This is a genomic window from Saccharothrix deserti (genome assembly GCF_009769385.1).
Classification (GTDB): domain Bacteria; phylum Actinomycetota; class Actinomycetes; order Mycobacteriales; family Pseudonocardiaceae; genus Actinosynnema; species Actinosynnema deserti.
This window is the reverse complement of record NZ_VKAB01000057.1, coordinates 1-45,766: the sequence shown is the minus strand read 5'-3', so window position 1 is coordinate 45,766 and position 45,766 is coordinate 1. Positions and strand designations below refer to the sequence as shown.

General features: G+C 69.7%; 54 protein-coding genes and 4 pseudogenes. 32 read left to right on the top strand and 26 right to left on the bottom strand.

Going from position 1 to position 45,766, the window contains the following annotated elements; all coding sequences use genetic code 11:
• Positions 1 to 163 (bottom strand): carbamoyl-phosphate synthase domain-containing protein (locus FM051_RS45710; RefSeq protein WP_274383888.1); only part of this gene is annotated, 163 nt, incomplete at its 3' end.
• A 544-nt stretch (positions 164 to 707) separates the two neighbouring features.
• Complete coding sequence (locus tag FM051_RS45705) at positions 708 to 1,904, bottom strand: ROK family protein (protein ID WP_158853479.1); 1,197 nt, start codon at positions 1,902 to 1,904, stop codon at positions 708 to 710.
• 90 nt (positions 1,905 to 1,994) lie between these two features.
• On the opposite strand from FM051_RS45705, the gene FM051_RS45700 reads away from it, so the two are divergent.
• Both FM051_RS45700 and FM051_RS45695 read left to right on the top strand, forming a co-directional pair.
• The gene (locus FM051_RS45700) at positions 1,995 to 2,714 is read left to right on the top strand and encodes an HAD-IA family hydrolase (RefSeq protein WP_158853477.1); all 720 of its coding nucleotides are present in this window, start codon (positions 1,995 to 1,997) and stop codon (positions 2,712 to 2,714) included.
• Positions 2,715 to 2,721: 7 nt separating this feature from the next.
• Positions 2,722 to 3,873, top strand: a complete 1,152-nt coding sequence (locus tag FM051_RS45695) for an MFS transporter (RefSeq protein ID WP_158853475.1) — start codon at positions 2,722 to 2,724, stop codon at positions 3,871 to 3,873.
• Between the two features lie 369 nt (positions 3,874 to 4,242).
• Here the strand turns inward: FM051_RS45695 and FM051_RS45690 are convergent, their stop codons facing one another.
• From FM051_RS45690 to FM051_RS45665, 6 genes are all read right to left on the bottom strand, one after another.
• Positions 4,243 to 4,725 carry an integrase core domain-containing protein gene (locus tag FM051_RS45690; protein WP_238413145.1) on the bottom strand — a complete coding sequence of 161 codons (483 nt, stop codon included), beginning with the start codon at positions 4,723 to 4,725 and terminating at the stop codon, positions 4,243 to 4,245.
• Between the two features lie 257 nt (positions 4,726 to 4,982).
• A complete protein-coding gene (locus tag FM051_RS45685) occupies positions 4,983 to 5,408 on the bottom strand; it encodes an SRPBCC family protein (RefSeq protein WP_158853473.1) in 426 nt (141 codons plus the stop codon).
• Positions 5,405 to 5,623 (bottom strand): hypothetical protein, encoded by a 219-nt coding sequence (locus FM051_RS45680; protein ID WP_158853471.1) that lies wholly within the window; start codon positions 5,621 to 5,623, stop codon positions 5,405 to 5,407. Before FM051_RS45680 ends, FM051_RS45685 begins: the two co-directional genes overlap by 4 nt.
• 79 nt (positions 5,624 to 5,702) lie before the next feature.
• Entirely contained in the window at positions 5,703 to 5,918 is a 216-nt protein-coding gene (locus tag FM051_RS45675) for a hypothetical protein (protein WP_158853469.1), read from the bottom strand.
• A complete protein-coding gene (locus tag FM051_RS45670) occupies positions 5,915 to 7,285 on the bottom strand; it encodes a HAMP domain-containing sensor histidine kinase (RefSeq protein WP_158853467.1) in 1,371 nt (456 codons plus the stop codon). Before FM051_RS45670 ends, FM051_RS45675 begins: the two co-directional genes overlap by 4 nt.
• A complete protein-coding gene (locus FM051_RS45665) occupies positions 7,282 to 7,965 on the bottom strand; it encodes a response regulator transcription factor (RefSeq protein WP_158853465.1) in 684 nt (227 codons plus the stop codon). The genes FM051_RS45670 and FM051_RS45665 overlap by 4 nt, the downstream gene beginning before the upstream one ends.
• 553 nt (positions 7,966 to 8,518) lie before the next feature.
• Here FM051_RS45665 and FM051_RS45660 point away from each other — a divergent pair.
• Positions 8,519 to 8,893, top strand: coding sequence for an ATP-binding protein (locus FM051_RS45660; RefSeq protein WP_158853463.1), 375 nt, complete (start codon positions 8,519 to 8,521; stop codon positions 8,891 to 8,893).
• Between the two features lie 120 nt (positions 8,894 to 9,013).
• The gene (locus tag FM051_RS45655; protein ID WP_158853461.1) at positions 9,014 to 9,388 is read left to right on the top strand and encodes an SPW repeat domain-containing protein; all 375 of its coding nucleotides are present in this window, start codon (positions 9,014 to 9,016) and stop codon (positions 9,386 to 9,388) included.
• 5 nt (positions 9,389 to 9,393) lie between these two features.
• Here FM051_RS45655 and FM051_RS45650 read toward each other — a convergent pair whose 3' ends face one another.
• Complete coding sequence (locus FM051_RS45650) at positions 9,394 to 9,810, bottom strand: hypothetical protein (protein WP_158853459.1); 417 nt, start codon at positions 9,808 to 9,810, stop codon at positions 9,394 to 9,396.
• A 327-nt stretch (positions 9,811 to 10,137) separates the two neighbouring features.
• Here FM051_RS45650 and FM051_RS45645 point away from each other — a divergent pair, with 327 nt between their 5' ends.
• Positions 10,138 to 11,265 carry a site-2 protease family protein gene (locus tag FM051_RS45645; RefSeq protein WP_158853457.1) on the top strand — a complete coding sequence of 376 codons (1,128 nt, stop codon included), beginning with the start codon at positions 10,138 to 10,140 and terminating at the stop codon, positions 11,263 to 11,265.
• A gap of 185 nt (positions 11,266 to 11,450) precedes the next feature.
• Entirely contained in the window at positions 11,451 to 12,323 is an 873-nt protein-coding gene (locus FM051_RS45640) for a universal stress protein (protein ID WP_158853455.1), read from the top strand.
• An 18-nt stretch (positions 12,324 to 12,341) separates the two neighbouring features.
• On the opposite strand, the gene FM051_RS45635 is transcribed toward FM051_RS45640, so the two are convergent.
• Entirely contained in the window at positions 12,342 to 12,488 is a 147-nt protein-coding gene (locus tag FM051_RS45635) for a hypothetical protein (protein WP_158853453.1), read from the bottom strand.
• A gap of 416 nt (positions 12,489 to 12,904) precedes the next feature.
• Between FM051_RS45635 and FM051_RS45630 the strand changes: the two genes are divergently transcribed.
• The gene (locus FM051_RS45630; RefSeq protein ID WP_158853451.1) at positions 12,905 to 13,246 is read left to right on the top strand and encodes an STAS domain-containing protein; all 342 of its coding nucleotides are present in this window, start codon (positions 12,905 to 12,907) and stop codon (positions 13,244 to 13,246) included.
• A gap of 321 nt (positions 13,247 to 13,567) precedes the next feature.
• On the opposite strand, the gene FM051_RS45625 is transcribed toward FM051_RS45630, so the two are convergent.
• Positions 13,568 to 14,869 (bottom strand): cation:proton antiporter, encoded by a 1,302-nt coding sequence (locus tag FM051_RS45625; RefSeq protein ID WP_238413144.1) that lies wholly within the window; start codon positions 14,867 to 14,869, stop codon positions 13,568 to 13,570.
• Positions 14,870 to 15,341: 472 nt separating this feature from the next.
• Here FM051_RS45625 and FM051_RS54265 point away from each other — a divergent pair.
• The 3 genes and pseudogenes from FM051_RS54265 to FM051_RS45615 form a co-directional block, all read left to right on the top strand.
• Positions 15,342 to 15,657 (top strand): annotated as a pseudogene (locus tag FM051_RS54265) (universal stress protein); the annotation flags it as partial.
• Positions 15,652 to 16,119 carry a universal stress protein gene (locus tag FM051_RS45620; protein ID WP_420803668.1) on the top strand — a complete coding sequence of 156 codons (468 nt, stop codon included), beginning with the start codon at positions 15,652 to 15,654 and terminating at the stop codon, positions 16,117 to 16,119. The pseudogene FM051_RS54265 and the gene FM051_RS45620, both read left to right, overlap by 6 nt.
• 160 nt (positions 16,120 to 16,279) lie before the next feature.
• Positions 16,280 to 16,780 carry a hypothetical protein gene (locus FM051_RS45615; protein WP_158853446.1) on the top strand — a complete coding sequence of 167 codons (501 nt, stop codon included), beginning with the start codon at positions 16,280 to 16,282 and terminating at the stop codon, positions 16,778 to 16,780.
• Here the strand turns inward: FM051_RS45615 and FM051_RS45610 are convergent.
• Entirely contained in the window at positions 16,714 to 17,193 is a 480-nt protein-coding gene (locus FM051_RS45610) for a hypothetical protein (RefSeq protein WP_158853444.1), read from the bottom strand. The two genes, FM051_RS45615 and FM051_RS45610, sit on opposite strands and share 67 nt — an antisense overlap.
• Positions 17,194 to 17,689: 496 nt before the next feature.
• Here FM051_RS45610 and FM051_RS45605 point away from each other — a divergent pair, with 496 nt between their 5' ends.
• The 5 genes from FM051_RS45605 (at position 17,690) to FM051_RS45585 (ending at position 22,199) form a co-directional block, all read left to right on the top strand.
• Positions 17,690 to 18,133, top strand: coding sequence for a DUF4383 domain-containing protein (locus FM051_RS45605; RefSeq protein ID WP_158853442.1), 444 nt, complete (start codon positions 17,690 to 17,692; stop codon positions 18,131 to 18,133).
• A gap of 252 nt (positions 18,134 to 18,385) precedes the next feature.
• A complete protein-coding gene (locus FM051_RS45600; protein WP_158853440.1) occupies positions 18,386 to 18,883 on the top strand; it encodes a hypothetical protein in 498 nt (165 codons plus the stop codon).
• A gap of 730 nt (positions 18,884 to 19,613) precedes the next feature.
• Positions 19,614 to 20,159 (top strand): copper chaperone PCu(A)C, encoded by a 546-nt coding sequence (locus tag FM051_RS45595; protein WP_158853438.1) that lies wholly within the window; start codon positions 19,614 to 19,616, stop codon positions 20,157 to 20,159.
• 94 nt (positions 20,160 to 20,253) lie between these two features.
• Positions 20,254 to 20,661, top strand: a complete 408-nt coding sequence (locus FM051_RS45590; RefSeq protein WP_238413143.1) for a four-helix bundle copper-binding protein — start codon at positions 20,254 to 20,256, stop codon at positions 20,659 to 20,661.
• 191 nt (positions 20,662 to 20,852) lie between these two features.
• Positions 20,853 to 22,199 carry a DUF2254 domain-containing protein gene (locus tag FM051_RS45585; RefSeq protein WP_158853436.1) on the top strand — a complete coding sequence of 449 codons (1,347 nt, stop codon included), beginning with the start codon at positions 20,853 to 20,855 and terminating at the stop codon, positions 22,197 to 22,199.
• A 28-nt stretch (positions 22,200 to 22,227) separates the two neighbouring features.
• Here the strand turns inward: FM051_RS45585 and FM051_RS45580 are convergent, their stop codons facing one another.
• Both FM051_RS45580 and FM051_RS45575 read right to left on the bottom strand, forming a co-directional pair.
• Complete coding sequence (locus tag FM051_RS45580) at positions 22,228 to 23,004, bottom strand: DsbA family protein (protein WP_158853435.1); 777 nt, start codon at positions 23,002 to 23,004, stop codon at positions 22,228 to 22,230.
• The gene (locus FM051_RS45575; protein ID WP_158853433.1) at positions 23,001 to 23,201 is read right to left on the bottom strand and encodes a hypothetical protein; all 201 of its coding nucleotides are present in this window, start codon (positions 23,199 to 23,201) and stop codon (positions 23,001 to 23,003) included. Before FM051_RS45575 ends, FM051_RS45580 begins: the two co-directional genes overlap by 4 nt.
• A gap of 393 nt (positions 23,202 to 23,594) precedes the next feature.
• Between FM051_RS45575 and FM051_RS53475 the strand changes: the two genes are divergently transcribed.
• From FM051_RS53475 to FM051_RS45550, 6 genes and pseudogenes are all read left to right on the top strand, one after another.
• Positions 23,595 to 23,720, top strand: a complete 126-nt coding sequence (locus tag FM051_RS53475) for a hypothetical protein (protein WP_274383887.1) — start codon at positions 23,595 to 23,597, stop codon at positions 23,718 to 23,720.
• Between the two features lie 130 nt (positions 23,721 to 23,850).
• Positions 23,851 to 24,156, top strand: a pseudogene (locus tag FM051_RS45570) (phosphatase PAP2 family protein); the annotation flags it as partial.
• Positions 24,157 to 24,532: 376 nt separating this feature from the next.
• Positions 24,533 to 25,072 carry an SPW repeat domain-containing protein gene (locus FM051_RS45565; protein ID WP_158853431.1) on the top strand — a complete coding sequence of 180 codons (540 nt, stop codon included), beginning with the start codon at positions 24,533 to 24,535 and terminating at the stop codon, positions 25,070 to 25,072.
• A complete protein-coding gene (locus FM051_RS45560) occupies positions 25,072 to 25,527 on the top strand; it encodes an SPW repeat domain-containing protein (protein WP_158853429.1) in 456 nt (151 codons plus the stop codon). The genes FM051_RS45565 and FM051_RS45560 overlap by 1 nt, the downstream gene beginning before the upstream one ends.
• 22 nt (positions 25,528 to 25,549) lie before the next feature.
• A pseudogene (locus FM051_RS45555) lies at positions 25,550 to 26,012 on the top strand (transketolase); the annotation flags it as partial.
• A 512-nt stretch (positions 26,013 to 26,524) separates the two neighbouring features.
• On the top strand, positions 26,525 to 26,791 hold the full coding sequence (locus FM051_RS45550) for a DUF3040 domain-containing protein (protein ID WP_158853427.1): 267 nt from the start codon (positions 26,525 to 26,527) through the stop codon (positions 26,789 to 26,791).
• A gap of 86 nt (positions 26,792 to 26,877) precedes the next feature.
• On the opposite strand, the gene FM051_RS45545 is transcribed toward FM051_RS45550, so the two are convergent.
• On the bottom strand, positions 26,878 to 27,123 hold the full coding sequence (locus FM051_RS45545; protein WP_158853425.1) for a PPC domain-containing DNA-binding protein: 246 nt from the start codon (positions 27,121 to 27,123) through the stop codon (positions 26,878 to 26,880).
• A 162-nt stretch (positions 27,124 to 27,285) separates the two neighbouring features.
• The gene (locus FM051_RS45540) at positions 27,286 to 27,849 is read right to left on the bottom strand and encodes a hemerythrin domain-containing protein (protein WP_158853423.1); all 564 of its coding nucleotides are present in this window, start codon (positions 27,847 to 27,849) and stop codon (positions 27,286 to 27,288) included.
• A 216-nt stretch (positions 27,850 to 28,065) separates the two neighbouring features.
• Between FM051_RS45540 and FM051_RS45535 the strand changes: the two genes are divergently transcribed.
• The 10 genes and pseudogenes from FM051_RS45535 to FM051_RS45490 all read left to right on the top strand — a co-directional run bounded on the left by FM051_RS45535 (position 28,066) and on the right by FM051_RS45490 (position 35,187).
• Positions 28,066 to 29,070, top strand: coding sequence for a S1C family serine protease (locus tag FM051_RS45535; protein ID WP_158853489.1), 1,005 nt, complete (start codon positions 28,066 to 28,068; stop codon positions 29,068 to 29,070).
• Between the two features lie 4 nt (positions 29,071 to 29,074).
• Positions 29,075 to 29,467: pseudogene (locus FM051_RS53795) on the top strand (M50 family metallopeptidase); the annotation flags it as partial.
• A gap of 32 nt (positions 29,468 to 29,499) precedes the next feature.
• The gene (locus tag FM051_RS52630) at positions 29,500 to 29,877 is read left to right on the top strand and encodes a DUF4232 domain-containing protein (RefSeq protein ID WP_238413142.1); all 378 of its coding nucleotides are present in this window, start codon (positions 29,500 to 29,502) and stop codon (positions 29,875 to 29,877) included.
• A 112-nt stretch (positions 29,878 to 29,989) separates the two neighbouring features.
• On the top strand, positions 29,990 to 30,451 hold the full coding sequence (locus tag FM051_RS45520) for a YflT domain-containing protein (protein WP_202919404.1): 462 nt from the start codon (positions 29,990 to 29,992) through the stop codon (positions 30,449 to 30,451).
• Between the two features lie 403 nt (positions 30,452 to 30,854).
• The gene (locus FM051_RS45515) at positions 30,855 to 31,628 is read left to right on the top strand and encodes a copper chaperone PCu(A)C (RefSeq protein ID WP_158853419.1); all 774 of its coding nucleotides are present in this window, start codon (positions 30,855 to 30,857) and stop codon (positions 31,626 to 31,628) included.
• A 62-nt stretch (positions 31,629 to 31,690) separates the two neighbouring features.
• Positions 31,691 to 31,885, top strand: coding sequence for a hypothetical protein (locus FM051_RS45510; protein WP_158853417.1), 195 nt, complete (start codon positions 31,691 to 31,693; stop codon positions 31,883 to 31,885).
• 64 nt (positions 31,886 to 31,949) lie between these two features.
• On the top strand, positions 31,950 to 32,444 hold the full coding sequence (locus FM051_RS45505; protein ID WP_202919403.1) for a PPC domain-containing DNA-binding protein: 495 nt from the start codon (positions 31,950 to 31,952) through the stop codon (positions 32,442 to 32,444).
• 171 nt (positions 32,445 to 32,615) lie between these two features.
• Positions 32,616 to 33,791 carry a universal stress protein gene (locus FM051_RS45500; protein WP_158853415.1) on the top strand — a complete coding sequence of 392 codons (1,176 nt, stop codon included), beginning with the start codon at positions 32,616 to 32,618 and terminating at the stop codon, positions 33,789 to 33,791.
• 162 nt (positions 33,792 to 33,953) lie between these two features.
• Positions 33,954 to 34,439 carry a hypothetical protein gene (locus FM051_RS45495; RefSeq protein ID WP_158853413.1) on the top strand — a complete coding sequence of 162 codons (486 nt, stop codon included), beginning with the start codon at positions 33,954 to 33,956 and terminating at the stop codon, positions 34,437 to 34,439.
• Between the two features lie 259 nt (positions 34,440 to 34,698).
• The gene (locus FM051_RS45490; RefSeq protein WP_238413141.1) at positions 34,699 to 35,187 is read left to right on the top strand and encodes a MarR family transcriptional regulator; all 489 of its coding nucleotides are present in this window, start codon (positions 34,699 to 34,701) and stop codon (positions 35,185 to 35,187) included.
• 42 nt (positions 35,188 to 35,229) lie between these two features.
• Here the strand turns inward: FM051_RS45490 and FM051_RS45485 are convergent, their stop codons facing one another.
• A complete protein-coding gene (locus FM051_RS45485; protein WP_158853411.1) occupies positions 35,230 to 36,066 on the bottom strand; it encodes a DUF4142 domain-containing protein in 837 nt (278 codons plus the stop codon).
• A gap of 746 nt (positions 36,067 to 36,812) precedes the next feature.
• Between FM051_RS45485 and FM051_RS45480 the strand changes: the two genes are divergently transcribed.
• On the top strand, positions 36,813 to 37,265 hold the full coding sequence (locus FM051_RS45480) for a CBS domain-containing protein (RefSeq protein WP_158853409.1): 453 nt from the start codon (positions 36,813 to 36,815) through the stop codon (positions 37,263 to 37,265).
• 10 nt (positions 37,266 to 37,275) lie between these two features.
• Here FM051_RS45480 and FM051_RS45475 read toward each other — a convergent pair whose 3' ends face one another.
• Genes FM051_RS45475 through FM051_RS45435 form a run of 9 tightly spaced genes read right to left on the bottom strand, consistent with a single transcriptional unit; the run spans position 37,276 to position 44,595 of the window.
• Positions 37,276 to 38,961 (bottom strand): Na(+)/H(+) antiporter subunit D, encoded by a 1,686-nt coding sequence (locus FM051_RS45475; protein WP_202919402.1) that lies wholly within the window; start codon positions 38,959 to 38,961, stop codon positions 37,276 to 37,278.
• Positions 38,951 to 39,220, bottom strand: coding sequence for a hypothetical protein (locus FM051_RS45470; RefSeq protein ID WP_158853405.1), 270 nt, complete (start codon positions 39,218 to 39,220; stop codon positions 38,951 to 38,953). The genes FM051_RS45475 and FM051_RS45470 overlap by 11 nt, the downstream gene beginning before the upstream one ends.
• Entirely contained in the window at positions 39,217 to 40,716 is a 1,500-nt protein-coding gene (locus FM051_RS45465) for a proton-conducting transporter transmembrane domain-containing protein (protein ID WP_202919401.1), read from the bottom strand. Before FM051_RS45465 ends, FM051_RS45470 begins: the two co-directional genes overlap by 4 nt.
• Entirely contained in the window at positions 40,713 to 42,188 is a 1,476-nt protein-coding gene (locus tag FM051_RS45460; protein ID WP_158853403.1) for a monovalent cation/H+ antiporter subunit D family protein, read from the bottom strand. Before FM051_RS45460 ends, FM051_RS45465 begins: the two co-directional genes overlap by 4 nt.
• Complete coding sequence (locus FM051_RS45455; protein ID WP_158853401.1) at positions 42,185 to 42,568, bottom strand: cation:proton antiporter subunit C; 384 nt, start codon at positions 42,566 to 42,568, stop codon at positions 42,185 to 42,187. Before FM051_RS45455 ends, FM051_RS45460 begins: the two co-directional genes overlap by 4 nt.
• Positions 42,565 to 43,554 carry a DUF4040 domain-containing protein gene (locus FM051_RS45450; RefSeq protein ID WP_158853399.1) on the bottom strand — a complete coding sequence of 330 codons (990 nt, stop codon included), beginning with the start codon at positions 43,552 to 43,554 and terminating at the stop codon, positions 42,565 to 42,567. Before FM051_RS45450 ends, FM051_RS45455 begins: the two co-directional genes overlap by 4 nt.
• Positions 43,551 to 43,865: a monovalent cation/H(+) antiporter subunit G gene (mnhG, locus tag FM051_RS45445; RefSeq protein WP_158853397.1), complete on the bottom strand. Its 315-nt coding sequence runs from the start codon at positions 43,863 to 43,865 to the stop codon at positions 43,551 to 43,553. Before mnhG ends, FM051_RS45450 begins: the two co-directional genes overlap by 4 nt.
• On the bottom strand, positions 43,862 to 44,140 hold the full coding sequence (locus FM051_RS45440) for an MrpF/PhaF family protein (protein WP_158853395.1): 279 nt from the start codon (positions 44,138 to 44,140) through the stop codon (positions 43,862 to 43,864). Before FM051_RS45440 ends, mnhG begins: the two co-directional genes overlap by 4 nt.
• The gene (locus tag FM051_RS45435; protein ID WP_158853393.1) at positions 44,137 to 44,595 is read right to left on the bottom strand and encodes a Na+/H+ antiporter subunit E; all 459 of its coding nucleotides are present in this window, start codon (positions 44,593 to 44,595) and stop codon (positions 44,137 to 44,139) included. The genes FM051_RS45440 and FM051_RS45435 overlap by 4 nt, the downstream gene beginning before the upstream one ends.
• Between the last annotated feature and the right edge of the window lie 1,171 nt (positions 44,596 to 45,766).

The window sequence follows — 45,766 nt, the reverse complement described above, 5'->3', positions numbered from 1 at the left end:
GGCGGTGGTAGGACGGGTCGGTCAGGGTCTCCTGGTAGCCGGTCATACCGGTGGAGAACACCGCCTCGCCCAGGCTCGCGCCGACCGCGCCGTAGGCCTCACCGCGGAACACGCGGCCGTCCTCCAGAACGACGGCAGCAGCGCCGACGGCGTTGGTGCGCATCGAAAATTCCCCTCATTTTCACGAAACCGGCGCGTGACAACGACACCGAGTCGCACGGTCGCGATCCGGTGGAACGGAGGGCAGCGCAAACCGACCGCGATGACGGTTCGCTGCCCAAAGGAAGGCCAGACAGAAAGCTTGATGTTCGAGGATTGCCCCCGAGTTGTGCATCAAGCGTATTCGGCGCCTTTGCCCGAAAGTGCAGTGACAGCGTCGTCAAGACATTTCGAGCGGTAGAGCATCATCTGGCGTTGCTGCGCCACCGACGATACGCATGTGAAACATCGGCGCAACAAGGGTCGGTCGCGTGGAATATTTCAGTCCGGCCTGGACGGTCAACGGCGAGTGGTTTCACTCCGTGCTCGGCTCGGCATTCGGGTGGCCGGAGCAAGCGCCGATGCGCACTCAGTGCAACGGATACGTCCTGTTGTTAGCGCTATGTGTCAACGAGCGGGTCGTGCTACTCCGATCGTGTTCACTTGAGCGGCTTACATCACGCCGCGAGTGACCGCACAGTGCGTGAAATGCGCTTTCAAGTGCCGTTTCAACCACCGTCAGGTCGTGTTTGACCGGTGTTGCCGCCGAGTGCGTTGGATGGTGCGCGGAAGAACACGTCGAAAGCGAGGTCGGCGGCCCCCGAGAGAACCGGTTCGTGCAGTTCACCGGCGGTCAGCCGGGTGTTGTCGACCCGGGCCACGAGCGAATCGGCGAGCCTGCTCTCCAACTGTTCACGCGCCAGTACCGCGAGCGCTCTGAGCGGGCCGGTGAGCACCACCAGGTCGGGGTCCAGGACGTTCACCAGGCTGGCCGCGCCGATGCCGAGCCGTTCGGCCACGCGACGCGCGGCGGCCAGTGGCCTGGGCTCGCCGCGGGCCGCCCGCTCCAGCACGTCCGACACGAGCGCCGCGTCCCCGGTGTCGGCGACGCCCGCTTCCCGCAGCAGGGCCCGGCCGTCGGCGAACAGCTCCAGGCAGCCACGTTGGCCGCACGGGCACTGCGGGCCGCGGTCGTCCACCACCAGGTGGCCGGCCTCCAGCGCGTGCCCGACCGCCGCCGGCCCGTCGGACAGCAGCGCGCCGCCGATGCCGATGTGCTCGCAGGCCAGCACGAGCACCGAACCCGCGCCCCGCCCGGCACCGTGGCGCCGCTCCGCCAACGCCGCCAGCGAGCACTCGTGCGCGACCGACGCCGTCACGCCGGGCGGCAGATGTCGCGCCAGCAGGTCCTCCGCCTGCACCGGTTCGGTTGTCCAGCCCAGGTGCAGTGCCGAGCGCACCACCCCGTGGCGCACCATCCCGCCGGTGCCCACGGCCAGGCCAACCCACGGCCCGCCGGCCCCGCGCGCCAGCTCCGCCGCCCGTGCGGCCAACTCCGCCAGCGTGCGTTCGGCGGGCGCGGTGCGGTCGACGGGCAGCGACGCCGGCTCGCCGACCGACTCCCCGCCCAGCCGCACCACCCGCAGCCGTGCCGCGCCGACACCTACGTGGGCGGCGACGACGACCGGGCCATCCGGCGCGGGCAGCAGCACGGGGGAGGGGCGGCCCCGACCGCCCGTGCGGCTCGGGGCGGGTTGCCGCACCACGACCAGGCCCAGTTCCGCCAGGTCGGTGACGGCGTCGCCCACCACGGAACGCGCCAGGCCGAGCGAGGTGGTCGCCTCCGCGCGGGTCAGCGGCCCGTGCAGGTGCAGCAGCTCCAATAGACGTCCCACCGCGGTCGGACGCCGAACGGGTCTATCCATCCGCCAGATGCTCCCACTACACTCGGAACAGCATTTTGTAACCCGACCAAATAAAATCAGGACCAGGAGTCACCCGCAAGGAGGGGCGAGATGGTGCGCACGTCCACCGGGACGACCGGCGTAGCCCGCAACACTCGGATCGCGACTTTCACCACCGGAACACTGCTCCTCGACCTGGACGGCACCCTCGTGGACAGCGACCGGGTGATCGAGCGGAGCTGGTTGCGCTGGGCGGCCCTGGAGCAGTTCGATCCGGTCGACGTGCTGCCCTCCGTCCACGGCAGGCCCGGCAACCAGGTGATGATCGACCTGCGGCCGGGCACCCCGCCGCAGCTCGCGGCCAGCGACTACGCCGAACTGCGCCGCCAACAGTCGGCCGAGACGAAGTTCGTCCGGGCGCTGCCGGGCGCGGAGGAGCTGCTCACCTGCCTGCCCGGCCACTCGTGGGCGGTGGTCGCCAGTTGCGACCGCGACCTGGCGCTGGCCCGGTTGCGCGGCGCCGGCCTGCCCATGCCCCAGGTGCTGATCACCAGCGACGACGTGTCCTCGGGCAAACCCACGCCCGAGTGCTACCTCGCCGCCGCAGAGGCGCTGGACGTGCACCCGGCGAGCTGCGTGGTCGTCGAGGACGCCTCGCCCGGTGTGGCGGCGGCCCGCGAGGCCGGCATGTTCGTCATCGGCGTCGGGCGCCGCACCGCCTCGGGCGACCCGCGACCGCACTGGCACGTGGACAGCCTCACGCAGCTGCGGGTCGTCGCCGGTCCGGACGGCCTGCGGGGAGCCGTGCACGAACCGGTCAGCAACCGGTAGGGGCTCGGTGATCACCGACGAGGCCACGCGGCCCACGCGGACGCCGGGCAGGTTCACCACCGCGTCCGCCTTCCTGATGTTCGCCGCCCTCGGGGCGGTCACCGCAGCCTTGGGCGCGGCGGTCCCGGTGCTGGGGGAGGGGCTCGGGGGAGACCCGGCCGTCGCCCTGCTGGTCGGCGTCTACAACTCCGGCGCGCTGGCGGCGACCCTGCTCGGCGGGGCCGCGCTGCACTCCACCCGCACCCCCGCGGCTGGCGCGGTGCTGGTGGCGGCCGCGATCGGCGGTCTGGCCGGGACGGCCGTCGCGCCGACCAGCACGCTGCTGCTGGCGTCCGCCGCCGTGGCCGGTTTCGGCTACGGCGGTCTCGTGCTGGCGCTCAACACCGCGTTCTCCACCCGGTACGGGCAGCGCGGCGTGGTGATGGTCAACGCGCTCAACGCTGCGTTCGGCGTGGGTGCCATCGCCGGTCCGCTGGCGGTCGGTTCGGCCCTCGGTCCGATGGCCGTCTTTCTGCTGCTGGCTGCGGCCGTCGCAGTCGCTGCGGGCGCCGCAGGCCTCGTCCCGACCACGCCGGCCCGCAGCAAGCCGGACCCCGAGGCGGCTCCTGGCGCCCGACCCGTGGCCGGCACGCGCACCGTGGCGACGTTTGCGTTGCTCGGCTCCCTCTACGCGGGCCTGGAGACCAGCAGCGCCGCATGGATGTCCACGCACCTGGTCGCGCAGGAGTGGGACCCCGCCGCCGCCGCGCGGCTGACCTCGCTGTTCTGGGGCGGCCTCGCCGCAGGCAGGTTGGTGATCCCGCGCCTGGCCCGAGCCGCGCCCACCATGCTCGTGGTCGGGTGCCTCGCCGGTGCGACGGTCGTCCTGGCGCTCACCGCCTGGCCCGGCGTCGCACCCGTTGCGATCGCCGCAGCCGGCTTCTGCCTGGCCCCGGTCCTGCCGACAGCCCTGGCGCACCTCGGCACCACTGGCCGTCCCCAGCGGGCGACCGCCGTCGTCCTCACCGCCTGCATGGTCGGCAACGCCACGGTGCCGCTGATCACCGGCCTCCTGGTCACCCGCGCGGCCGTTCCCGTGCCCCTGGTTCTGGCCAGCCTGGCGGCCTGCTGCACCGCCGTGGCCGTCGCGGCACACCGCACTACCCGCACCGGGCCTTGAGTCAGTCCACTATGGATCACCGGGCTGGCAGGCGCTGTCCCTGCAAACGCTGTGCTTGCCGAAAATGTCATCCGTGTAGGTCAGGCGGCGTGGTGGTATTCGTTGAGGAGGCCGCCCAACCCGTTGCCGTCGGCGGATGTCGAAATCGGTGATCCGGGCTTGGCCGGTGATCGGTTGAGGCAGCGGTTGTACCGGTCGGGCGTTGGCGATGCCCTGGTGCGGTCGATACGAGTTGTAGAACTGCTCGTACTCGTGCAGGGCATGGAGTAGGTGTTGCTGGTTCCAGATCAGTGCGCGGTCGAGCAGTTCGTGGCGGCAGGTCTGTATTCTGTGGGGTGCCAAAAGCCGGTACACAGGCTCTGGCCTGCGTTAAGCCGCTATGGGTTCGTACTCGTTGATCAGTCCGCCGAGGATGGGTTGGCGGCGTACCGAGGTACAACTCGACCGTGGGACCGGGCGGTCCGGCTGTGGTGGTGTGAGTTGTCGGGCTCGGTGGGGGCGACGGCGGTTGTAGTGGGACATGTAGCTGTTCAGCACCGCCCGCAGTTGGTGCTCGTTGATGACAAGTAGTCGATCGGTGGCTTCGCGTCTGATGGTGCCGACGAAGCGTACGGCGTAGCAGTTGGCCCGTGGGTAGCGTGGTGGAATCTTCACGACCCCGATGCCTACACCGGAGAAGACCGCGTCGAACGAGGTGGTGAACTGCCCGGCCCGGTCGCGGATCAGGAACCCGAAGTCCTCCGCCCGGTCGCCGAGGTCCATGAGCAGGTTGCGGGCTTGTTGGGTCGTCCACGGTCCGTCGGGGTTGGTGGTGGTGCCGAGGATGTGCACGTACCGTGTGGGAACCTCCATTACGAAGAACACGTAGATCCGTTTGAGAGTGACGGCGCAGTCGACGTGGAAGAAGTCGCAGGCCAACATGCTTGCGGCCTGGGTGCGGAGGAACCGTCGCCACGGGGTGTCGCTGTCACGCTTACACGGCTGGCGTTAGCTACTAACAAGTGTTAGTCAGATCGTGGGTCCGTTGGCCAGCCGGTTCAGACGACACTTGAGCAGTCGGCTCGTCGGCAGCACCCGGGCCTGGCACGTCGGGCCGAAGACCGGGCCGGCTAGGAAGGCAGCACCCCAACGAAATGCGGTGAGGCCCGTCGTTCCGCGCCGACGACGGTGACGAGTGCTTCGAGCGCACGGGCGAGCCAGTCGTCCAGACGAGGCGTGGGAAGTCCCGCGGCACCGGTCAGTCGGATAGTGACGGCGCTGCGGCCGGGTGCGATGCGCAGGACCTGGAGCGTGCCGAAGTAGGTGGATGAGGTCCGGTCGCCCCAGTCGATCCTCAGCTTCTCCCAGTCGACCGCGACGTGCCGCTCGACGGTGTCCTCACCGACCCACAAACGGACCAGGTGAGGCCCGTATCGCTCGACGTCGATGCCCGCGGGCAGCCAGGCCGACAGGTTCTCCAGGTCGGTGACGACGTCGAACACCGCCTCCGCGTCCGCCGGTATGGAGATGGTGCGCTCCGTGTACGCGATGGTCATGTGCTCGCGGTGATCATGGTGTCGAGTCGGTGGTGGGCCAGGCGGTGCAGCATCTCGGCCAGCGCTTCCGGCTGGATCTGTCCTTGCAGATCCTGCCTGGCGCCGACCACGGTGCGGGCCACGACCTTTCGCGGCACGCGTCCGCTGAACTCGGCGGCCAGCGTGCGCACGGCGTCACGGCAGTAGGGGTCCTGTTGGTATTGGTCGACAACCACGGCTGCTCCCCGGTTCGTCTCGGCACCTCCATCCTGCGGGAATCCGCAGGTGGCTGACCTGACGAGTACCTGACGATCGTCAGGTGGTGGTCGCGGGAACGGTCGCGGTGGTCGTCGGGGGTGTGCTTGTCGACGTGGGCGGGTCCGGTCGTTGCGTGAGGGTGGGTGTCGCGTCGAGGGGGGCGGTCGAGGTGACCAGGGGTTGGGGTTCGTCCTGTGAGGTGACGCCGCAGGCGGTGAGCAGCGCGGTCGACATGAGCAATGCGGTCGACACGACCAGCGCGATGGTCCTCATCGCTCGGCCTCGGGGATCTCGACGATGAACCTGGCGCCGCCGCCGGGGCGTTCTTCGATCCGGACGGTGCCGCCGTGGCGTTGGACGTGCTGGGCGACCAGGGCCAGGCCGAGGCCGCTGCCGGTGTCCGTGCCCCGGCTGCCGGCCCGGGTGCCGCGGTCGAACCGCTCGAAGACGCGGGTGCGCAGGTCGGGCGGCACACCCGGTCCGGCGTCGTCGACTTCGAGCCTCGCCCGGCCGTCGCGGCGGAGGACGGCGACGCGGACCGCGCCGCCGGCGTGGCGGTCGGCGTTGTCCAGCAGGTTGCTGACCACCCGGTCCAGTCGGCGTCGGTCACCCAGCACGTGCGGCGGCGGTTCGTCCACTTCCAGCGGCACCTGCGCGCCCGGTCGCGTGGTGATGACGTTGGTGACGAGTTCCGCCAGGTCGATGGACTCCGGCGTCGGGTCGTCGACCTGTTGGTCGGTGCGGGAGATCTCCAGCAGGTCGACGACCATGCGCGCGAACCGGTCGACTTCGGAGGTCAGGAGGTCCACGGCCTTGCCCGCGGTGCCGGGGATCTCGGCGCGGCGACGGCGCAGCACCTCGGCGGCGTTGACCATGGTCGTCAGCGGTGAGCGCAGCTCGTGGCTGACGTCGCCGGCGAACCGGGCGTCGCGCAGTACCCGCTGTTCCAGCGCGTCCGCGGTCGAGTTGAACGTGGTGGCCAGTGGTGTCAGGTCGGGATCGGTCTGCTCGGGCAGACGCGCCCGCAGGTCGCCGCCCGCGATCAGGGAGGCGGCCTTGGTCAGCTGGGTCAACGGCCGCAGCGCGCGTCTGCCGGCCCACGACCCGAGCGCCACGCCGAGCAGGCCGCTGGCCACGGTGGCGGCGACGAGCACGGCGCTGAGGAACCGGAACGTCCGGTCGAGTTGGACCATCGGCGCCATTTCCACGTAGGCGCCCTCCGCGTGGGCGATCGGGAGGGTGACCGCGTAGACCGGGATGCCGCTCACGATCAGGCGCTGTCCCGCCGGGATGCCGTCGCGTCCGAGGTCGAGCAGCTTGCGCGGCAGCTGGTCGGGGTCGACCTGCCTGCCGCTGGTCAGCACCTGGCCGGGGCGGAACAGCAGGATGGTGGTGTCCGGTCCGGCGGTGAGGCCGGTGAGCAGCTCGTCGAGTCCGTCCGAGCCGGTGCGCAGCGCCTCGTCGACCAGGCGCACGTTCACCTGGGCCTGCCGGACCGCGCTCTGCTCGCGCTGTCTGAGCATGTATCCCGACGCGAGGTTCCACACCACCACGGCGACCGCACTGGTCAGCAGCAGCGAGCCGAGTCCCAGCACCATCGCCACGCGCCAGCGCAACGAGAACCGGTGCACTCGGGTCATCCGTCCACGTCCAGCCGATAGCCGGCGCCGCGCACCGTCAGCACGAGGGCGGGCTCGTCGGGGTTGGGTTCCACCTTGCGGCGCAGCCGTCGGATGTGGACGTCGAGCAGCCGGGTGTCGCCGAAGTAGTCGTAGCCCCAGACGCGTTGCAGCAGTTGCTCGCGGGTGACGATGCGCCCGCTGGCGGACGCCAGCTCCACCAGCAGCCGGAACTCCGTCCTGGTCAGGTGCACCTCGACACCGGCCCGGTGGACCGAGCCCACGTCCGGGCGGATCTCCAGCCCACCGGCCTTCAGCACCTCGTCGTGCCGTCCGGTGCCGCGGCGGCGCAGCAACGCACGGATGCGCGCCGCCAGCACGCTGGCCATCAGGGGTTTGGTGACGTAGTCGTCGGCGCCGGCCTCCAGGCCGGCGATGACGTCGGAGGCGTCGGTGCGGGCGGTGACGATGATGATGGGCAGGTCGCCGCGGGCACGCAGAGTGCGGCACACCTCCAGGCCGTCCACGCCGGGCAGCATCAGGTCCAGCAGCACCACATCGGGCTCGGCCACGGCCAGCAGGTCCAGGGCTTCCTCGCCCGACACCGCGTCGGTCACAGTGAAGCCCTCGTCGCCCAGCGCCAGGCCGAGTGCCTGTCTGATGTGCTCGTCGTCCTCGACCAGCAGAACCGAGAAATCCATGACAACGGGATACTGCCCCAGGATGCCGGCGCGTGCAGCGATCGCAAGGGGATCGCAAGGTTCACCCGGGTTGTTTCCGGCCACAGTGGTGTGGGCTCCCGGGACAATTCGGGTGCACGACCAGGCGTCGGCCGCAAGGGCGCGGCCGACGCCCGCCAGACCGTGTCACCGACCGCGCCACCGAGAAAGTCGACCTCCGGCACAGTGACCGCGATTCCAGCCGAGCACGATCCCGCCACACTCGTCCTGATCTGCGACAGCTGCGGTCGCGCCCACGACAGCGGAGAGGCCCACGCGGCCTGGGACTTGTTGTGGGCACACGCCCTCGTGGCCGGGTGGCGTGGCCGCGACCGCGCGATCGGCCCCCATTCCTGCTCCTGTTGCCTCGGATGACCCCTTTCCCGTTGCCGACCGAATTCGTACTGGTCGATCGGCAAGAGCAGGACAATCGTCAGGTGCATCGGCACGCCGAGGGGAGATGCTGGCACGTGTACTTCGAACACCCGTCCGGTGTCCCGGCGCCGGGCGGGCCTGACGCGCGGGAGGGCCGTCGGTGAGCGCGGGCCACGACACCGTCGTGCTGGTCATGGAGGACAGGGAGTCCCCACCGCGAGCCGAGGTCGAGGTGTGGTTGCGGGAGCGCCTGGACGGCTGGCTGGATCACGAAGTCCTGCTGGTCGGGACCGTCGTGGGCGAGCTGGTGGACAACGCCCGGCGTTACGGCGCGCCGCCCTACGTCCTGGAACTCGTCCTGGACCGGTGGACCGACGCGCTCACCATCCGTGTCCGCAACCGCGCACCCCGTCACACCGTCGGGTGGTCTCTCGGGGCCGGATTGTTGATCGTCAGCACGCTGACGGAGCAGTGGGGTGTCGTGTCGGCGGGGGAGAACACGACCGTGTGGGCGAAGGTGCGGTTCGACGACTGACCGCGGACCTTGCGATCACCTGACAGCTCGCCCGGGGCGGCCTGGGCGACACCTGAGTGGGTTTCCACCATGGTGTGATCAGGATCGGCACCGCGCGGTACCGATCCGCCGTCCCCCGGGATGGGCGGCACGACGGGGCGCGTCGCGATCGGCGCCCGGCTGAGCGCGATCGCGTTCGTGCTCGGCCTGTGGCTGGTCGTGTCACCGTTCGCGTTGGGTTACGGCATAGTCGGGAACTGGCTCACCGGCCACAGCAACGAGGTGGTGACCGGGATCGTCGTCGTGGTCGCCGGGCTGATCGGTGCGATGGCTCCGGCGGACGCTAGGTGGGCCGGGCCGGTGACGGCCGCGGCGGGTGTCTGGCTCGCTGCGGCTCCGTGGTCGATCGGCTACCGGGATCACGTCGACCCGACGGCCGCAACGGTCAACGACCTCGCCGTGGGCTCCTCGATCGCCGTGCTAGGCATGGTCGCCGCCGTCGTGACTCGTCGATGAGCCGTTCACATCGAGTCGTCGGCACGCGGCAAGGCGGAGACACGATCATGACGGGAGTGCCGCCCAGCGGTACGCAGATCAACGCGGTGAGTCATTGCAGCCCGGACGATGAGATCGCTTGCACCGCAAGGGAAACGTCCGACAATCTCGTCGGCTCGGTCAGTGACGCGAAGCTGGCCGCACGGTGTGGATTCGGCCTGTCGCCGGACTCGGCTCGATGGCCTGTCGCTCCGGTCGCGTCGCCGGCTGACGGCGAAGATCACGACCGTGAACGGCACTGCCGCACCCATGACGGCGATGGCGGTCAGCAGGAACACCGAGACCGTGGTCTTGTTGGCCGCGTAGGCGATGAACCCGATGACGAAGCCGAGCGGAATCAGCGAGGCGACAAGACCTGCCTCGATCCTCGGCTCCACGGACATGGGGTCGTCCTTCCTGTGTGCAGTGGTTCGCGCCGCGGTGTGATCCGGATGGCGATCCGATCGCGACGCCGCAGCGGCGGACAGCTCTTTCGCCGCCGCTCGTATCCGGCTTTCCGGGTGACAACCTGCCAACCCGTCGTACTGCGTTCGAGTGCGGATCGTCGCCGGATCGACGTCCTGCTGTGACGGGAATCGCCGGCTGAACCTTGCGGTCGCCTGACGACAGGGGTACGGGCGGTGCCTCACCGAGCCGTTGGGTAACCGGAAGGAGTGAGCAGGCCGGGTAGACCCGACATCGCGGTGTGCACCGCTGAGGGAGTGGGAGACGTGCGAGCGACAATCCACCTGGGACGGCTGTGGGGCGTTCGGATCGGACTGCACTGGAGTGTGTTCGCCGTCGTGGTCCTGCTGGTGTTCGGGGTCGGGCTTACCAGGTTCCCCGCGGCCTTCCCCGGCCACGGCGCCGTTGCGTACCTGCTGGCGGCTGTGGTGGCGGCGGTGGGTTTCCTGCTGTCGCTGCTGAGCCACGAGTTGGCCCACGCCGTGGTCGCACGTCGAGAGGGGCAGCGGGTCGAGGGCATCACGCTGTGGATGCTCGGTGGCCTGGCATGGCTGCGGGACCGGGCGCGCACGCCCGGCGCCGATTTCCGGATCGCGGTCGCGGGACCGGCGACCAGTGTGGCGGTGGCCGTCCTGTTCGGCCTCCTCGCCTGGGCGGTGGCCGCCGTGGGCGTCGCGCCCTTGGTCTCGGGGGTGTTCGCTTATCTGGCGTTCATCAATTTCGTGCTCGCCGCGTTCAACCTCATTCCCGCCGCGCCGCTGGACGGTGGACGCATCCTGCGCGCCGCGTTGTGGCGCCGGTGGGGTGACCGGCACCGTGCCGCGCTGGTCAGCGCCGGTCTCGGACGTGGTTTCGGGTTCGCCCTGGTCCTGCTGGGGGCGCTCGGGCTGCTCGCCGGAGCGGGGGCCGGGTTGTGGTGGGTCCTGGTCGGGGTGTTCGTCGTGGTGATGGCGAGCGCCGAGCGGTCGCAGTCCGACCTGGTGGAGGCGCTGGCGGGACTGCGGGTGCGTGACGTCATGACCTCGCACCCCGACACCGCCGACGGGGACCAGAGCGTCGCCGAGTTCCTGCGCGACGTCGCGCTGGTGCGCCGGCACTCGGCGTTCCCACTGGTCGACCAGGCCGGCCAGCTGCAGGGGCTGGTCACGCTCAACCGGCTCAAGGCGGTGCCGGCCGATCTGCGCGACTCCACTGCGCTGCGTGACATCGCCTGCCCACCCGCCGACGTTCCCAAGGTGGCCCCGGACGACCCGCTGCCCGAGGTGGTGTCCGTCATGAACGGTTGCGGTGACCGACGGGCACCGGTGTTCGAGCACGGTGTGCTGGTGGGCATTGTGTCGCCCAGTGACATCAGCCGTGCGACGGTGTTGTCCGGACTCGGGGTCGGACGGTGAGGTCGGTAGTGGACGGCCGATCAACGGTTTCCCGTCCAGCTCCGTACAGGTGGCTTCGGGTCCTGTGTTCCAGGATTTCACGCTCTCCCGTACACGTGGCCGGCGCCAGCCGACCGCAAGCGAACGGGAGTGGACATCGACGACCAGACGGTTGGAGGTTTTTTGATGGGAGGTGGTGAGGGGCAGTGGATGAGGCCATCGTCGTAGGGGTAGACGGCACCGACAATGCCGCACGTGCGGCCGAATGGGCGGCCCGACAGGCGATCGCCTGGGAACTGCCGCTGCGCCTGGTGCACGCGATGAGCCGGCCGGTCTACGAACGAGCACAGTTGCACCAGCCCGTGCCCATCACCGGTGAGGAGTCGATGCGGCGCTGGGTTGTCGACATGCTCGCCGAACTGGCCGAGCGGTGCCGCGCCCAAGGGGCGGTCGACGTCCACATCGACCTCGTGTCCGGTGATCCGACCGATGTGGTGCTACGCAGTGCCGAGCACTCGGTGTTCGCGGTGGTGGGACATTCCGATTCCGAGGGCGTCACCCGTGCCCTGCCCGGGCCGACCGTCGCACACCTGATCGAGTCGTGCCCGGTGCCGGTTGTAGTCGTGCGCCGGCCGCCTCGCGACCCCGACGGACCGGTTGTGATCGGAGTGGACGGTTCTCCGATCAGCGGCAGGGCTCTCCGGTTCGGCTACGAGTTCGCCGCCCGGGTCGGCGCCGAGGTCCTCGCCGTACACGCGACGAGTGGCGCGGCGGTCACGGCGGCGCACCCGGTCGAGTCGAACGCGGAGGAGGCGCTGCGGTACCACGGCGGGCTGGTCGGAACCGAGTTGGCGGACTGCGCGCGCCGCCACCCGCAGGTCACGTCCGAGTTCGACGTCATCGTCGACGCTCCGGTGGACGCGCTGCTGGCCGCCGCCGACAACGCGAGGCTGCTCGTGGTCGGCAGCCATGGCAAAGGTTTGGTGCGCCGTGCCTTGCTGGGTTCGGTCAGCCACGCGGTTGTGGACCTGGCGCCGTGCCCGGTCGCCGTGCTGCCTCCGCACGCCGCTGTCGCGTGACGAATCGCCGAACACGAGTCACTGATGGCGTTCCAGAACGTCACCGCCCGCACGGGCACTGCCGTCACCGGCGTGATCGTCATCCTGGCCGCGCTCGCCGGCTGTGGTGCCGCGCCGGCCCGGCACCCCGGTCGCCTCGACGACTACGTCACCGACGTCGTCCACGGCAGACCGGCGACTCGACATCACCACGCGCGACGACGAACTGTGCCGCACCGCCGGCCTTCGGGTCCACCTCGGTGCCGACGGCAACACCGACATGCAGGGATCGCACCGTCCTCTTCGGTTACCGACACCGCGTCGCAACCCTGCATGCTTCAAGGCGCGCCGAGTGTCTCCTACGTCACCGGCAACGACGTCGGCCTGCTCAGCGAGGTGTACCACCCCACCGGACGCCACCTGGGCGATACACCACAGGCGTTCAGCGTGGAAGGACTGGTCGACACCGCCCGCCGGCTGGTCGTCAGGAAATCGTCGGATTCCCGGTTCCGGGCCAGGTCGACAATGGAGTGGGTGCCGTTCGGAGCACTTGGTGTGACCAAGCGGGAGGAAGACGCCATCCACCGGACGTGGAGGTCAGCATGGACTATGTGGCGACCCGACACCCCGGACTGTCCACCCGGTGCCGTTGCGAAGTGCGGCAAGACGGTGTCCACGCACGCATCGTCATCACCGGCGAGATCGATCAGGCCAATGCGGACGAGTTGACCGGCGTGATGGCGGACACCCTGCGCGCACACCGACCGCGGCGATTGCACCTGAACCTGGACGGCGTGACGTTCCTCGGCGCGGCAGGTGTTCGTGCCTTGGTGGAAGGGCGGATCGCGGCCGATCGGGAAGGATGCGCCGTGGAGATCGAGAGGGCCAGCGCGATAGTGGAGAAGGTGTTGGCGATCTGCGGGTTCGGGCGGATGTGGACATGACACTGTGACGATGGGCTACCCGGCACCGCGCGTGATGTCGTCCAGCCAACCACTTCTCGTCCGATCAATGAGCCCTTGAGGGCGGGTGGGGCACCGGGTCCTGGTTTTGGAGTAGAGCGCGCGGCCGTCGCCGGCGGTCAGGTCGAAGGCGGCGACGTTGGCCACGACCGCGGGTGTGCCGGCGGTGAACGGGCGCGGGGCACCCCTTGGTGGATGCTGTGGCCGAGGCAGAACACGGCGCTGACACCGGCGGTGCCAACCAACGCGCGAAAACCACGTGGTCCGACGTGGCCCGGGACACCGGCCTGCCGGCCAGTGACGTCACACGGGAGTCTGCGGTGCTTGGTTCGGATCGCCGTGCCGGTCCTGCGCCGCGTGTACCCGCATGCGGTCCAGCAGCAGTATGGCGGGGGTCGCCGTGACTCCGTGGAGGACGACTGAGCCGATCACCACCAGGCCGACCACCCGCCAAATCTCGCCCTGTTCCAGGAACTGCCCGGACTGAAGCGCGTACGCGACGTAGAACAGCGATCCGACACCCCGCACGCCGAAGAACGAGATGACGGCTCGCTCGCGCGGGCCCGTTCTGCCACGTGCCAAGGCGATCAGGCCGGTCACCGGCCGCACCACGAGCAGGATGGCCAGCGCCACCACCACGTCTCGCCATAGGGTGCCCGCCAGCAGGCCGGTGACGGCCGCGCCGCCGAGCAGGAAGATGATCAGCACTGTGAGCATGCGCTCGACCTGCTCGACGTACTGGTGCAGGACGCGGTGGTAGCCGTGGGACCGCTCGCCCGCCCTGATCGTGCAGGCGCACACGAAGACCGCGACGAAGCCGTATCCCTCGGCCAGTTCGGTGAGGCCGTAGGCCAGGAAGGTGGCGGCGAGCGCGACGAAGCCCTCCGCGTGCTCCGCCAGGCGGAGCTTCTCCGAAGGCGCGGAGAAGAACAGCATGCGCAACCCCCACCCGGTGAGCAGCCCGACCAGGAGACCACATGCCAGTCGCCACAGCACGTCCACGGCGAGCCAGTGCGGCAGCCAGGCGTCCGGCGTGGCGCCGACGACGCTGATGGCAACCGCGGCGTAGGTGAACGGGAACGCCAGCCCGTCGTTGAGCCCGGCCTCGGACGTCAGCGCGAACCGCGCCTCGTCCTCGGCCGAGCCGGGGTCGTCCGGGTTCTCCGCGGGCTCGGCGACCTGGACCTCACTGGCGAGCACCGGGTCGGTGGGGGCGAGCACCGCCGCGAGCAGTACGCAGGAAGCCACGCTCCAGCCGAGTGCACCCCATCCCAGGGCGCCGATGGCGAGCATGGACAGGGGCATCGTGACGGCCAACAGCCGCCAGGTCGTCGCCCAGCGACGCAGGCCCACCGGCCGGTTGAGCGCGAGACCCGCGCCCATCAAGGAGATGATCACGCACAGCTCGGTGAGGTGCATGGTGACCGTGCCGTACTGGATCGGGTCCGGATCGGGCAGCGGGTCGAGGACCGTGAACGCGATCGCGCCCGCGGCCAGGAACACCATGGGCATCGAGATCGGCGCCCTGCTCAAGACCCGCGGCAGCAGCGCGGCCAAGAGGGTCGCGACGCCGACACTGGCGTAGGCCACGGCGCCCGGACCCACCACGAGGCTCCTCTCCTTGAGTTGGCCGATCGAACAAGTACTTCGGCTGCCGCTACCAGTCAGATACCCAGGCCTGCCGGCACTAACCCATTCGGGTGTGCTCGTGAGCCGGCGGACTTGCGGCACGAGGTCGTGCCCTTCCACGGTCGTGACGAGCGGACGATCACCGACCGATCAACGTCGGGCGTCGCAGTTGGGATGGTGCGGCCCGATGCCGAGTGTCGGCGGCGTGGTTTCGAAACACCAGCCGCCCGCGCGTGGATTGCCGGACACCGGAAAGAAAGCCGTGGTGTGAGTGGACGGGTCCGCCCTGGTGCCAGTGGCGACGGCGAGTGAGCATGGACGTAGGCAGCCAGGCCTTGTGAACGTCCGGACGCGCGGACCGAGGACCCGACCGACCCGACCGACCCACGGATCCCGGTGAGGACGGCGTTCGGCCGTAACCCCGGTCCGTCGAACACGGGTGACGCGCATGGCCGCGCACGGTAACCGGACGGGAGGCCATGGCATGGCAGTGTCCGATGCATCGGTGATCGTGGTCGATGTGGACGGATCCGAGGAGGCGGCACACGCCGCGGCATGGGCGGCGCGCGAGGCGGGCAGCAGATCGCTGCCACTACTGCTGGTGCACGCACCCCGCCGGCCGATTCCGGGCCGCGCAGCCGCACGTCGAAGTAAGGACGGAAGTGGTCGACGACGAACCCGTGGGCGCGCTGCTCGACGCCGCGCGGAATGCCGAACTGCTCGTGCTGGGGGCGACCGGACGGGACGGTGTAGCACGAATGTTTCTGGGCTCCACCACGGCGAAACTGGTCCGCGAATGCGACCGACCGGTCGCCGTCGTTCCCGGATCGGTGTCAGTCGGCGCTTACCCGACCGACGATCTCGCCCAGCGCCAGGTGGTCGTCGGCGTCGACGGTTCGGACACGAATCAGCGCGCGATCGGTTTCGCCTACGACATCGCGGCCCACCACGACGCGGATCTCCTCGCGGTGCACGCGTGGGGGCGACTGCTCGGCTCGCCGTTCGTCCTGCACTACTGCGGGCCGAAGCCTCGGCGACGATCACGCTGGGACGGTCCTCCTACCGGCATACGAAGGGACCGGATCAAGGCACACCGGCATGATCCGAGGGCCGAGCGGCTGCGTGGTTTGGTTCGATCGACAGGTCGAAGTCGTGGTCGTGCGGTCGTTGCCGAGCCTAGGTGCTCGTACGGGCGATCGAGAGGGAATCCTTGTAACGCAAGGTGATTGCCAGAAGCGGAGCTTCACGCGTCGATCGAGCACCGACCACGAAACGGTGACGGTTCGCGGTCCGCAAGGTGGCCGTAAGGTTCACGGGTCGACCTGCGGGAATCCGGTCCGGAGGTACGAGTGAACGGAACGGATGAACGGACGGGAGTGGTGGCACATGTCTCGACGTACCGGAAGAGGGCTGGCGGTGGGCGCGGCGCTCGCGCTGGCCATCGGGTTGACCGGGTGCGGGGCCGATGACGACAACCCGGCCGCCGACGGCGGAGTGTTCACCACGCCAACGGAGGCACCGACGACGACCACGGAGCCGCCGACGACCACCACGGCCGCCGAGACGCAGTACTTCGCCAACAGCGACCACGTCGGCGAGCAGGTCGCCGTCACCGCGCCGGTGGACACGGACTTGACCGAGGGCGCGGTCGTGCTCGACGCCGGAGCCTACGGCGACGACAGCCTGCTGGTGCTGTTCAAGGGAGGCGAGCGGGAGTTCGCGGAAGGCCAGTCGGTGACGGTCATCGGCACCGTCCGGCAGTTCTCCTACGACGATTACGCCGACGACTACGGCTTGGTCGAGTCCGCGCTGTTCGATGTCTACGCGAACGAGGAGTTCCTCGTCGCCGACAGCCTCGTCGCCGAGTCGCCCGCGCCGACCAGCTGACCGGCCCACGCCCCGACCGGTGAACGCCGGATGATCAAAGTGGACAGGACAACGGACCGGACGGGACAACAGGCCGCGATGACGAACGCCGTCCAGCGTAGATCGAGCGGTGGCCACGGCGAGCCCATCGCCGCCGGCGGTGGGTGCCGGTCACGACCAGGAGCGCGGTGGCCGTGTAGAGGGCGCAGGTCGCGGAGACGTGCCCGGAGGGGAAGCCGGAAGTGGACGGGGGTCGGGGTGAGCTGCGCGACGTCGGGACGGGGCCGGTCGACGGCCGACGAGGACGCCAGGAACAGCGTGACCTCCCCGGCCGGGAACAGCACCGGTCGCCAGTCGCGGGTCAGGGCCGGCGCCAACCGGGCGATCACCACGGCACGGACCAGCCCGGGCGCGTCGGCTGACCGCCGCGCCACTGGCGCTGTCGGTGGCCTCGACTTCGTAACCGATAACCGGTGTCGCGGCGTTCTCCGGTGCTCGTGGCGTCCCGACTGCCGTCTTCGTCGCCGGCGAACGACCTCAGGGAACGCCAGGTCCACGGGGTGAAGACGGACGGTTGCACATCGGCCTCCGGTGTCGGAACACGTCCCGGTCCGGTTACCCGGCGGTGGACGTCGACGTCCGCAGAGGACCTTGCGGTTGCCTGACGAAGCGGTGCCGAGGTAGTCCGCCGGCACGCCGGCGGGTAGCCGACCGGTATGAGGAGAGTCGGCGCAGCCGCGCATCGCGATGAGCCCGTGCCGTACCGGTCCGGCGGCGGCAGAAGCCGGGCGCTCAGCTCCTGCTCAGCTCCGACGGGCGCCATGTGGGCGGCCGGCGGCTTCGCCTCGACGCCGGACGACTCGCACACCGGTGTCGCCGACGGCACCTCCTCCGGCTGACAACACCACATCGAATTCACCGGGAGGCGGCATGAGCCGCACCGAACACGCCACGCGATCCCCTGTGCAGATCATCAGCGCGGTGGTCGGCGTGGTGTTCCTGCTCGTCGGCGTGGCCGGGTTCATCCCCGGCCTGGTCGTCGGCTACGACGCGCTCGAATTCGCCGGCCCCGACTCCGGGGCACTGCTGTTGGGACTGTTCCAGGTCTCGATCCTGCACAACGCCGTCCACCTGGCCTTCGGCGTCGCGGGCCTCGCGCTCGCCCAAGGTCCGAGGGGAGCGCGCCTCTACCTCATCGGCGGCGGGATCGTGTACCTGGCGCTGTGGTTCTACGGCCTGGCCGTAGAGCCGGGCGGTGCGGCCAACGTCGTGCCGCTCAACACCGCGGACAACTGGCTGCACCTCGGGCTCGGCGTCGGCATGATCGTCTTGGGGCTGGTGCCGGGCCGGCGGTCGGTCCGAGGTCGCCCGTGACCCGTGGGGCCCCGGCCGGCGAGGCGGGTCGTGCGCGGCGGCCCGTCGCCTGATCGATCCGGTGCGTACTGAGGGGCACGTCGAGTCCGCCGTGCGATCGGAGCGGATGTCGTGCCGTTCGTGCTCGCGGCGCTCCCGTCTTGCGATCACCTGACGTTCACCGGCCGACGCAGTACCCGCGCATCGACGCGGGTAGCCGACAGCCGGAGTCGTGCCGAGCAGGCCGGCGCGGTCGACGACAGGAGGCGATGGATGGAACGGCGTCGACCGGGGCCGGACGCGGAGGAGATCGACGAGCCCCGCCCCGCCGTGCCCTCGCCGGCTTCCGCCGCGGGGCGTGCCGAGGGCCTGCGCACCGGACTGGCGATGGTGGGGGTGTTCCTCGTCGCCGAGGTGGTCTTGTTGTTGGCGGCGGCGCTGGTGCTGGTGCCCTTCGCGGTCGCCGACCCGGGTCTGTTGGAGGGCGACCGGTTGCCGCCGTGGCCGCTGCTGACCCTGTTGGTGGTACCGACGGTGCTGGCGGCGCTGACCGCCGTTGCGGGTACGGCGTTGTGGGGTGGCGGGTCCAGGGCCGGGCGTGTGCGCCGCGAACTGGCGCTGCGTTGGAGCTGGAACGACGTCGGCACCGGGCTCGCGTTCGGTCGCGACGATCCGGACGGCGCTGAACTACTTCCTCCGCCGCGAGATCGAAGAGGAGCAACGGCAGGTGGACCGGAACGGGGAGCCCCGCAGAGGTGCGGGCAGGCGTGACGCCGAGGGCAGGCGGTCATGAGCGAACTGGCCTTGGCGGTCAGCGGCGCCGCCCTGCTGACTGCTGCGGTCGTACTGGTGGGCACGCGGTCGTGGCGGACCGCGCTGCTGGTCTCGTCGAGCTGCTCACCGCGGCCGGACTGCTCCGCCTCGCCGACGACGTCGGCTGGACGCGCCGGTTCACGATCCGAACTCCCGATCACGGCGCCGTTTCCGGCGGGCCATGGACACGATCAGACCAGTGCTGACGGCGATTATCGCCACCACCACGAGAACCATGTAGGCCTGGTTGGGGCCGCGGTCGATGGCGATGTACAGGAAACCGAACAGGAACGCGACGCTCGTCCACCCCGCCCAGATCTTCGCCCGTTACAGCTCATTGCCCGGCTTTTCCGATGTACTCATCCTTGCCTCCCGGTCACGGCGTACCCACTGCCGCCGTGTCGGTCCGCACGGTCGCACCGCACCGAAGCCTTGCCGTCTTCGGGTCGACGCCTTGGCGTTATCCCGGTTCCCCGACGGGCACCCGGCTGCCGACCGTGCCGTTGGTGCGGCCTGCCAAGAGTGACGGTTCGCTCTGGGCGCAGCTCAACGCGAAGGGCGTCCCACGGCCGATAACCCGCCCGGTGGGCCTCGGTGTGAGCGGCCGCGAGTGTCACGCGAACCTTGCGGTTTCCTTGCGACGGAGACGTACTCGGTCTGGCGTGCGGGCCGCGGGTAGCCCGAGGGCATGAACAGAATCGGCACCTTGGGGGTTGCGGGGGCGGTGCTGGCTGCGGTCCTGACGTCCTGCGGCGAACCGCAGCGGGAGTTGGAGAGCGGGACGATGGGCACCAACGGCCGAGTGGGCGATGTGGTGCTGCGCAACGTCTTCGTGGAGGCGCCGCCGGAACACGCCTACCGGCGCGGTGACGACGCGGTGGTGCGGCTGGCGGTGTTCAGCGAATCCGACCAGCCGGACGCGCTGCTCGGCGTGCGCACGCAGAAGGCGGACCAGGTCGAGCTCCATTCCGACGAGGACTGCGACGGCACCAGCGAGGTGGTGCCCCGCATCCCGGTGCCCGCCGAAGGCGCGGTCGGGGAGCCCGGCAGCGTGAGTCCGAGCTACCACCTGCTGGTCGTCGACTTCTCCGAGGAGGTCCTGGCAGGCACGACGGTGCCGCTGACCTTCATCTTCGAAGGCGCGGGCGAGACCACGCTGGACGCGATGGTCGAGGCCACCGACGACGGCGACGTCCCCCCACCGACCCGTTGCCCGACGGCCCCCGGGAGCTGACCACCGCGACGGCCGCCTGTGCCCTGCGGGTTGCCCGCCGTGACGACGGGTAGCCGATGTGACGACCTCATCCACATCCGGAGGAAGGATCGAAGTGACCACGACGACGATGCCGATGATGGACAGCTACCCGGCGGAGATCAACCTCGACCGCGCGAAGCTCGCCTCGACGATCGACGCGCTGATCGCGTGCGAGGAGGCGTGCACGGCCTGCGCCGACGCGTGCCTCAGCGAGAGCTCGGTGGCCGAGTTGACCAAGTGCGTGCGGACCAACATGGACTGCGCGGACATCTGCGGCGCCACGGCGCGGGTGTTGTCCCGGCACACCGGCTACGACGCCAACATCAGCCGGTCGCTGCTGGAGGCGTGTGCGACGGTGTGCAAGTCGTGCGGTGACGAGTGCGACTCGCACGCCGAGATGCACGAGCACTGCCGGATCTGCGCCCAGGCCTGCCGGGCGTGCGAGCAAGCGTGCCGGGACCTGCTCACCGCGATGAGCTGAGCGGCGGGCGTCGCCGGTCCGCGCACGAAGCGGGCCCGGCGACACGTCAGGAACTCACAGCGCGGCGGCGGGGTGAATTGCGGGCGGGTCCCGTTGCCGTTGTCGGGGCGTAAGGGTGCAATCACTGGAATCCACCGACCGGTTCGATCGTTCGAGTGGCGTAGGACGGTCTGCTCCGGGTAGCTGACACTGTGGCCCGGAACAGCGCCAAACAGCGCAGCGCGGAACGTTCGGGTACACCGCTGTGGCTGTGGCCCGCTGTCGGCGGTGTGACGGGGTTGGCCTGCGCACTGTTGTCGGTGCCCGTGCGCCTGGACCGGCCGCACCCTCTCGCCTGGCTCCAGTGGCCCGGTGGTCCGGACTCCGCCACGGCCTTCCTGCAGTCCCTCGCCACCTCGGTGATCACCGTGACCGGCCTGACGTTCACGTTGATCATCGTCGCCCTGCAACTCGCCTCCCAGCAGTTCTCACCCCGGCTGCTGCGTGAGTTCATGCGCGACCGGCTGATCAAACTCGTTCTCGCCGTCCTGGTGAGCGCGTTCGTGTTCGCCATCACGGCACTGCGCTACGTCGGACGCGAGGAGTCCGTTCCCGATCTGACGATGCTGATCGCCTCCGGCGCGAGTCTCGCGGTGCTGATCGCGATCCTGGTCTTCATCACGCACATCGCACGCGTGCTCCGGGTCGACACGATGATGCGCGCGGTCCACGACGAGACCGACCGGGCGATCGGGGCCTTCTACCCCGAGTACGGCGATCCCCGCCCAAGACCGTCCGAAGACCTCCGCGTCGACGGCCCGGGAGAGCAGGTCCGCGCGGACACGAGCGGTTTCGTCAGGTTCGTCGACGTCGACGCCCTGCTCCGCACCGCCCGAACCTCGGACACCCTGATCGAGCTCGAAGTACGTCCGGGTGACCACGTCGTGCGCGGCACACCGCTCGCGTCGGTCTGGAGTCGCCGAAACGGCGCCGTCGACCTCCCGACCGTGGAGGCCGGCGTGCGGAAGGGCGTGGTGCTCAAGTACGAGCGCACGGTGGAACAGGACGCGGCGTTCGGGTTCCGACAGCTCACCGACATCGCGGTCAAGGCGCTGTCCCCCGGCATCAACGACCCGGTCACCGCCATCCACGCCATCGGCCACATGTCCGACCTGCTGGTGAAGATCGCCGGCAGACGGCTCGGCGGCACCCTCCACGAGGACGACAGGCGCGTCGGGCGGGTCGTGGTCCCGGACCGGGACCTCACCTACTACCTGGACCTGGCGTGCGGCCAGATCCGCCGGTACGGCCGCCGCGAGCCCACCGTCCTGAACGCCCTGCTCCGGATGCTGCGCGACGTCGCCGCCGCCGCGCGCGACGACGACCAACGAGCCGCGATCGGCGCCCAGGTGGATCTCGTCACCGGCGAGATGCCCTCGTCGCTCAGCCGGTACGACGTCGACGCCGTGGAGGACATGGCGCGTCGAGTCCGGCAGACGTTGGCCGGTGACGTGCGCTCGGCCTACCGCGACCGCAGCGGGGAGACCCGTTCCAGCTAGTCGTGTCGCCGATGCCGCTGCCGCGCGGTCACCCACCGGGCGACGGCTGAACCGGCGCTCGACCAGGCTCTACGACGTCCTGCAACCAGTCGCTGTCGCTCAGGTCGACGGGTCGATCGTCAACGGTCACGGTCGGTGTGCCCTTGAAGAAGTCGGTGGCCTTGGCCTCGGCCAGCTCGGCCTTCGCCACCCCTTCGTGGCGGCCCGTCCGCACGCACTGCTCGAACTGCTCGCCCGTGACGCCCAGGTCGGAGCCCAACTCCACCAGTTCCTGCTCGGTGTGCCCCGGACCTCCCTCACGGGGCTGCGAGGCGAACAGTGCCTCGTGGTACTCCCAGAACTTCCCTTGATCCGCGGCGCACAGCGCGGCGTTGGCGGAGTCCAGCGAGTAGCCCTCGGGCCGGGACAGCCCGACCAGCATCGGCAGGAGGTGGTAGCGGACCCTCAAGGCGCCCGCTTCCACCTCCCGCTTGATCCGCGGCCCGTAGGCCTTCTCGAACCGGGCGCACGCCGGGCACAGGAAGTCCTCGTAGACGTCGATGGTCGCCTTGGCGTCGTCCTGGCCGACGATCACCACGCCGTCCTGGCGTTCGACGGGCGCGTTGATGCCCGTCACGCCGGTCGGCGCGGTAAGGCCCCCGTCCTGAGACGACCCGGTCCAGACGACGCCGCCGATGACGACGAGCGCGAGCACCGCGACGACCACCACGCCGATGACGACCCTGTTCCGGTCGTCGAGGGAACGGCGGGCCTGCGCTACCGTCCGGTCAGGCGACTGACGTCGTCTCCTCTGGTCGTCGTTCACGTCTCGCGTCGCGGGCGTCGGCTGACGGCGAAGAGCGCAACGGTGAACGGCACCGCCGCACCTGCGAGGGCGATGACGGTCAGCACCCACACCGAGGCCGTGGTCCGGCCGGCGGTGTAGGCGATGAATCCGATGACGAAGCCGAGCGGAACCAACGAGGCGACCAGACCCGCCTTGGTCCTGGGCTCCGCGGACATGGGCACCGTCCTCTCCGGTGCGAAGTCGGTTCACACGGCGGCTTGACAGGGGCGTTTGCGGCTATCGCGACAGGGAGCAGCGGCGCGGCTTCCCATCGCCTTTTCGGGTCAGGGGTTTCCGGGCCACCACCTGACAACCGCTCACAGTGAGGCCGATATCCGCTCGTCTCCGGATCGACATTCCGACGTGATGGTCACAAGGCGGTGGCCGCGTCGCCTCGGTCGTTTCGCAAGGCGAGCGCAAGGTAGGCGAAAGGTTCCGGACCGCAGCCCGAGGAACCCGCCGGTCGAGACCACTACCTTCTGCGAGACCCCGGATGGCCTCCGTAACCGCCGCGCGTCTGGAACGGCGATCCCGCCCGGATGGGACTACACCCCGTCCGCTTGGGGGCCGTGGCTGCCGTCATCGCGTTGGCGCTGGTGGGCACCGGTGTCGTCGGGTATCTCGCGCTCTACCAGTACGGCGTCGTCAGGACGGTGTGGGAGCCGTTTTCGGTGACGGCAGCCGGACGGTGCTGAACTCGCTGTTGTCGTGCGTGCCGGTCCTGTTCCTCGCCCTGACCCTGATGGGTGAGATCAGCCTGTTCCTGGTGACCACGGCCGTGCCCCCCCCGCGTCCCCGGCCCGACGTGCCGCACGTGAACCCGGACCTGCCCCGACCTCCAGCTTCTCGTCCGGCCACGTCGCGGCGGCGCTGGCGCTCTACGCCGCCACGGCGCTGCTGGTCTGTGCGGCGACGTCCCACTGGTGGCGGTGGCTGTTCGTGGCCTCGGCGGTCGTCGTTCCCGCGCTGGTGGCCGCGCAGCGGCTATGCACAGGCGCGCACTATCCGACCGACGTGCTGGGCGGCGTGCTCCTGGCGGCCGCCTGGACGGCGCTGGTGTGGTGGGTCGTCCGCCCCGACCGCGCCCTGCGCGGGACATCCGGATCGGTGTGGCCCGCGCCGCGATCGTGATCCCGGTCGGATGGACCGGCGCGCCTTGCGATTGCCTGACAACGGGGCATGGGCGTTCGCGAACGGGTCGTCCGAGGGTAGCCGTCGAGTATGGACCTGTCTCCGACCCCTCGCCGCGGTGTCGCTCGTGGTGGCCTGTGGGGAGCCTCAGCGGGCGTTGGAGAGCGGCACGATGCGGTCCAACGGCCAGGTTGGCGACGTGGTGTTGCGCTGCCTCACCAAGAAGGCGTTCGCCTTGACGGCGTGCCCGACGGGCCGGTGGAAGCGGCCGAGAGCTCCTTCACCGGTCTGTCACCCCACGAGTCGGGGCGCGAGAACGAGGCGGAAGTCCACCGGAACCGCGGCAACGACCACCCGGACCATGAAGGAGGAACAGGTGACTTCTCGCATTCCGCAACAACCGCCGCCCGGTCGACGATTCGAAGAATCCGACCCCGCGCCGGTCGCCTCGCAGGGGCACCAGCCCGTGGCGCCCGCATACGGTTCGGCGCCGTTCCACACGCCTGCGACGTTCTACGGTGCCCGTGAGCCCGCCGTGGCGAACGTGGCCAGCGGTGTGGCGTTCTTGGCGGGTGTGTGGTTGGCCTTGGCGCCGTTCGCGTTGGACTACGCGCCCGCCGCGGAGGGGCTCGAGGGTTACTGGCACGACATCGTCATCGGCGCCGCGATCGCGGTGTTGGCGCTGGTGCGCTCGCTGGCGCCGCGTCACCTGCCGGAGTTGAGCCTGGTCAACGTGGCGCTCGGCGTGTGGCTGGTGTTCGCGCCGATCGTGCTCGGCTACGAGCCGTGGCCCGGATCGACGACCGCGGCCGTGAACAACGTCGTCGTCGGCGGCGTGGTGGTCGCCATGGGACTGCTCAGCGCCATGGCGACCTACCGGCGTCGCAGGCGGAACGAATCGGAGGGAGAACTCTGATGGTGTACCAACCCTCACACAACCCGCCCACACACCAACAGTGGGCAGCTCAACGCGCGCGGGACGACCACATCCCGGTGGGCGCGAGCGCGGCCAGCGCGGTGACGCTCCTGGCCGGCATCTGGCTGCTGCTCGCCCCGTCGGTGCTGGACTACCCGGGCGGGAGCGCCGCGCGCGGCAACGACATCGTGATCGGCAGTGCGATCGCGGTGCTCGCCGTCGTGCGCGTCGTGGCACCGCGGAACGTCCCCTGGTTCAGCGTCGTCAACGTCCTGCTCGGCGGATGGCTCATCATGGCGCCGTTCGCATTCGACCACATCGCCGACGTCGGCGCCGCCATGGTCAACGACATCGTCGTGGGTCTCGTCGTCGTGGTGATGGCCGCGACGAGCGCCGCGGCGACGTTCGCCTACCGACGCGCGCACCGCAAGGCCGCGGACGAGCACGGCCGGTAAAGGCCTGAATCCGGCAGAAGCGGTGAGCAGCACGGTGGACAGTCGATTCCGGCGAGAACTCGCCCAACAGTTGCGAGTGGACTCCGTGCGGGCGGGCGCGGCGAGCGGTTCCGGCCACCCGACCTCCTCGATGTCGGCCGCCGACCTCATGGCCGTGCTGCTCGACGGCCACCTCGACCCTGGACTTCCGGCGCCCGGACGATCCCGCCAACGACCACCTGGTGTTGTCCAAGGGACACGCGTCGCCGCTGTACTACGCGATGCTCAAGGCCGCGGGCGCGATCACCGATGACGAACTGCTCACCTTCCGCACGTTCGGCAGCAGACTGGAAGGACACCCGACACCGCGTATCCCACCCACCGACGTGGCCACCGGATCGCTGGGCCAAGGACTGCCCGTCGGTGTGGGCCTGGCGTTGGCGGGCAAGCGGCTGGACCGGATGCCGTACCAGGTGTGGGTGCTGTGCGGCGACTCCGAAATGGCCTCGGATGAGCGCGGAAGACGCGAGTGGCGGCCGGAAGGATGCACCGGATGGCGCGATCTCCACTTCACCCCGGACTTGGCGATACCAACAGCATTGAAGGATGCGGAGATGGAACAACACCGGACACGTGCGCCGGTCCACGCGGAGGCGATGGAGGGCCAGACCACGCTTCTCCGGCCGGTTCCCGGCACACCGCCCCAACCCTGCGCACCCCCTTACCCTCCAGTGGAGCCCGATGGCCTGCTGGCGTCGCCGCCCAGCGCGCTGAACTTCCTCGCCGGCATCCGGCTGCTGCCGGCGCCGTCGGTCTTGGACTACGGCACCGGGTCGGCATCCGACGAGAACGACGTGATCGTCGGTTCCGCGACCACCAACGACATCGTCGTCGGCGTTGCCGTCATCGTGCCGGCGGCGATCAGTCTCGGCGTTGCGATCCGAACGCAGCGCGCGCACGGCTTCGCGCGGCGAGCCCGGGAAGTGGCGGATCGGCAGGAGTGAGCGGTGACCGCACCATGACCCCCGACGAGAAGCAAACGCTGCGGGAGATCGAGCGACGCCTGGAGGCCGAGGACCCGCGGCTGGCGGAGGCGCTGCGGGGGGTGCCGTGCCGCGACGAGCCACGGACGTGGCCATGGCTGCTGCTGGGAGTTTTCGGGATCGCCCTCGCGCTGCTCGGCGTGCTGACGAGTTTCGTCCTGTTCCTGTTCGGAGTCGGTTGCGCTGTGGGCGGCTTCAACGTCCGTCACCGGCGCAGGCGTTCGGCGGGTGGAGTGGGGTGAACGAGGCCGCCGGTGCCGGGACAAGGCTGCGGCGGTGAGCGACGCCGTTCCCCGCCCGGCCGCGGCCCCTCCTCGGCCGGCCGGTATCACCGGCTCGGGTCCGGCCGGCCGGTCGGCGGCGCGAGGCCGTGGCGGAGCGGGTCGCGCTCCGCCACCGGGGGCTCGTCACGGAGGTCGATCAACGCCAGCCCGGTTTCCGGGTCGTACCGACGGTTGAGGCCGGTCGGCGACTCCGCCGGCACGACCTCCAGCGTGGGCCGCACACGTCCGTGCCGGAGGTGGCCGCCGCGTGTGGCACCGTCACGCAGCCCCAGCACGACGTGGGCGCGCACCGCCGGGCGCCGTCTTCGTCACACACGATGTCACCGGCCAGCGAGAGCACTTCCGCCTCACCGGCGTCCAGCACGACGGCGTAGTTCCGGCTCACGTTCGTGTTCAACATCTTGAGTCGAGCCATGTCTGCCACCGATCCCTCTCGCGCGCACGCGGCGCAGTCACGTGTTGCGGCCCGCCAGCGCGTCCCGCACCCGGTCGACGAGTCCCGCGCCGGGAGCGAGGATCCTGTTCGCGGGTGGACGGTCCGGAGCCGACGGGTGCGGGTGCGTCGGCGCCATCTTCTTGGCCCGCAGGAACTTCTCCCCGAGATCGCGCAGCCGCTCCTCGTCGCAGCTCGCGGACAGCTTGGGCAGCAGGTCGGACTCCTCGTCCTCGACGTGGTGGCGGATCACCGACATCAACCTGGTCACCAGCGCGTCGAATCTCGGGTCGCCCGCGTCGACGTCCTCGATCTGCTTCATCAGCTCCTCGGCCTCGGCGTGCTCGGAGAGCTCGTGCTCGGCGATCCGGTCGCCGTCCGGCAGCACCTCACGGGCAGCGGGGTAGAGGTACTGCTCTTCGGCGACGGAATGGCGGACCAGTTCGGCGATCACGTGGTCGGCCAGTTGCCTGCGCAGCTGTGGGTCGTTTTCGTTCTCCAGTTCGATGAACACCTGCTCCACCTCGCCGTGATCGGCGATGACGGCGCTGACGATGTCGTGCTCTTCCCGGGTCGCGGGCATCGTTGTCTCCTTCGCTCGTGGTGCGGAATCGGGTCGGCTCCGCACGCGCTTCGCGCCAGGGGGCGGCTGTCGGGTGCGGCATGCCCATCGGAGGGGAGACGAAACCCCTTGCGCTCACCTGACAGTCGTGCGGTGGCGCTAGGTCGCCGGCTACCTGGGTAACCGGGTGGCGTGAGACGGATCGGCGTCCCTCGATCGGGAGGTGGCGAGGTGCGAATGCGACACGCGGTAGCCGCGGTGGCGATCGTGGTCGCCGTGGGCGGCTGCACCGGCGCTGAGGTGGCCATGCGGGTCACATCCGCGACCACAGCGCCGTCCACGACGGAGGCCACACGGTCCTACGCCGACTTGGTGGAACGGGTGTCACCGAGCGTGGTGACGGTCCGGACCGATTCAGGTGTGGGCAGCGGTGTGGTGTTCCAGTCCGATGTCGTGGTCACCAATCAGCACGTGGTCGGGAACCGGCGCGAGGTCGTCGTGGAGTACGCCGACGGGCAGCAGTCGGCCGGCACGGTGCCGGCGGCCGACGACATCACCGATCTGGCGGTCGTGCGGACCGCTCGGAACCAGTTGCCGGTCGCGGACTTCCGCCGGGAGCTGCCCCGTCCCGGTGATCCCGTGCTGGCGATCGGGAGCCCCCTGGGCTTCGCGAACAGCGTGACCGCGGGCATCGTGTCGGGGCTGCATCGCGAGATCCCCGGCTCGGCGGCCCAGAGCCGGGCTCTGGTCGACCTGATCCAGACCGACGCGCCCATCTCGCCCGGCAACTCCGGGGGCGCCTTGCTCGACACATCGGGTCGCGTGGTGGGCATCAACGAGGCCTACATCCCGCCGGAGGTGGGCGCGGTGTCCCTCGGGTTCGCGATTCCGTCCGCGACGGCGGTGTACGTGGCCGAGCAGTTGCTCGCCACCGGCACGGTCGCCCACCCCTACCTCGGCGTGTCGGTGGGCAGGTTGACGGGCGAGATCCGCGAGCGGTTCGACATCGAGGTCGAGCAGGGCGCGCTGGTGCTGGGCGTGGACGACGGCAGCCCCGCCGCCTCGGCCGGTGTGCGCACCGGTGACGTCATCGTCCGCCTGGACGACCAGGACGTGCGCAGCGTCGAGGACCTCCTCGGAGCGCTGCGCGGCACCGAACCGGGCAGCACCGTCACCGTGGAGGTGGTCCGCGACGGGCAGCGGCAGGAGCTGAAGGTCGAGATCGGTTCGCGGACACGCTGAGAGGGTGACGACGGTGCGCGCGACGATCCACCTGGGACGGTTGTGGGGCATCAGGCTGGGCCTGCACTGGAGTGTCCTGGTCATCGTGCTCCTCCTGGTGCTCGGCATCGGCGCGGGCAGATTCCCGCTGGTGTACCCGGGGTACGAAGGCTGGGCGTACCTCCTCGCGGGTCTGGTGGCCGCCACGCTGTTCCTGCTGTCGCTGCTGGCACACGAGATGGCGCACGCCCTGGTCGCCAGGCGCGAGGGCCGGCAGGTGGAGGGCATCTCGCTGTGGATGCTGGGCGGACTGGCCTCGCTCAGGGGCCCGTCGCGCGGTCCCGGCGCGGAGTTCAAGGTCGCCGCCGCCGGACCGGTGACCAGCGTGCTCCTCGGCATCGTTTTCTACCTGCGGGCTTGCGAGTCCACATCGGACCTGGCAACACGGACATGCAGGGGACTCACGTTCCCCTGGGGTTCACCAACACCGCGTCACAGCCCTGCGCACTCCACGGCGCACCGGGGGTCTCCTACGTCACAGGCGAGAACGGCGAGCAGATCGGGCTGCCGGCGACGCGCGAGACCGAAGGCTCGGTGGTGACGATCGCGCCCGGCGAGACCGCGTCGGCGGGATTGTTCATGTCCAGCGCGCCGCCCAAGACGCCGGACTGCGCGCAGGTCCGAGTCGGTGGTCTTCGGGTCTTCCCGCCGAACACCACCGAACCGGTGTTCGTCGAGCACGACGCCATCGCGTGCGAACCACCCCGCGATGGTCCGTTCCTGGAGGTCGGGCCGATCGAACCAGGCGAGGACAACACCGGCGCGTGAGGCCCGCGCGCACGCCGGCCCAAGTGAGGTAGCACCCGTTCGCACGCGCGAGGCGGTCGGACGATCGCCCGGTGGGAACCCGCTATGCGAGATCGGACGTGGAGGTGTTCCCATGACTGCACCACAGTGCGGGACGGGTCGGGACGAACAGGTCCTGATCGGTTCCTATTCCTCCTACGCCGACGCGGAACGGGTCGTCGACCGGCTCTCCGACGCCGGCTTCCCCGTGCGGCACACCGCGATCGTCGGAAGAGGGCTGAACAGCGTGGAGCAGGTCACCGGCCGGCTCACGGTGCTGGGCGCGGCCGGGCGGTCGGCCCTGTCGGGCGCGCTCATCGGTGCTCTGTTCGGCTGGTTGTTCGGCGTGTTCAACTGGATCGCCCCGGTGATCTCGGGCCTGCTGCTGGCCCTCTACGGCGCGATCTTCGGCGCGATCGGACACGCCTTGACCGGTGGTCGCCGCGACTTCTCATCGGTTTCCGCGATGCGAGCCGACTCCTACGAGGTGCTCGTGTCGGCCCACGTCGTCGATCAGGCACTTCAGGTGCTCCAAGGCGGCACACCCGACCGCTGAACACCTCCGATCGGGCCGCGGCTCCAGGAAGACCTCGGCTCCGTCCTGCGACACCACTTGCTCGTCCTGTGCCGGCTGTGGCGCTATGGGACAGCGCGAACTCTCTTTCGCTTCCGTCCGCCGCCAGCGCGATCCTCAGGCCGCCTTGCCGTGCCACTCCCGCGGCGGCGGTCAGTTCGTTGATGGCCTCGGCTGCCGTGTCGTCGATGTCCAGCAACGCCGTCCGCCGCGACCGGGTGGAGACGACGGTTCGAGCGCCTACTCGCGCGATGTGATCCCGGTTGGACGGACTGACCCGCACCTTGCGATTGGCTGACGAGGGCGGATGGGCGTTGTTCGGCGGGGCGTCGGCGGGTAGCCGCAGGGTATGGGCCGTTTCCGAGTTCTCGCTGTGGTGGCCGCGGTGTCGCTCGTGGTGGTGTCCTGCGGTGAACCGCAGCGGGTGTTGGAGAGCGGCACGATGAGGACCAACGGTCAGGTGGGCGACGTGGTGTTGCGCAACGTCGTGGTCGAGGCACCGCCGGAGCACGCCTGGCGGCCCGGTGACGACGCGACGGTCCGGTTGACGCTGCTCAGCCGCGCCGACCGGCCCGAGGCGCTGGTCGGGGTGCGGACCGACGCCGCGACGCGGGTCGAGATGTGGGCGGACCGCGATTGCGACGGCGTGAGCGAGCCGGTGGACCGGATCCACGTGCCCGCCGAGGGCGTGGTGAACGAGCCGGGCAGTGTCCATGCCGCCTACCACCTGCGGATCGTCGGCTTCACCCGTGAAGTGCTTGCCGGCACGACGGTTCCGTTGACCTTCGCGTTCGAGGGCGTCGGGGAGACGACGCTCGACGCGATGGTGGAGGCCACCGGCGACGGTGACGTGCTGCCGCCGTTGACCTGCGGGAGTCCGTCGACATCTGGTCCGCCCACGTCGGAGGAGTCCCCGACCTCACCGTCACGGCCCGCGTTGACGCTGAGCGGTCGGGTGCAGGCCGGGGTGGAACCGGGCTGTCTCGTCCTGTCCACCGACAGAGGACAGTTCCTGCTGCTCGGTGCCGATCCGGAGGTCGTCCGGGCGGGTGCGGAGGTCGTCGTCGAGGGGGTGGCGCGGCCGGACCAGATGACCACCTGCCAACAGGGAACACCGTTCACCGTGCTGGAAGCCCGGCCGGTACCGACGAACCGGTGAGGAGACGGCGGGATGGACCGGCTCACCACAAGGAGCACCGGCAGACGATGAAGGAGGAACAGGTGACTTCTCGCATTCCGCAACAACCGCCGCCCGGTCGACGATTCGAAGAATCCGACCCCGCGCCGGTCGCCTCGCAGGGGCACCAGCCGGTCGTCGTGGTGATGGCCGCGACGAGTGCCGCGGCGACGTTCACCTACCGACGCGCCCGCCGTCAGGCCGTAGACGACGTCAAGACCGGGCGCGGCAGCCCTTGACGGAGAAGATTTCGACAACGGGCCTGGTAGAGGTCCGGGATCGGTGGGAGATATGGCTCGGCACATGCGGTTGAACGCCGACGCTGTGCGCGATTACGCCATCGTGATGGAGACCGGTGACTCGGTGGTGGACGAGTTGCTGGTGTTCGCGCACGAGCGGGAACTGCGGACCGCCTCGTTCACCGGGATCGGTGCGTTCAGCCGGTGCACGCTGGCGTTCTACGACGTGGAGGCGAAGGAGTACCTGGACAACCCGGTCGAGGAACAGGCGGAAGTGGTCTCGCTGGTGGGCGATGTGGTGCGTACCGACGACGGTGGCTGGCAGGTGCACGCGCAGGTTGTGCTCGGACTGCGGGACGGCGCCGCCAGAGGCGGCCATCTGCGCCACGCGGTGGTGCGCCCGACGCTGGAGGTGATGCTGATCGAGTCGCCGCGCGGGCTGACGCGGCGCTTCGACCCGGACAGCGGACTGGCGCTCATCGATCTCGGCGCGGGCGAGCCGGTGACCGATCCCAACCCGCTGCGGCACGGGCTGGCACCGGAAACCGGCTCGCACTGACCAGCGTGCGGCGGGACACGGACGTGCGGACACCGGACAACAGTCCGCCAAAGCACGCGGCGATCGGGCGAGCGCGGTCACGACCGGTGGGGCCCACTCCACAACCGGATCGGGTGCCACCGGTCAGGACCACGGGAAGGCCCTCCGGCAAGCACCGGGAGGTGACCGGCGATGGGAGCGACAGCCGACCACGGCGACGAAGGTCGCTTGGCCGACATCGAGCGTGAGCTGACCGCGAGCGACCCCCGGCTGGCTGCGGCCTTGCGCACGATGACACCGCTGTGGCGACCGGCATGGCCGTGGATGGCTCTGGCCGTCATCGCGGTGGTGCTGTTGCCGTTCGGGTGGCTGCTGGGCAGTTCGGCCGTTGTGCTGCTGGGTGTTGGCTGCTCGCTCGTGGGCGCGGTGCTGGTGAAGCGCCGCGCACGCTGGTCGACATCGTGGCAGGAGGAATCGGTGTTGAGGACTGACGGTGCGGTGGTCGTGGGTATCGATGGCACGGCGCCGTCCGTACGGGCGGCGATCTGGGCCGCGCGTGAGACAGCGGCCTTCGATCGGCCTCTGGTGCTGGTGCACGGGATGCGCTGGCCGGTCTACACGCAGGCGCACCTGGACCTACAGGTGGATGCCGGTGGTGAGGAATCCATGCGGCGATGGGCCCAGGACATGCTCGACATGATCGCCGAGCGGTGTCGCGCCGTCGGTGCGGTCGAGGTGAGAACGGAGATCACCTCGGGTGACCCGGCGGACGCGGTGCTCCTCGGCGCCGACGAGGCGGCCTTCGTCGTCGTGGGCCACGCCGATCGGAGTGCTGTGGCCAGGCTGCTGCTGGGGTCGACCGCGGTCCGGCTGACCCGGTCGTGCTCGGTGCCCGTCGTCGTCGTCCGCGACGAAGCGGTCATCCTGGAGAACGGGGCCGGAGGCCTGGTCGTCGTCGGCGTGGACGGCTCGCCGGTCAGCGGTGTTGTCGTCCGGTTCGCATTCGACTTCGCCTCGCGGCACGGTGCCGAGATCCGGATAGTGCACGCGGCCGACCACGTGGACCCCGGTGTGGAGGTCGTCGAGACGAACACCGTGGCCGAACTCCGGCAGGGTGGCGGTGTGGTCGGCGCGGGACTCGCGGACTGCGCACGGCGGTACCCCGACGTCCGCAGCACCGTGTACACCACCACCGGCTCACCGGCGGAAGTCCTGCTCGCCGCCGCGGCCGGCGCCCGACTACTCGTGGTGGGCAGCCACGGCAAGGGACCGGTGAGTCGCGCCCTCCTCGGTTCGGTCAGCCACACGGTCGTCAACCACGCACCGTGCCCCGTCGCCGTGCTGCCCCCGGAAACCACGAGGTCCTGAGAAGGAGTGGGACGTGACGTGGTCCGAGGAACAGGAAAACAGCTTCGCCCGGACCTCAGGCGCAAGGCGTTCGCAAGGTACCCGCGTCCGCGCACGGGAATCCGGCTGGAGGTGAACGACAGAACCGAAACGGACCGGACTCACGGCCGGGAGTGGTGGAGCATGTCACGACGTACCGAGAGGCTGTTGGCTGCAAGCGCGGCGCTCGCGCTCGCCACCGGCTTGACCGGATGCGGCGCCGCCGACGACAACCCCGCCGCGGACAACGCGCCGACCACCACGACCACGACGGTGGAGACCACCACCACCACCGCCCCTGCGGAGACGCAGTACTTCGCCGGAGCCGAGCACGTGGGCGAGCAGGTCACGATCACCGCCGCGGTGCAGAACGACCTGACCGCGGAGTCGGTCGTGCTGGACGCGGCCGCCTACGGCGACGACAGCCTGCTGGTGCTGTCCAAGGGAGACCAGCAGGAGTTCACCGAGGGGCAGGCAGTCACGGTCAACGGCACCGTCCGCCAGTTCTCCTACGACGACTACGCCGACGAGTACGGATTGGTCGAGGCCGCGCTGTTCGACGCCTACGCCAACGAGGAGTTCCTGGCCGCCGAGACCATCGTCGCCGAATCGCCCGCGCCGACCAGTTGACCACACCACGACCCAGCTGCACCTGGGCGGAGAGTACGGCATGGCCGGTACACACGGCATCGAGCCGTTCACCGGCCCGGCCACGGCCCGGACTTCGTCGCCTCGCGGGACTTCACCCCGTTGAGCTGAGGCGGATCGTCAGGTACTCGTCAGGTCCGGCGGGTGCGGGGTTGCGCCATGATGGTGCGGCGACTCGCGGAGCGACACGCACCGCGAGTCGACCATTCCTCGCGCCCACGCGTTGAGGTGCAACTTTCCCATGAACCGGGCCAAGGTCTCCAGCGGAGACATCGACGCGCTCACTGACGCCATGCTCGCCGCGTCGTGGCTCCTGGTGGCCGTGTCGGCGCGGTCCATCGCCGTGGTGGGCGACTCGATCACGTTGGCGCAGTTCCGGTTGCTCGTCGTCCTGGACAGCCGGGGCCCGCTCAAGTCGACCTCGCTCGCAGAGCACCTGTCGGTCAACCCGTACACCGCCACCCGGATGGCGGACCGCCTCTCCGACGCCGACCTCGTGGTCCGGCAGGCCGGCTCGACATCCAGGCGGGAAGTCGTGCTCGGCCTGTCACCCGAGGGCAAGCGAGTGGTCCGGACGGCCACCCGCCGCCGCGCCGAGATCCGCAAAAATCGTTTCGCGGATGCCGGCGGAGACCAGGGTGGGGTTGGTCGACGCGCTCGCGGCGTTCGCCGAGGCGGGCGGCGAGCCGGTGGTGCCGGACGACTGGACCCGCTCGGCACGCCGGCCTGACGTCCTCCTCGCGGTGCGACGCCGTCAGCGCCCTGAGCGGCGTCAGCCGCTGGTCCCGCGCCGATTCCGACGGGAGACCCCGCCCGACCCGCTGCCCCTGATCCAGAAGAACACCATCGCGCCGAGGGTGAGGAGCAGTGCGCCGCCGAGCAGGGTGTCCCGCACTGTGCCGGAGGTGTCCGCGGACGCGGCGGCTGTGGGCTGCGGCACGGGCGTCGTGCGCCGCACGCCGGGAGCGGGCGCGGCGGCGCCCGTGGTCGGCGCGGCGGCGACGGCGAGGGTGGCCAGTGGGATCGCCTCGGTGTCGTCGAAGTCGACCAGGCCGGTCGCCTCCAACACGGTGATGTGGTCGAGCACGACCGTCATGCACCGTTCGGCGAAGCTGCGGATCAGGGTGTTCCGGGTGCCGGAGCGCACCTGCGCGAGGAACTTGAACACGCCGCCGTGCGCGGCCCGGAGCCGGTTGGCGAAGATCCGGTCGAACTCGACGCTGCCGGCGGGCGCTTCGGTCATCTCGGCGATCCAGCGCTTCTGGTCGGCGTTGGACTCGGTCGGCAGTTCGACCTGGAGCAACCGGCCCAGTTCGGCCACCTTGCGGTCGAGTTCCTCGTGGCCCGCGATGAGGTGACGGCTGGCTTCCTTGACCTTCGGGTTCGCCGACTTCTCCAGGCCGAGGCGGCCTGCGGGGCCTTCCCACAGGCCGGCCAGCTGCACCTTCACCAGCATGTCCCGCCCGGCCGGGCCGAGTGGACCCCACTCGGTCTCGGTGGTCTCGGTCTGTCCGGCGGGCGCGGGTTGGGCCGCGACCGCGCCCGCGGAGCCCGCGAGCAGGGCGAGGGACCACACGACACACGCCACGATGAATCGGATCGGAGCCACCTGATCATCCCCTGGTTCTTCGCTTCGGCTGTCGGGGTTCGACAAATGCGAATACGGCTGGGAATGCGCGGCGGTTCAGTCGGGGCAGCGAAATCAGAAGTGCTGCCCGATCGGGTGGTCGAGACCCGGGCGGCCGGCCGTGACAGTCTGGTCCCGGAACGGTTGCAACGCGCTGAAGACCTGGTCAACCGGTTGCGGGTGCATCCGCAGCGGTCACAGACAAGGACGGGAGAGGACCCTTCCCGGCCGCCGGTAATGGCGGTCACGGCACTGGCGTCGACTTTATCGCCGGCGTCCGGTGAATTCTCGGGGCCTCGTACCACTCTGGCGGAAAACCGCGACTATGAACCTTGCGATCTGCTTACGGATGGCCCTGGGTGACGAAGGCTTCGCACGACACGAGCATGAGCGAGGGGCGGCATCCGTCGGATGTCCCTGCGATGTCGTCGCCTGGATCATCAGTGCAAGCCAGCGAGTCGTCCGGTGAGTTTGCGGTCGTCGGCGTGCTGATCGCCGCCGTCATCTGGACCCGCCTCCTCATGTCCCCGCCACCGCCGTCCTCCCCGGCACGCGGACCCGACGATGATGGCGGGCCGCCACCCGACCCGGATCGGGGTGCGGTCGCATGACCGGTCCGCTGGTCGACGCCGCTGTTCGTGCCGGCGGACCATTGCGTGGCGAAATCGGACTAATAAGACCAATCGGATGATAGGCGGAAGTCGGACAATCCGGGTAGTGTCGGTGTCGTGCAGGCCGGAGAGCTCGCTGTCGACTTCCCTGCGATCACCGCCGATTCCAGCGCGGTCGCGGCGGTGCGCAAGCTCGTCTCCGAACGACTGCCCGGCTTGATCGTGGTCGAGGACGGCAAGCCGGTCACCGCGCTGCCGGCGTATCAGGTGGCTCGATTCCTGGTCCCCGTGTACATGAGGGTCGATCCGACCCTCGCGCGTGTGGTGGCCGAGCGGCACGCGGACCAGCTGTGTGCCCGCCTGGTCGGCAAGCAAGTGCGTGACCTGTTGCCCGAGGGCAGGTGGGAACCGCTGGTCGTGCGGGCCGGCGAGACGGTGATGCAGGTCGCCGAGCTCATGGAACGGGCCCACAGCCCGCTGGTCGCGGTAGTGGGCGAGGACGGCACGTTGCTGGGCGCGATCACGTTGTTCGAGCTGCTCGACGCAACGCTGCGCGAGCTGCCCGACTAGCGGTCCCCGGTCACAGCAACGCCAGCAGGAGAACACCGCCGAGCACGAGCACGAGCCACCAGATCATCAGGTGGGTGGACCAGGTCACCGCGACACGGCCATCGGGCCGCAGAGGGCGGGTGGCGGCCACCCAGAGCTTCTCCGTGGCACGCCGCACCGGTGCGCCCACCCGCGCGCGCAGCCGCGTGAGGCCTCGTGCCGCGGCGTGCCAAGCTGAGGGCAGGAACCGTCGGTAGACCACCTCGAAGTCGACGTTCACCGAGCGGAGCTCCGGCGGGTAGAGGCCGGTGCGGACGAGCAGGGTGAAGGCCATCGATGCCAGCAGCAGCAGTTGGAGCTGGTTGATGACGTGCGGCGTGGTGAACAGCTCGTACTCCACCGGGTACGGGAGCAGGCCGTACAGCAGCGAGGGCACCGCGCCGATCGTGATGCACAGCAGGGCGGCCAGGGCCATCGCGACCCGCATGCTCACCGGGGGTTCGGCCACCCGGTGGCCGTGGTCGTGGGCGAAGAAGGCGAAGTACGGGATCTTGATGCCGGCGTGGTGGAAGACGCCCGCGGATGCGAACAGCAGCATCAGCCAGATCACCATGCGGTGGTCCGCCGCCACCCCTTCCATGATCAGCGACTTCGAGGCGAAACCGGAGAACAGGGGGAAGGCGGAGATCGACGCGGCGCCGATCATGCACAGCACCGCGGTCTGTGGCATGGACTTGTAGAGGCCGCCGAGCTCGGACCCCTTGGTGGTGCCGGTGCGCATCAGCACCGCGCCCATGCTCATGAACAGCAGACCTTTGAACACCATGTCCGCGACGGCGTGCGCCGCCGCGCCGTTGATCCCGAAAGCGCCGCCGATGCCGACGCCGACGACCATGAACCCGAGCTGGTTGATCATGCTGTAGGCCAGCACCCGGCGCAGGTCGTTCTCGATGACCGCGTAGAAGATCGGGAAGCAGGTCATGATCGCGCCGATCCACACCAGCATCTCGGTGCCGGGGTAGCCGCGCGCAAGGGTGTAGACGGCGAGCTTCGTGGTGAACGCGGACAGCGCGACCGCGCCGACCACCGTCGATTCCGGGTAGGTGTCGGGCAGCCACGCGTGCAGCACGGGGAACGCGCACTTGAGGCCGATCGCGCAGAGGATCAGCGTGCCGCCCGGTCCGTCCAGGCCGAGGTAGCCGAACTCCAGCCCTTCGCCCGCCGTGACCCGCAGCACGATCCCGGCCAGCATCAGCAGTCCGGAGAGCACCTGGACGGCGAGATAGCGCATGCCGGCGCGGTAGCTGCGCTCGGTCCTGCCCGCCCAGATCAGGAAGACCGACGACAGGCCGGCCAACTCCCAGAACACGAACAGCGTCAGCAGGTCTCCGGCGAGCGCGCCGCCGACGGCGGTGGCGGCGTAGACGAGGACCATCGCCTGCTGCAACGAATCCCGCAGGTGCAGCGCGTAGATGGCGGTCAGCAGCGCGGCGACGAGGAAGCCGGTCGCGAACACGCGGGACAGGGCGTCCACCCGCACGGGGGTGAGGACCAGGCCGAACACCTCGAAGGACGCGCCGACGCCCTCGGGCAGCACCCACAGCACGACCAGGCCCGCGATCGGCAGCGACACCAGCAGCGCGCCGCGCGCCCGACCGCGCAGCAGCGGAGTGCCGAGCGCGCCGAGCATCACCACCAGGGCGGGGCTAATCGTCATCCTCATCCCGTTCCGGCCGGTCGTAGTAGTCCTCGTCGCGCTTGAGGAACCGCCGCAGCCACTTCGCCGTGAGCACCAGGCCCACGCTCCCGACAAAGCCGTACAGGGGGTAGAAGGCGAACCACCCGTCGATCCCGAAGTGCGGCTTCTTGCGGTAGAAGACGTCGGCGACGATCGCCAGCGCGCACAGCGCCGCGAGGCCGTACACGATGCGGGTCACGTTGCGGGGTTCGTCCAGCCATCGGCGGTCGTCGTTCACGGCAGCTCCACGATTCCGGATAGCTCCGGGATTCCGGACAGGGGTGTGATCACTGCCTCCGCGACGAGGAACAGCGCGGCGCACCCGATCGCGGTCAGGACCGGCGGTCCGACCAGGGCCGGCGACGCCTCACCGTGCAGTGGTGCCACAGGTGGCGGCCGGAAGAACGCGCGCACCGGTATCGGCATCAGATAGGCCAGCGCCAGCATCGAGCCGACCAGCAGGACCAGCATCATCACCAGTTGGTCGGCCTCGGCGGCGCCCATCAGCAGCAGCCACTTGCTCCACATGCCGCCCACCGGAGGCAGACCGATGATCGAGACCGAGGCCACCAGGAACGCGCCGAACGTCCACGGCATCGTGCGCCCGAGCCCGTCCAACTCGCCCACCCGGGTCTTGCGGGCCGTGACGTAGATGGCGCCGGCGCACATGAACAGCGTGATCTTGGCGATGGCGTGGGCCACCATGTGCAGCGCGCCGCCCGCGATCGCGACGTCACGGGCGAGCGTCGCGGCCAGCACTATGTAGGCGAGTTGGCTCACCGTCGAGTACGCGAGGCGGCGTTTGAGGTTGTCGCTGCGCACCGCGATCACGCCGGCGGTGAGCAGAGTGACCGCCGCGACCCACATCATCGGCCGGGCAGCGCCGCTCACGTCCAGCGTGTCGAGCCCGAAGACGTAGACCGCGACTTTGAGGACGGTGAACACGCCGGCTTTGACCACGGCCACCGCGTGCAGCAGCGCCGACACCGGGGTCGGCGCCACCATCGCCGCCGGCAGCCAGCGGTGGACCGGCATCAGCGCGGCCTTGCCGATGCCGAACAGGTAGAGGGTGAACAGCACGACGAGGACGGTCGTCCCGGCGTGGCCGGTGAGCAGTCCGCCGGGCCGGAAGTCCGTGCTGCCGGCCAACAGCCAGGTCCACGCGATCGCCGGGAGCAGCAGACCGACGGAGGTCGCCAGCAGCAGCACGAGGTAGGTGCGGCCCCCGCGTTCGGCGTCCGGGTCGCCTTTGTGGACGACCAGCGGCCACGTGGCCAGCGTCATGATCTCGTAGCCGACGAACAGGGTGATCAGGTTCGCCGACAGCGCGATCCACATCGCGGCGGCGATGGTCAGCGCGACGAAGAAGTAGAAGCGGGTCTGGTCGGTCTCGCGGTTGCCCCGCAGGTAGCCGATCGAGAAGACGGTCGTCACCGGCCAGAGCACGGCGGCGAGAGTGGCGAACAGCAGGCCCAGCGGCTCCAGCGCGAACTCGAACGACAGGCCGGGCAGCCAGGACCACAGTTCGAAGCGCAGGTCCCGACCGGCCGCGGGCCACAGCCCGAGCACCGCGACCGCCAACGCGATCCCGCCGACCAGTGACGCCGCCTCCCGCAGGTTCGGGTGGCGTCGCAGGAGCAGCACGGCGCCACCTGCCAGCAGGGGCAACGCCACGATGACGGGCAACGCCGTGGCCTGGTCGGGCGAGGTCCAGGTCGCGAGCAGGCCACTCACCCCCCGTTCCGCAGCAGCGCCGCCGCCGCGGCGTCGGCCAGACTCGACGGCAACGTGGCGTCGAGGCCGAAGTAGACCGACAGGAGGACGAGGAACCAGATCGCGGCGACCATCGAGACCGGCGGCCGGTTCATCACCGTGACCAGCGACGGCTCGCGGAACCAGCCGACCTCGACGATGCGCCCGACGTAGACCAGCGCGAGCAGGGAACTGACCAGCATCGCGGCGAGCACCGGCCACTGGCCCCGTTCCAGCAGCGCCGTCGCCAACGCCCACTTGCTGACGAACCCGGCGGTCGGTGGCACGCCGACCAGGCCGAGACCGGCCACGACGACGGCGGCGAACGTCCACGGCATGCGGCGGCCGAAACCGGCCAGGTCGTCGAGCCGCGCCGAGCCCAGCCGCAGCACCAGCAGCCCGGCCGCGGCGAACAGCGCCGCCTTGGTCACGGCGTGGTTGATCACGTGCAGGTAGGCGGCTGACACGCCCGCCGTGGTGGCGAGGCTGATGCCGGCCACGATGTAGCCGATCTGCGCGATGCTCGACCAGGCCAGCAGGTACTTGAGGTCGGTCTGGAAACAGGCGACGGCGGACCCGATCAGCATCGCGAGCACCGCCAGCAGCGCTCCGATCCGGCCGACCGGCATCACACCGAACACCAGGGTCGCGCCGAACACGGTGAACGCGAACCGCAGCAGCGCGTAGATCGCGACCTTGGTGGCCGTGGCGGAGAGGAGCACGCCGACCGCGGACGGGGCCTGGGCGTACGCATCCGGCAGCCAGGCGTGCAACGGGAACACGGCCATCTTGACCGCCAACCCGACCAGCACGAACACGACCGCGGCGTACAGCGCCCGGTTGCCGTGGAGCCCGCCCAGCCGCTGCGCCAGGTCGGCCATGTTGAGGGTGCCCGTGACGGCGTAGGCCAGGCCGATGCCGATGAGGACGAACACGGCGCCGACGCTGCCGACGACGAGGTAGCGGAAGGCCGCGAGCAGTGCGCGCCTGCGTCGTCCCATCGCGATCAGCGCGTACGAGGCCAGCGACATGATCTCCAGGAAGACGAACGCGTTGAAGGCGTCGCCGGTGACGGCGATGCCGAGCATCCCCGCCAAGACCAGGCACAGGCAGGCGTACACCAGCGGGACGCGTTTCGCGGCGACCTCGGCGGCGAGGCTGCGGTGGCTGAAGACGGCGACGACCGCGGCGATGAGCGACACCAGCAGCAACACCGGTGTGTTGAAGTCGTCGATCACGAATTCGATGCCGACCGGGGCGGTCCAGCCGCCCACCGAGTACCGCTGCGTTCCGGCCGTGGCCACGCGCTGCGCCAGCAGGACAGCGCAGCCGAGCGAGCCGAGCGCCGCCAGCAGGAACAGCAGCCATGCCGCGACGCGGGAACGCAGCAGCGCGCAGAGCGGTGCGCCGAGCAGGGGGAGGAGGACCTGTACGAACGGGAGCTGCACCGTCATGAGGCGACGCCGTCGCGGTCGGTGGTGTCGCGGTCGGAGATGTCGCGCTGGAGTATCTCGTCTTCTTCCAGGCTGCCGTAGGACTCGAAGAGGCGGACGACGAGCGCCAGGCCGACCGCGAGGGTGGCCACGCCGACCACGATCGCAGTCAGGATGAGGACATGGGGCAGCGGGTGGGAGTAGGTCTGGGTGCCCTCGGTGATGATGGGCGCGGTGCCGCCGTCGACCTTGCCGAGGCTGATGTAGAACAGGAACACGGCCACCTGGAACAGCGAGAGGCCGATCAGCTTCTTGATCAGGTTGCCGTGGCTGATGACCACGTAGAGGCCGATCATCATGAGCGCGAAGGTCAACCAGTAGACGTAGTGGGATCCGATCATCGTGACGCACCCCGGCCCGTGAAGCTGAAGAACACCGACGTCATCACCGTGGCGACGGTGAGGCCGATGGCCGTTTCGACCAGGAGGATCCCGAGGCGCTGCCCGGCCGCGGGGTCGTCGGGCCGCAGTGTGTCGTAGTCCAGGAACGAGCCGCCGAGCAGCACGGTCGCCACACCGAGCCCCATGAACAGGAGCAGACCGAGCGGGATCAGCACCCACAGCACTCTTTGCGGCAGCACCTGCTGGACTCTGTCCAGACCGAACACCAGGCCGTACAGCACGAACCCGGACGCGAAGATCACCCCGGCCTGGAAGCCGCCGCCGGCGCCGTAGTCGCCGTGGAAGAGCACGTACAGGGCGAACAGCAGGATGAACGGCATCAGCACCCCGCTGACGACGCGCAGGACGCGGTAGTCGGCCAGGACGAGATCCCTCTTCACCGGGCGGTTACGACGCGTGAGCGGCCCGAGCAGCAGCAGGACGGTGACGCCCGCGGTGAACACCACCACCAGTTCGCCCAGCGTGTCCAGCCCGCGGTAGCTCGCCAGCACGGAGGTGACGGTGTTCGGGATGCCCATGTCCTGCTGCGACTGGTACAGGTAGGTCTCGGTCACGGGGTGGTCGCGCACGGGGGTCGTGGCGGAGCCGAACGGCGGCAGGTCCTGGGCCGCGTAGCCGAGGGTGCCGCCGGTGAACAGCACGACGAGAGCGGCGGGCAGCCGCCGTCGGCGCGGTGTGACGGCCTCCCGCGAGCGGGTCAACGACAGCACGCCGAGCAGCAGCACCGTGCTGATGCCGACCCCGACCGCCGCCTCGGTGAACGCCACGTCGACCGCGTCCAGCAACACGAAGAGGCTGCCTGTGACCAGGCTGAACAGCGCGGTCAACATGGTGGCCTCGTAGAGGGCCCGCATCCGCGTGATCGCGAGCGCCGTGGCCCCGAGGATGGCGAACAACGAGATGTTCACCAGCACGAACGCTGTCATCGCCTGGCGTCCCCCGCACGCCAGACCGGCACACCATCCCGTCGTGCCGCCTGTGCCAGGGTGTGCGCCGCGGTCGGGCTGGTGATCACCATGAACAACATGATGATCAGCAGGCGGAGCCCGACCTCCCACTCAGTGGTCCGCAGGAGCAGGCCGAGCAGGATGAGACCGGCGCCCGCCGAGTCGGTCACGCCCACGGCGTGGATGCGGGTGTAGAAGTCCGGGAACCGGACCAAGCCCACCGCACCGGTCACCACGAAGAAGCCGCCGGCGGCCAGCAGCACACCGCTCAGTACCTCGATGACGGTCATGCCCGCTCGCCCTCCCCGTCGCCGATCGGTCCATCGTGGTGGGTCAGCCGGAGCACGGCGATGACCGCGACGAAGTTGACCAGCGCGTAGAGGATGCCGATGTCCAGGAACTCCGGCCGTCCGAAGAGGAACCCCGCCACCGCGACGAAGAGCACGGCCTTGGTGCCGAACATGTTGATGGCGAGGATGCGGTTGTAGAGGCCTGGACCGACGAACGCCCGGAACAGGGCCAAGGCCATGGTGACGAGCAGCGCGGCCATCACCGCGTAGATCATTTACGTGCCTCCAGGAGTCGTACCCGGCGCAGGTTCTTCTCGTCTTGGAGCTTCGCGATGTCCGACGCGTCGAGACTGTGGATCTCCACGTGCCCCTCGCCCACGTCCAGGGAGAGCGTGCCGGGGGTGAGCGTGACCGAGTTCGCGTAGATCACCTGCGAGATGGTGGACATGTCCCGGGCGGGCGTGTCGTCGACGGCCGGGTGCAACGCGACGCGCGGCGACCACACTTTCCGCGCGACAGCCCACGAAGAGGTGAGGACTTCCTTGCCGAGCCAGAGGAAGTACATCGGCAGCTGTAGCAACAGGCGTGCGGTGATGTTCTGGGAGTCCGCGATGCCGGCGCGGACGGAAATCCAGCACACCACGACGACCGAGAGCGCCCCGAGCGTCAGGAACAGCGCGTCGAAATGCCCGGACAGAACCAGCCAGAACAGGACGAAGGTGGGTGCCATGCGGAAAATCCACTGCATGAACCACTCCGATCGTCGTAGGGCGCGAAAGTCGCCAACGAGGCTGAGATATCCGGCCGGCGGTTCATAATGCGGTCGGTTGCCGACGCGCTCGGGGGATGGGCGCTCGCCGACTGGGCGATGGGAGGGATCCCGCGATCGGTCCCGCCGCCCCGGCTCCGGCGGTCGTCCTCGTCGCCAGGGCCGATCGGGCGACCGTCGGGCATTCGTGCTCTGCGGTCCGCGCACTTGGTCGTCCCACGCCGGCGCAGGGACGGTTCGGCGACGCCCGCACGTTGGTCTGCGAGGTCCGCTGCGCGGTGTGCGGCGGCAGCATCGACGAGGCATCCTCCCGATGGCGGCTACAGGCCGGACGACTTCCGCTTCGACCGCCGGTCAGCGAACGCCTCCCCGAACGTTCACATGATCGCCTGCTTTCGCGACAGCGGCACGTTGTTACCGGACGAACCTACCCGAACCGGACAATTGCGACAATGCGGTGCGGTGCCGCGTGTCACGCTCGTCCAACGCCACTGTGCACAGGAGGGCGGTGGCCCCACTTCACGAATCCCGGGGATCGTCCACGTCGGCACGGTGTGCGTATGGCGATCCACCGACGCGCCCTCGTCGATCCAGTGCGTGCCTGATCGCGGCAAGCCTGCCGGTCGACTCCTGTACGACCGGCCCGGTTCCGTCAGGCTTTCGGCATCACCGAGTCTGTCGTGTCCCGCCGCATCTCACCGCAGAGTGACTGCGGAGCGTGTGCTAACGATCGCACACCGAAGTTCCACATGGTGGGAGTTTACTTTCCTTTGGATATGGAATATCGCGGATCTGTGTGATCGGCCGCCGCCTCTGTGCAGGTCAAGGCCGGTGATGCAGGTGGAGGAGGTCGGCCCGGCGATGCCGGCGTCGGGTGTCGGCGACACGTCGGCAGTTCGTGGGTGTAGTTCCTTGACCTTGCCTTGAAAGGATCTTTACGACACCTTTGCAGTCGGAACGCAGGTCCGTTCGGCAGTTCGGCTCACGGTGTGCAGGTGAGCGTGCCGTGGAGCGAGGGGAGCCTATGGTCCGGCGGATTACCAGAGAGATTCTCTCGGGGCTGACGGTGGCTGTCGTCGCGTTGCCACTGGCGATCGCCTTCGGTGTGACCGCGACCGGTACCTCCGAGGGT

Bases quoted from the DNA above. Each gene is read 5' to 3' on its own strand.
- FM051_RS45665 (WP_158853465.1), bottom strand. From the start codon at position 7,965: ATGGATTTCTCGGTTCTGCTGGTCGAGGACGACGAGCACATCAGACAG.
- FM051_RS45520 (WP_202919404.1), top strand. From the start codon at position 29,990: ATGACTGCACCACAGTGCGGGACGGGTCGGGACGAACAGGTCCTGATC.
- FM051_RS52630 (WP_238413142.1), top strand. From the start codon at position 29,500: ATGCAGGGGACTCACGTTCCCCTGGGGTTCACCAACACCGCGTCACAG.
- FM051_RS45650 (WP_158853459.1), bottom strand. From the start codon at position 9,810: ATGTCCGTGGAGCCGAGGATCGAGGCAGGTCTTGTCGCCTCGCTGATT.
- FM051_RS45685 (WP_158853473.1), bottom strand. From the start codon at position 5,408: ATGACCATCGCGTACACGGAGCGCACCATCTCCATACCGGCGGACGCG.
- FM051_RS45435 (WP_158853393.1), bottom strand. From the start codon at position 44,595: ATGGCACCCACCTTCGTCCTGTTCTGGCTGGTTCTGTCCGGGCATTTC.
- FM051_RS45440 (WP_158853395.1), bottom strand. From the start codon at position 44,140: ATGATCTACGCGGTGATGGCCGCGCTGCTCGTCACCATGGCCTTGGCC.
- FM051_RS45615 (WP_158853446.1), top strand. From the start codon at position 16,280: ATGTCTCGACGTACCGGAAGAGGGCTGGCGGTGGGCGCGGCGCTCGCG.
- FM051_RS45655 (WP_158853461.1), top strand. From the start codon at position 9,014: ATGGGCGGCACGACGGGGCGCGTCGCGATCGGCGCCCGGCTGAGCGCG.
- FM051_RS45670 (WP_158853467.1), bottom strand. From the start codon at position 7,285: ATGACCCGAGTGCACCGGTTCTCGTTGCGCTGGCGCGTGGCGATGGTG.
- FM051_RS45605 (WP_158853442.1), top strand. From the start codon at position 17,690: ATGAGCCGCACCGAACACGCCACGCGATCCCCTGTGCAGATCATCAGC.
- FM051_RS45500 (WP_158853415.1), top strand. From the start codon at position 32,616: ATGGGAGCGACAGCCGACCACGGCGACGAAGGTCGCTTGGCCGACATC.
- FM051_RS45460 (WP_158853403.1), bottom strand. From the start codon at position 42,188: ATGACGGTGCAGCTCCCGTTCGTACAGGTCCTCCTCCCCCTGCTCGGC.
- FM051_RS45630 (WP_158853451.1), top strand. From the start codon at position 12,905: ATGGACTATGTGGCGACCCGACACCCCGGACTGTCCACCCGGTGCCGT.
- FM051_RS45450 (WP_158853399.1), bottom strand. From the start codon at position 43,554: ATGACAGCGTTCGTGCTGGTGAACATCTCGTTGTTCGCCATCCTCGGG.
- FM051_RS45535 (WP_158853489.1), top strand. From the start codon at position 28,066: ATGCGACACGCGGTAGCCGCGGTGGCGATCGTGGTCGCCGTGGGCGGC.
- FM051_RS45620 (WP_420803668.1), top strand. From the start codon at position 15,652: ATGTTTCTGGGCTCCACCACGGCGAAACTGGTCCGCGAATGCGACCGA.
- FM051_RS45475 (WP_202919402.1), bottom strand. From the start codon at position 38,961: ATGACGATTAGCCCCGCCCTGGTGGTGATGCTCGGCGCGCTCGGCACT.
- FM051_RS45490 (WP_238413141.1), top strand. From the start codon at position 34,699: ATGAACCGGGCCAAGGTCTCCAGCGGAGACATCGACGCGCTCACTGAC.
- FM051_RS45560 (WP_158853429.1), top strand. From the start codon at position 25,072: ATGGTGTACCAACCCTCACACAACCCGCCCACACACCAACAGTGGGCA.
- FM051_RS45575 (WP_158853433.1), bottom strand. From the start codon at position 23,201: ATGTCCGCGGAGCCCAGGACCAAGGCGGGTCTGGTCGCCTCGTTGGTT.
- FM051_RS45600 (WP_158853440.1), top strand. From the start codon at position 18,386: ATGGAACGGCGTCGACCGGGGCCGGACGCGGAGGAGATCGACGAGCCC.
- FM051_RS45505 (WP_202919403.1), top strand. From the start codon at position 31,950: ATGCGGTTGAACGCCGACGCTGTGCGCGATTACGCCATCGTGATGGAG.
- FM051_RS45595 (WP_158853438.1), top strand. From the start codon at position 19,614: ATGAACAGAATCGGCACCTTGGGGGTTGCGGGGGCGGTGCTGGCTGCG.
- FM051_RS45540 (WP_158853423.1), bottom strand. From the start codon at position 27,849: ATGCCCGCGACCCGGGAAGAGCACGACATCGTCAGCGCCGTCATCGCC.
- FM051_RS45495 (WP_158853413.1), top strand. From the start codon at position 33,954: ATGTCACGACGTACCGAGAGGCTGTTGGCTGCAAGCGCGGCGCTCGCG.
- FM051_RS45700 (WP_158853477.1), top strand. From the start codon at position 1,995: ATGGTGCGCACGTCCACCGGGACGACCGGCGTAGCCCGCAACACTCGG.
- FM051_RS45705 (WP_158853479.1), bottom strand. From the start codon at position 1,904: ATGGATAGACCCGTTCGGCGTCCGACCGCGGTGGGACGTCTATTGGAG.
- FM051_RS45455 (WP_158853401.1), bottom strand. From the start codon at position 42,568: ATGATCGGATCCCACTACGTCTACTGGTTGACCTTCGCGCTCATGATG.
- FM051_RS45690 (WP_238413145.1), bottom strand. From the start codon at position 4,725: ATGGAGGTTCCCACACGGTACGTGCACATCCTCGGCACCACCACCAAC.
- mnhG (WP_158853397.1), bottom strand. From the start codon at position 43,865: ATGACCGTCATCGAGGTACTGAGCGGTGTGCTGCTGGCCGCCGGCGGC.
- FM051_RS45675 (WP_158853469.1), bottom strand. From the start codon at position 5,918: ATGAGGACCATCGCGCTGGTCGTGTCGACCGCATTGCTCATGTCGACC.
- FM051_RS45550 (WP_158853427.1), top strand. From the start codon at position 26,525: ATGACCCCCGACGAGAAGCAAACGCTGCGGGAGATCGAGCGACGCCTG.